The following is a 57,671-nucleotide window of genomic DNA, read 5'->3' as shown; positions in this document are numbered from 1 at the left end:
CGAGCGGTTAGCGTAGGGTCCGCTGCACGGACCTTCGGACTGTCAACACCCCCTACTCCACATACTGGAGTATGTGAGCCAAGCGTGTGAGCAAGCAGATACTATTAACTTGCAACATCGGTCGAAACTAGGTACTAGTCTCCTGCTGCTTGCTTCCCCTGCTGCTTTCGATACCCGCGGCCGTCGTGCGGGACGGCCATTTGCCTGATAGAAAACTGGAGTAAAGCGATGTCTACTCTCACATCAGATATGAAAGGGCGTGCTCATGCCCAACGGCGGACCCATCTGTGGCCGGCCTTGTCTTCCGCCCTGTTGGGCCTGGTGATCCTGTACGGGGCGGGGTTCGCACCCCTGGCGGCGCACAACGCCGCCCACGATGCCCGCCACACCGCGGCCTTTCCGTGCCATTGAGACGGGGATAGGCGCCGAGATGTTCAGAAACATCGTTTTCGCTTCCTGTATGGTCGGTGTATTGGTCGGCTTGGTCGTGACCGGATTACAGCTCCTGGTGACGGTACCCATCATCCTGGAAGCCGAGACCTATGAATCGGGTGGTCATACCCATGGGTCCGGCCACACCCATGGCTCCGGTGATACTCACGGATCGGCTGGCCATATCCATGGTCCGGGTGGACATACCCACGGACCAGACGGGCATATGCCAGGACCGGATGGGCATACCCACACCGGGCGGTCCGAGGCGACTGGGTCGATGGCCGATGCCGGCGGTGTCCTCTCACGATTGTATCGGCGTATCCATAGCTTCCAGCATGCGGAGTCGGGTTGGGGACCGGAGGACGGCTGGCAACGCAGCGGCTCGACGCTGGTAGCCAATATTTTGATCGCGATAGCCTTCAGCCTCTTGCTGGTAGCCGCCTTCTCGCTACGTCCGGGCCTGCGATGGCCGGAAGGTCTGCTCTGGGGGCTGGGCGGTTATGCCGCCTTTTTTGCCCTCCCCGCCTTGGGGTTGCCCCCTGAGATTCCGGGCAGCTTCGCCGCGGATCTGGTCTCGCGGCAGGGCTGGTGGTTGCTGACGGCTCTCTGCTCGGCGGTCGGATTGGTCCTTATCGTCTTGCAACGGCCATGGGCCTGGAAGATCGTCGGTGCCGTCCTCGTCGTCGCCCCGCATCTACTCGGTGCCCCCCAACCGGAAATACACGGCGGCACGGCCCCGATGGCCTTGGCGGATGCATTCATCTGGCGTGCGGCATTGGTCAATGCGGCCTTCTGGCTGCTCCTCGGCGGCCTCGGCGCCTGGACATTCCTCAAGCTGGCCGACCGCCAGGAACGGGTGAAGGCGATCGGTTCTACCTCGAATCCGTAGGGTACTGGCATGGGCGATAGGGAAAGAACGGTGGCGGTATTGGTCACGGTTGCTGCCTTTCTCGCGGGCCATCTGCTCGGCAACCAGCGGGGGGATATGGCCGTGCAGGATGCCCGTGAGCAGCTTCCCCAGGTGCATCTCCAGCAAACCCTACATCGCCCACATGACCATGGAAGGCTCGACCTCTCCAGGGATAGCGCGATTCCTCAGGTCGACCTGATCGTCCATAAAGATGGCATGGCGGGCAGGAACCTGGAGATTGTCACAAAACACTTTCGTTTTTCCCCGCAACACGCGAGTTCCGAGCATATTGCCGGCGAAGGCCATGCCCACCTTTATCTCGACGGGAAAAAGATCGCTCGCGTATATGGGCGTTGGTTCCACATCCCGGAACCTACGCCGGGGACCCATTCGATTCGGGTAACCCTCAACTCGAATTCGCACCAAGACTTGGCGGTAGACGGCGAGGTTATTCAAGACATAGAGACGATCACGGTTGCCGACCATTGAGCCGCCATTGGTAGCTAACGAACGACTTGAGGAACAACGACGCGTGATAAAAGAAGTCGTCTTGCTAGTCGCCCACGGCGCCCGGGATCCAGGCAACCAGGGCAACCGAGAGGTAGAAGAGCTCGCCGGTCTCTGGCAAGCACGCCATTCCGGGGTCCCGGTCCGGGTGTGCTGGATCGAGCACGCCCCGGTGTTGCTGCCCCAGGGTTTGGAGCAGGCCGTTGCGGAGTTGGGCGATGGGGGTGGGCGCCTGCTCGTGCTGCCCCTGGTCCTGAATGCCGCCGGTCATGTGAAGCATGACATCCCCCAGGCCATCGCCTCGGCGCGGGCGCGCCATCCCGGCGTTGAGTTCCGCTACGGGTGCCATCTGGGAACCACCGACCAGCTGTTAAAGGCCCTCCGCTATCGTTTACACCAGGCCATGGTGAGGCTGGCCATGCCGGACCCCCGCACCACCGGTGTGGTGGTGCTGGCACGGGGCGCGTCGGATATCGAAGCCACCGGCGAAGTCGCCAAGATGGCCCACTGGATCTACGAGACCACCCACCATGAGCTGGTGCTGCCCGCCTTTACCGACGTCTGCTTCCCGCGACTCGAACAGGTCGTGCAGCGACTTGATCTGCTCGGTGCCAGCCAGATGATCGTGTTGCCCTACTACCTGTTTACCGGACGGCTGATAAAACGCATCGAGCGGCAGGTGGAACGGCTTACAAAGCAGTATCCGAACCGAGTGATCGTGCAGGCGGATTACATCGGTGCCCATGAGCAGCTGCTTGATCTGCTCGACCTGCGTCTGCGACAATGCCGCGAGGGCAGCCTACTTTCTCCCTATGATAACCCCGTCCCGTTGCAGTCCAACTGACCGCTTTTGAATCGCTGAACCGATGCGGCCTGCACCCCAATGCCATTAAGTTAAGCGTTACCGACGCGGTTTGTGATCGATCGTGCGCTGTTTTTTTCGCCCTCACCCCAACCCCTCTCCCGCCGAGGGTGTCGTAAAAGGTGAGGCCCGACGCGGTCATTCTCGTTCCCACGCGCTGCGTGTGAAGGTGGCAGCTCTGCGCCGCGGAGAGCATCAGGCCGGTGGTATACACGGGAATCACACCTGCCGGCTGTCCGGCGTTATCCGGTGCGGCCCGGAAGGCGTCTGCGCTGAGCGTTGCCGCCAACTGGTGATGGGGTCCGTAAGCCGTCTGAAAGACGGCGGTCCCAGCCGGCCCGGGACCGCCGACATGTTGTCGGCTCCCGGGACTACCGATATTTCGTTGGCCCTTCCGGCTATCGGGTAAAACCTGAATGCCGAGTTGCCGGTCCAAATGGTCATCAGTCAGGCTTAGTTTTATCGTTCCCAGGCGCTGCGTGGGAACCAGAGACCGGGAGCGGGGCTGTTGCGACACCCTCCCGCCGGGAGAGGGGCTTTGAGGCTTAATTTAATGGCATTGGTCTGCCCGCCCGACCGCATGCAGGGCCGTCGGTGTTAGGCGCGGGGAAACACCTCGTTGGGCACGACGTCAAACGCGCCGTAATTCAATACGCCGAGATTTGGACCCTTTTTTAATAATGTACAGCTAACCATACCGTCTCCGGGATGGTGCTCGTATTGATTACCTTATGCCTCTTGTACGCCGGTATATTTATGTATTCACCTTCCTTGAGGTTTATTACCGGCCCATTTTCAAACGAGATGTCGGCATTTCCCTTGAGTACAATGACCCATTCATTTTGCTCCTGGTCGTACCATCCGGTATCCGGTGAGGTATGTCCTTTTGATACGATACGTTCGATTTTGATTTTCTTGCTCTGTACAAGAACTTCAAATACTTCATTACTGAGATCTGCGGGGATCTTGGCATAGATGTTTCTTTTTTCCACAGATTTACTACCGGTCGTTAGTTCGTAGGTTGGGTTACAATGCCATTAAGTTAAGCGTTACCGGTCGGCAAAGTAAGAGAAAAGACTACGAATCACGCGAATCCTCACGAATGGATTCGCGCGCTTTGTCGTTTTCTCTTTCGTATTCCGATCCACCACGACAAGCGGCCAACAGCTAACTTAATGGTATCGAGTTAGGCGCGCTGCCCGCTCCCGAAGAACACAAACAGCATTGAACGCCCCGTAACCCAATACGGTGCTCCGAATTCGGACCAATCCTGAATTATTTGGCGCAGTTTGTGGGATCTGACGTGTTGCGTTACGACGCACCAAGGCTCGTTGGTCAGGCCGGTAACCGTGCCGGCGTCTGTCTTAACGCAACCTACACCCATATTCCCCGCCGCGCTGCCTGCCCGCGCGGACCTCGCGTTGCGTGAATGACACCAGACAGATCGCCATCTTCATCCAAGATCCCAATATCTTTGATCTACCGGATTTTGTTCATTTATAAAGTCGACCAATTCAGGGCCGACCTTTCATGTCAATAGTTCTCATTTGCACTCCTGGCCGATGCGCCAACCTGCGCCACAAGACCCACTTGCGGCTCATGAGTTGCTGTTATTGCCTTCGAACTCGGCGATCAGGCGCCGAACCGCGGCGGTGGGTGGCAGGCGTCCCCACATGACTTGGTGTTCGATCTCGGCCCGGATCTGTTCGACTCCCGCATGTTGGAAGAAGCTCGAACGCAGATGTTCCTCGACCATGGAGTAGACCCAGTCCAGGGTTTGGGCACGCCGGCGTTTCTCTAAGACACCCGAGTCCGTGGTCTGTTTGCGAAAGGTATCCACTAGGGCCCAGAGCTCGGGGATGCCTTCACCGGTCAATGAGGAGCAGGCATAGGCCCGGGTTTGCCAGCCGTCGGTAGCCGGCGCCAGGTAGTGGAGGGCGCGGTTGTATTCCAGTTGGGCGGCCTTGGCGCGGGACTTGTTGTCGCCGTCGGCCTTGTTGACCAACAGGGCATCGGCCAGCTCCATGATGCCCTTCTTGATGCCTTGCAACTCGTCGCCTGCGCCCGCGATCATCACCAACAGGAAGAAATCGACCATGGAGCGGACGGTGGTCTCGCTCTGTCCCACGCCCACGGTCTCGACGAGAATTACGTCGAAGCCCGCAGCCTCGCACACCAGGATGGTCTCGCGGCTCTTGCGGGTCACTCCGCCCAGGGTCCCCGAAGATGGGGAGGGGCGAATAAAGGCCTGCTCATGGCGGGAGAGCTGTTCCATGCGGGTCTTGTCGCCGAGGATGCTGCCCCGGGTCACCTTGCTGCTCGGATCCACCGCCAATACCGCTACCCGATGGCCTTGCTCGCACAGGTGGAGGCCCAAGGTCTCGATGAAGGTGCTCTTGCCCGCGCCGGGTACGCCGGTGATGCCGACCCGAATGGAGCGCCCCGCATGGGGAAGCAGCCGGCGCAGTACCTCCTGAGACAGCTCCAGGTGCGCGTGGGCGTTGCTTTCCACTAGGGTAATGGTTTGGCCGAGCACATTGCGATCGCCGGCCAACACTCCATCCACGTACTCGTCTACGCCGAGACGACGGCGGCGCAGAACGCCACCACCGGGTCGGGCCTGGCTTCCCGCCACACCCGGCATGCCGTCATGCCCGCCCGACACGCCGCTCATTACCCTGCCGGCAAACGCCTTGCCGGCATCTTTTGGTGCCCATCCGGGCTTGGTGTTTTTGTTAGACACGGTTTCGTTTAAAGCGCTGGGGTTTTAAATCTACAGATTTTCGCAGATGTTTTCGTCGTTGAATAATCAACCGATGGGCATCTTGTCGGTTTGCTGCGCCCGCCTTGGGTACAAGCGTCCGTTCCTGGTGTCTTGTGTCCAGTCTACAGGTTCTGACCGATTTGCAGGGAAAACTACGGATCGCGCCAATCAGCGCAAATCGATCTGCGAGGATTCGTGTTCAGCGTGGTCTCCTACCTTCTGTAGTAGACTTTACAACTTGGGAGTCGGCCGGGCAGTCGCTCTCACGGCCTTGTCGCGAGGGAGGAAAGTCCGGGCTCCGCAGGGCAGGGTGCCAGGTAACGCCTGGGGGGTGCGAGCCCACGGAAAGTGCCACAGAAAATATACCGCCTAAACCTGCTTACGGCAGGTCGGTAAGGGTGAAATGGTGTGGTAAGAGCGCACCGCGTCGGTGGCAACATCGGCGGCAGGGTAAACCCCATCCGGAGCAAGACCAAATAGGGGAACAGGCGGCCTAGGAGCCTGTCCGACTTGCGCGTTCGTCGCGAGGGACCGCGGGGCCGAGGCAGATTTTTCGCGCGATTGAGGCGAATAGTGGACCTATTTAACGAAAGCGCGCGGAAAATCTGACCGGCATCCGCGGTTCCGCAGTAGGACAGTCGTAAGTTGGACAGGCTCCTAAAGCCGCGACGTGCGGCCCGCACGGGTTCCCGGGTAGGTCGCTTGAGGTGCACGGCGACGTGCATCCCAGATGAATGGCTGTCCACGACAGAACCCGGCTTACAGGCCGGCTCCCACTTTTCCTCTCGGGATGACGGTCAGCGTCCTCGGGGACTGCATGCGGAACAAACGAAGCCTTCGGGCATCACGATCGCTCGGGGTGCCGAACGCAGAGGTTTTCGTCGGGGAATGCCGTGACGAGCTTGCAGTAGGTCCGCCGGTAATTCAGACCAGCAACCAGGCTTCGGGGTTCCGACCTCGGAGCCCTCAGCCATCTGCACCCCTCCGGCTTGGGTGTGAGCGGCACTGACCGTCATCCCATTTCCATCGTTCCCCACATCGTCGCGTCGCTGTGCCGATATCCGTAACTATTCAGGTGTTCAATTCTAAAAAAAACGGATAGTTACGGTTTTTCAGATGTGATAACAACTGGAAAATACAGCATTTGCATGCATTTCCAGGCAATGAAAACACAACATCTTGCGATTTTCAGCTATCAGTGCACAATATCTTGTAATTGAATCCTTGCTTCTATAAAGTTTTTGACGAACAAGAAAAAAGCAATTCATACCTTGACGGGGGGAGTATGCTTGCCTACTATCGGTGGAATGTGGGAGAAAGTGGGGTAAAGGGGAGTATCTGCTCGAAGGGGGTGGGTGTTGTTCCGGGGGGTTTCCTTCCTCAATCTGGACGCCAAAGGCAGGCTCGCGATACCGGCGCGGTATCGCGAGCGTTTGCAATCCTGTTGTGACTCCCGCTTGGTCATAACGGTCGACCGCGACCACTGTCTGCTGATCTATCCGGAGCCTACCTGGATCGAGATCGAACGTAAGCTCGATCAGCTCCCTTCGTTCAACGAGCAGGCGCGGATGCTGCAGCGACTCTACATCGGTCACGCCCAGGAAGTCGATATGGATGGCCAGGGGCGCGTGTTGTTGCCGCCGGCATTGCGCAGCTTTGCTGCTTTGGACAAACGTGTCGCCCTGGTGGGTCAGGGCAAGAAATTCGAGCTCTGGGACGAGGAGACCTGGAACGGTAACTGTAACGACTGGTTGAACCAGGCCGATCTAGCGCAGGTGGAGTCGAGTCCCGATATCGCATCCCTGAGCATCTAGCTGCCAGTCGCCAGCTACCAGCGGAATTGTTTTTTTGCCGCAAATGAACGCGAATGAACGCAAATCGATACGTGACAAATGAAAGAAGTCTATTATAGAAATGTATGAAGAAAAATTGGGATTATTCGACCTGAAAGAAAATATTATAAATGAGGCAGATACCAAAAGCGGTCCGGCAGGAAAAATATTTACTGCATTTTTTATTGAGGTGGTGCAAATATGCTTTGGACTGATTGGGTTGGTCCTTTTAATAAACAGAATTATTATAGCCTGAGAGGCGCGATCATCATGAACAGCAAGATGAATATGATCTATTGGAAATCGGAAAAGTTTTGGCTTGGGAAACTACTTGAGCATCCGGAGATCATGACTCAAGGAGAAAGTTTAGAAGAGCTGGAAGCAAACATTAAGGAAGCGTACCTGTTAATGGCTATGGACAATGTACCGGAACAGTACGAAACAAAAGAAATCGTTGTATGAAAAGAAAGGAGTTTGTCAGGTCTCTGGAGCGCCAAGGCTGCTTCTTACTGCGTCATGGATCATTTATATGAATCCGAAGAATGGTAGCAAGCAACCAGTTCCACGGCATTCTGAGATTGATGATCAGCTTGCAAAGCACATTCGGAGATATCTTGGTCTGTAAACGCCTAATCACTTCGACGAATTTACTTCGAACCTCGGAATGCCAGGTCAGGCGTTCCCTACCGGGAATCGAGAGAGAAGGTGGTACCAGGCATAAACCAGGAATCACGAGGATCTGTGCGAATGGGAGTTTTGGCTCGTTCCCACGCTCCAGCGGACATAAGCTTCATGACGCTGGAGCGTCAGGATTTGCTCCGATTCGAGCTGTGGGACGAGGAGACCTGGAACGGTAACTGTAACGACTAGTTGAACCAGGCCGATCTATCGCAAGTGGAGTCCATTTCCGATATCGTGTCCCTGAGCATCTAGCTGCCAGTTACCAGCTATCCGCTATTAGCTTGAATAGATGAGCAACCGAGCATCATTTGCGGACTTTTTTAAACTTGCTCCCGGCTTAATTGCATTGGATAGGGAGCTTGATGCTGAGGGTTGCCCCGTTTCATATAGGAAATACTTGGCTGTTGAGTGGCTCATCCGAACAGACTGCCGCGATAACACAATTAAGCAGCTGAAAACTGCAATTTCTGATATGGACTTAGATGTTCAGTCAGCATGCAGCACTTGGTACAACAACGTTTACGGTCATACCGTCTATGAGCCACCTGCGTCACGTTTTATAGCTCTGTCCACCCCTGTGCCAATAACGGTTACCTGGAGCCCTTTCGATTCAGAAGTTACAATGCCAGATATAACACTAATTCAATATGAGCTACAGGAATCACTATTCAAGCTTTTAAATCCCGAAGGTTTTCTGCTTGTAGGCATCCAAAAATTACAAGAATTGCCAATGGCTAGATGGGTATGGCTGGCAATGGCAGACTACGACATTTCAGTAACATCATTCGCGCTTACACGTCCTGCGTATCATTTATCGCTGTGGCATTCGTTTCAGGCACTTGAAAAGTTATTGAAGGCTGTTCTTATTGTCTTCGGTGAGACCGAACTATCCTTGCAGAAGTATAGTCACAACATACATAAGCTCATATCAGCTCTAAATAAGCATGGATTTTCATTGACAAATCGGGGCACTCAAATAGCACATGAAATTTCAAATTTAGTGGGTGGTCCTTCGGTTAGATACCTTGATGATTCGCTCAATCGAAGTGAAAGGCTTATTCTGGCTGACCGCTCAGTCCGAGTGCATCACTTGCTGTTAGAGCTTTTTGCATTAGACGCTGAACGAATCGGAACTATGTTATCTACTGGTTCTGTTGATTCAGTCTTCGGGATCAACTCTCAGGATTCAGATCTGGATCTGCGGCGAAAAGTCCACATCGAACACAAGAAGATGTGTAGTCGGTAGTGTTCTAACTTTGTTTCTCAGGGTTCAAATAGCGATGTTAATCAATATCTTATGTGCTCTGAAACAACAGAGTTATAACACTACCGTGTAGTCACTCCGCTTACTCTAGACCACCGTATGCGTTGCCGTTGCGGAAAGACATCACTCACCCTGTACAAAATATCAATGCTAAAAATTCAAGCTAACAAGGCCGTAAACTCGGACGCATTTTTCGTTCGCTACGCTCACTACAAATGCGCCGGTTACGGCTGGCGGTAGCCGGCGACCGGAAGCTGACAACTGACAACTGATCTGTGACAGGTATCCATACCCCGGTATTACTGGAGGAGAGCTTGGAGGCCTTGGCGATCGACCCCGATGGGATCTATCTGGACGGCACCTTCGGCCGCGGAGGGCACGCGTGCGCCCTGTTGGCCAGGCTTGGTGCCGGGGGAAGCCTGTTGGGGCTGGATCGGGATCCGCAGGCAGTTGCCGCAGGTAGTACCCTGGCCCGGCGCGACCCGAGGTTTGCCATAGAGCACATGCCCATCTCGCGGATGGAAGAAGTGGCACGGCGGCGCGGTCTCTTCGGTCGGGTAAGCGGACTGCTGCTGGATCTGGGGGTCTCCTCGCCGCAACTCGAGGCACCGGACCGGGGTTTCAGCTTTTCCCTGGACGGACCCCTGGATATGCGCATGGACACCAGCAATGGACAGACCGCGGCCCAGTGGTTGGCGCAGGCCAAGGGGGAGGAGATCGCGCGTGTCCTGTGGGATTACGGCGAGGAGCGCCGCGCCGGGCGTATCGCCCGTGCCATCGTACGGGCCCGGGGCGAGCGGCCGCTCGTCACTACCTGTGCCCTGGGACAAATCGTCGCTGCCGCCAGTCCGAATCGGGAGCCGGGTAAACATCCGGCTACCCGGACCTTTCAGGCCATCCGGATCCATATCAATCGCGAGCTCGATGAGCTTCGCGTCTGCCTAGCCAATGTCTGCGATCTGTTGACCGCCGGGGGTCGGTTGGTGGTCATCAGCTTTCATTCCTTGGAGGACCGCATCGTCAAGCGTGTCATCCGCAATGAGGCACGCGGGGATCGATTTCCCCGCGGCCTTCCTGTGACGGCGCAGGAGACGAACGCCCGTTTGCGGTCGGTCGGCAAGCCGGTGCGGCCCTCCAGCCCGGAGGTTGCCGCGAATCCCCGCGCGCGCAGTGCCCTGATGCGGGTAGCGGAACGGCTGGCATGACCCGTTACGAGCTTTGGTTTCTGTTGCTGCTCATCGCGGGTACCGTCGGTACCGGAATCGGGATCGTGTACACCAAGTATTTGAGCCGGGTAGCGTTCGTGGAGCTCCAGGCCCTGCGCGCCGAGCGCCAGGAGTTGGAGGTACGCTGGGGGCAGCTGCGACTCGAGGAGGCCGCGCTGACCACCCATCCCCGCATCGAGACCAGGGCGCGCAAGCTGCTCGGCATGTATCTACCCCGAAGTGAGGACGTGCGTGTGATCAGAGGTAGCAATGACCGCTAGACCAAAGCGACGCAAGCGCGCCGAGCGTATCGAACGCTGGGGCAAAAGACCGAGCTTCATGCTGCGGCGCCGGGTCTTGGTCGGGGCCCTGGGGATGCTGTTTCTGGCCGTGATCGCGAGCGCCTTCGAGCGCCAGGTCATGGAGAAGGATTTTCTCCGCAACGAGGGCGAGCGCCGCCATCTTCGGGTGTGCGAAATCCCCGCCCGAAGGGGGATGATCTTGGACCGCAACGCGGAGCCGCTCGCCGTCAGTACCCCGGTAGCTACTGTCTGGGGCGATCCCCGCCAATTGGTGGAACAGCCCCGGACGGTGCGTGCTTTGGCCGGGGCCTTGAAGCTAGATGGGACTGAGTTGATGGCGCGGCTGACGGCCAAGCGTGAACGCGCTTTCCTCTATCTCAAACGGAGGATCGGGCCCAAGGAGACCCTTGCCGTGAGGCAGGTTTTAGAGGAGCACCAGCTGCGGGGGGTGGGCCTGGAATCCGAATACCGACGCTTCTATCCCAGTGGCGAGATCTTCGGCCATGTCATCGGCTTCACCGATGTGGACGACCGTGGTATCGAGGGTATGGAGCTCGCTTACGATTCCTGGCTGCGGGCGGAGCCCGGTAAGCGGCGGGTCATCCGGGACGGTCGGCGGCGCGTGGTAGCCGAGATCGAGCGCATCAAGCCACCGCGTCACGGTAGACAGCTGACCCTGAGCATCGATCGGCGCCTACAGTTCCTCGCCTACCGGGAGCTGGTGCGGGCGGTAGACAAGCATCGGGCGGTAGCTGCCTCCGCGGTGGTGCTGGACGTGGAGACCGGCGAGGTGCTGGCGCTGGTGAACCAGCCGGCCTACAACCCCAACGCCAAGCTGAGCGGTAGGGAAAGTGCCCGTCGCAATCGCGCCCTCACCGATGTCATGGAGCCCGGCTCCACGGTCAAGCCCCTGGTGGTGGCCGCGGCCTTGGAGGCGGGTCTGGTGGGTCCGCACACGCCCATCGACACCAATCCGGGCACCCTGCGTGTCGGGCCCGATATGGTCAGGGATATCCGCAACTACGGCCGGTTGGATACTACGGGCGTCATCACCAAATCGAGCAACGTGGGTGTGGTCAAGCTGGCCTTGCGGATGCGCAAAGCCGTGCTGTGGCGGCTTTACGACCGGCTCGGCTTCGGTCGTGCGACCGGGGTCAAGTTTCCGGGCGAGACCCCGGGGCAGCTGCGTCACTTCCGGGATTGGCGACCGTTCGAACATGCCACCCTGGCCTTCGGCTACGGCCTGTCGGTGACCACCTTGCAGCTAGCCCAGGCCTACGGGGTGTTGGCGGCGGACGGTATCAAGCGTCCGCTCAGTCTCCTCAAGCTTCCTGAGCCCCCCGCCGCGGAACGGATTCTCTCTGCCACCACGGCGCGCCGGGTGCGGACCATGCTGGAGACGGTTGTTTCCGCTAAGGGTACGGCCAGGCTGGCCGCCATCGAGGGCTACCGGGTCGCCGGCAAGACGGGTACGGCCAAGAAGGCGGTCCGGGGCGGCTACTCCGCCAGGCGCTATCAATCGGTCTTCGCCGGTATGGCCCCCGCCTCCCGGCCCCGTTTCGTCATGGTGGTCATGATTGACGAGCCGCGCGGCAGACACTACTACGGCGGCAAGGTCGCCGCTCCCGTGTTCGCCAAGGTTATGGAGGGGGCCCTGCGTCTGTTCAATGTGCCGCCTGACAATCCGGATGCGACCCTGCTGTTGGCGGGGGTGGGTGACCGGCGGTGATGTGGAGGCTTTCCGAAGCCGCCGCCCGCATTGGGGGCCGTGTCGCAGGCGCTGATGTCCGTTTCGATGCCGTCGGCAATGATAGCCGCGGGGATTGCACCCGGCAGCTCTTCGTGGCCCTGCGCGGAGCGCGTTTCGATGCCCATGGGTTCGTCGCCCAGGCGGGACAAAGGGGTGCCGCGGCGGCCCTGGTGGATCACCAGGTAGATGCGGATATTCCGCAACTAGTAGTCGACGATACCCGCTTAGGTCTGGGAAGACTGGCCGCGGCTTGGCGGGAGCGTATCACCGGAGAGGTGATCGCGGTTACCGGGAGCAACGGCAAGACCACCTGCAAGGAAATGATCGCCGCCGTCCTGGGGCAGGTCGGCTCGGTGCACGCCACCGGCGGCAATCTGAACAACGACATCGGCCTGCCCCTGACCCTGCTCGCTGCCCGCGACCAGGACTTTCTGGTCCTGGAGCTGGGTGCCAACCACCCCGGCGAGATCGCTTATCTCACTGCTGTCGGACGCCCGGATATCGCCGTCATCACCAATGCGGGGCATGCCCACCTGGAGGGCTTCGGCAGCCTCGAGGGCGTCGCCCGGGCCAAGGGTGAGATCGCCCAGGGGTTACCGGCGGACGGCACCTTCGTGGTGCCCTCGGATGTGCCTTGGATTGGCCTGTGGCGCGATCTGGCCGCCGGTCGCCGGGTGCTGACCTGCGGTCCCGATGCCACGGCCGATGTGCGCGCCGAGGTCGATGAGATACGAGGCGTCTGGGACGAGAATGGCTTCCGCACCGATTTTGCGGTCCGGGTCGGCGGCAGGGAGCTGGAGCTGGCGCTGGGTCTGGCGGGCACGCACAACATTCGAAATGCCCTGGTAGCGGTGGCCGTTGCCAGGGTCTTGGAGGTAGGGCCCGATGCGATCCGGGCCGGGCTTGCGGGCTTGCAGCCGGTGCCCGGGCGTTTGTGTCCCCGCCAGTGCCCCGGTGGGCTGCGTCTGATCGACGACAGCTACAACGCCAACCCGGACTCGGTCCGGGCGGCCATCGAGGTGCTCGTGGGGTTACCCGGTCGCCACTGGCTGGTGCTGGGCGACCTGGCAGAGCTGGGATCGGACGCCGAGGCGCTGCACTCGGGCCTGGGGGAAGCCGCCCGGACGGCCGGCGTCGAAGTTCTCTACACGGTGGGAATACTCAGTGCGGCGGCGGCGGAGGCCTTCGGCACGGGCGGCAGGCACTTTCCCGATCAGGCATCCCTGATCTCCGCGCTACGTAGGCACTTGGGTCCCCGTGACCTGGTATTGGTGAAAGGATCTCGGGCCGCAGCCATGGAGCAAGTAGCGGACGCCATTTGCGGTATGGGAGGGGCTTGAGATGCTCCTCTATCTGACCGCTTGGCTCGGGCAGTTCGAGAGTGCCTTCTCCGTCTTTCGCTACCTGACCCTACGTGGGATCATGGCGGTGCTCACCGCCCTGATCATCTCTTTCCTGGTCGGACCGGCCATGATCCGGCGTCTGACCCGGTACAAGATCGGTCAGACCGTCAGGGACGACGGACCCCAAAGCCACCTGTCCAAGGCCGGTACCCCCACCATGGGCGGGGCCCTGATCCTGGTGGCCGTCGGGATTGCCACCCTGTTGTGGGCAGACCTCGCCAACGGCTATGTCTGGGTCGTACTCTTGGTCACCCTGGCGTGCGGGACCATCGGGCTGGTGGATGACTATCGAAAGCTAGTGCTCAAGGACTCCAAGGGCCTGGCCTCCCGTTATAAGTTCCTCGGGCAGTCCTTGGTGGGCCTGGCCGCTGCCGGATACCTCTATGCCGTTGCCACGACCCCTGCCGAGACGGCCCTGCTGGTGCCCTATCTGAAGGAGGTCTCCTTCCAGCTCGGGCCCTGGTTCATACTCCTGGCCTATCTGGTCATCGTCGGCTCCAGCAACGCCGTGAATCTTACGGATGGGCTGGACGGGCTTGCGGTACTGCCCGCGGTGCTGGTCTGCGGTGCCCTGGCCGTGTTTGTCTATGCCTCCGGTCATGTGGATTTCGCGACCTATCTCAAGATCCCGTATGTGCCGGGTGTCGGCGAGGTGATGGTCTTCTGCGGCGCCTTGGTGGGCGCCGGGCTCGGCTTCCTCTGGTTCAACACCTATCCGGCGCAGGTCTTCATGGGAGACGTGGGTGCCCTGGCCCTGGGTGCGGCCCTCGGCACAGTCGCGGTGATCGCCCGCCAGGAGGTGGTGTTGCTGATTATGGGCGGGGTCTTCGTCATGGAGACCCTGTCGGTGATGATGCAGGTGGTCTCCTTCAAGCTGACGGGCAAACGGATCTTTCGCATGGCGCCCCTGCATCATCATTTCGAGCTTAAGGGTTGGCCGGAGTCGAGGGTGATCGTGCGGTTCTGGATCCTGACCGTGATTTTGGTGCTGATCGGCCTGGCGAGTTTGAAGATCCGGTAAGCGTTGGAATCACATCATTCGTTTTTATCCGCAAATGAACGCAAATAAACGCAAATCGGATTTTATGCTTCGTCATTCCGGCTAGGACGCCGGAATCCGGATGCCAGGGATGGCAAGCCTGAGGGAACCTGAAACACTCGCTGTAGACATCAGACCTACCGGTTCATGCCGATGCGGTTCGTTGCATTCACCACACCCTACACGACTCATACCATGAACAAGCAAAAAGTTATCGAAATATTCGAGTCTGAAGCCAAGCTGGCTGAAGTTCTCGGTGTGGATATAACCCAGGTAATAAGTCTACCCGAACAACTTCAGACAAAGCATGTGGATGAAATAATAGGAGCAGCAGTCAGGAATCGTATTGAAGAACATAAAATGGATAAGTTGATAGACCTACTCAGAACTTACTACCCACTACCTACACGGAATTGAAACTCTAAAGCGTATCCGAACAATCTTAAGACGTGATTCCGTTCGAGGTATGAATCGATTATCAAACCTTGAGAAGAGGCGCTTATGTCCTACCAAAACATCGATGCATCGCTCTCGCCCGCCGAGGTGAAGGCTATCAAAGACGCCTTCGGGATCGTGCTCAAAAAACTCCCGTTTCTGGTCAATATGACGCCCCATGAGCGCAAGATCGTCTTCAAGACCGGGCCCGACAGCGTATCTTTCGTCCAAAATGCCTTGGATGCCGCCCAGGACCATCCGAGTATCCTCCCCGGCAGCTTCAGCACCAAGGGATTCGAGAAGGATGTGGATCTCTTCACCACCCTCACCGAGCTGGGCACGCTGGCCGAGTCGGTCGCTTCCCAGATCGACGACACGCGCCTGGCGGTGGGCAGCGAGGCTATGCGGGAAGCGACCGAGGTTTACAACTATGTCAAGGCCGCCGCCAAGACCACGCCGGGGCTGAAGCCAATAGCCGAGCAGTTGGGCGAACGCTTCAAGGGAGCGAGCAAAAAGAAGCAGCCCGATCACCCGGAGGCATGAGGAATGGAAGTGGCGATCGAGGCTCGAAACCTCAACGTCGAGGATCAGAACCTCGACGCCAAGGATCAGAACCTCAACGCCAAGGATCAGAACCTCGATGCCGAGGATCAGAACCTCGACGCCGAGGATCAGAAGCTCGACGCCAAGGATCAGAAGCTCGGTGCCGAGGATCAGAACCTCAACGTCCAGGTTCGGAAGCTCAATGTCGAGGATCAGAACCTCAACGCCGAGGTTCAGAACCTCAACGCCGAGGATCAGAGGCTCAGTACCGAGGATCAGAAGCTCGCAAACTTGTCCCGACGGAGGAGGGATCTTGACGCCCAGCGTCGCTAAGCAACCAGGTAGACCACAGCCAATGCCTGTCGGTACTGCGATCGCGTTTATTTGCGTTCATTTGCGGATAAAAAATGACAGACCTCCGACATTTTCCTAAAACCCTCATCCTGGGCCTGGGCAAGACGGGTCTGTCTTGCGCCCGCTATCTGGGCAACCAGGGGGTCACCGTGGCGGTCATGGATTCGCGCCAGGAGCCTCCGGGCCTGGAGGAGGCACGCCGGGAGCTGCCGGATCTGCCCCTGTTCCTCGGCGGCTTCGATCCGGACGTCATCAGGGCCGCCGAACAGCTGATCGTCAGCCCTGGCCTGTCTTTGCGGGAACCTCCCATTGCCGAAGCAGCGGCGCGGGGGGTGCCGGTGCTGGGGGATATCGAGCTCTTCGCTCGGGCTGTGCGCGCCCCGGTAGCCGCGATTACCGGCTCCAACGGCAAAAGCACGGTCACCACCTTGTTGGGGCGGATGGCGCACCTGGCCGGCGTCCGGGCAGCGGTGGGCGGGAACCTGGGGCAACCGGCCCTGGATCTGCTCGATGACGGCGTGCAGCTCTATGTGTTGGAGCTGTCCAGCTTTCAGCTCGAGTCTACCCGGTCTCTCGCACCCGAGGCGGCGACCGTGCTCAATGTCTCGGCGGATCATATGGACCGTTATGACAGCCTGGCCGATTACGCCGCCGCCAAGCAACGGATTCTATCCGGCGCCCGAACGGCGGTCCTCAACCTGGACGATCCCCAGGTGCGGGCCATGGCGGGTGTGGCGACGCGGGATATCGGATTTTCCTTGGGGCCACCGGAGAGAGAATCGGATTTCGGATTGATCGAGCAGGCTGGTGCCCCCTGGATTGCCCGCGGAAATGAGTGCCTGCTGCCAGCTAATGAGGTCGTAATAAAAGGCCGCCACAATCTGGCCAATGCCCTGGCCGCGTTGGCTATGGGTCAGGCCTGCGGTCTGCCGGAGGTGGCCATGTTGGAGGCCCTGTGTACCTTCCGTGGGCTGCCCCACCGCACCGATCTGGTGGCCACCAAAGGGGACATCGACTGGTACGACGACTCCAAGGGGACCAACCCGGGAGCGACCGTTGCCGCCCTGAGTGGTCTGATCGATCCCGCGGGTCCCAGACGGGCGGTCCTCATCGCCGGCGGCGAGGGTAAGGATGCCGACTTCACCCCCTTGGCAGCGGCGGTGGAGCGTGCGGCGCGGGCGGTGGTCCTGATCGGGCGCGACGCCTCCCTGATCGAACGCACGCTCGATGGCCGAGCGAAGCTACTGCATGCCCAGGACATGACGGATGCGGTGCGCCGCGCCTTCGCTGCCGCATGGTCCGGCGATTGTGTCCTGCTCTCCCCGGCCTGTGCCAGCTTCGATATGTTCAAAGACTATGCCCATCGAGGTCGGGTCTTCGCGGCGGCGGTGGAGGCACTCGAGGTATGAGCGCCGAGGATCGGGTCCCACAGGCAGACCTCAACGCGCATCCCGACGCTGCGGGAAAGCGGGCGGATCCCGCTTCGAAGGCGTCGCAGCGGGATCGCCGCCAGGTCGGTAGGTTGCCGGACCTGGACTGGCCGCTCCTGGCCTGTGTGCTGATGCTGTTGGGATTCGGGTTCGTGATGATGTCATCCGCGTCCATGCCCATTGCCGATCGTACCTTCGCTGCCCCGCTCCATTTCGTGATCCGGCATGCCTTGGCCTTGGGGCTGGCCGTTACGGCAGGAATCCTGGTGTTTGCCACCCCCTTGGCCTGGTGGGAGCGGTCGGGACCCACCTTGTTCTTCCTGGGCCTGGTCTTGTTGGTCCTGGTCCTGGTGCCGGGAATCGGGCGCACGGTCAACGGCGCCAGCCGTTGGATTCCGCTTGGGCCCCTCAACCTCCAGAGCTCCGAGTTCATGAAGTTCTTTGCCGTCATCTTCGTGGCCGGCTATCTGGTGCGCCGCCGCGAGGAGGTGGTCACCAGCCTGTGGGGATTTCTCAAGCCCATGATCCTGATGGTGATCGCCAGTACTCTGATCATGCGCCAACCGGACTTCGGCACCACCGTCATCCTGCTCGCCACGGTGCTGGGTCTGCTGTTCCTCGGAGGCGTCCGGCTGACCCATTTCGCGGTTCTGTTTGGGATGCTGACGATGGCCGCCGTGATCCTGGTGGCGCTGGAGCCCTATCGGCTGGAACGGGTCACCTCCTTCATGAATCCCTTCGCTGACCCCTTCGATACCGGCTTCCAGCTCTCTCAGGCACTCATCGCCTTCGGTCGCGGGGAGTGGCTCGGGGTCGGGCTCGGGAACGGTATCCAGAAACAGTTTTTTCTCCCCGAGGCCCACACGGACTTTCTGATGGCGGTTATCGGTGAGGAGCTCGGGCTGGTGGGCACCCTGACGGTAATCGCGGCCTTCGGCTTTTTTCTGTGGCGGGTGCTGGTCATCGGTGCCCGCGCCGAGCGCGCCGGTTGCTGGTTTGCCGCCTACGCGGCCCACGGGTTTGGGTTGGGCATCGGCCTCCAGGCCATGATCAACATCGGCGTGAACCTGGGTCTGTTGCCGACCAAGGGGCTCACCCTGCCCTTCATGAGCTACGGGACCAACAGCATCATCGTCACCTGTATGGCGGTGGGACTTCTGCTGCGGATCGACCGGGACCTGCGGCTCGGGACCGTGGAACAGAGATCCGTGGAGGGGATGACATGGGCGCGCGCTTAGGAGCCTGTCCGGCTTACGCGTTCGTCGCGAGGGAGCGCGGGGCCGAGGCAGATTTTTTGATCGATTGAGGCGAATAGTGGGCCTATTTAACGAAATCGAGCGGAAAATCTGGCCGGCATCCGCGGTTCCGCAGCAGAACAGCCGGCTCCTCTGTGTCATGGCCGGGGGCACCGGCGGTCATGTCTTCCCTGCCTTGGCGGTGGCCGAGTTGCTGCGCGAGCAGGGTATGGAGGTGTTTTGGATCGGCACCAGGCGCGGCCTGGAGTCGCGGCTGGTCCCCGCGCATGGATTTCCGCTGGAATGGATCGGCATCGAGGGGCTGCGGGGCAAGGGGGCGCGGCAGATCCTGGCGGCTCCCTTCAAGCTCTTGGCGGCCCTGCGTCAGGCCGCGGGTATCCTGCGCCGGCGCCGACCCGATCTGGTGTTGGGGATGGGCGGCTTTGCCGCCGGGCCCGGTGGACTCGTGGCCAAGCTCTTAGGAGTTCCCTTGGTGATCCAAGAGCAGAATCGGGTGCCGGGACTCACCAATCAATGGTTGTCCCGCATCGCCGCGCGGGTGTTCGAGGCCTTTCCCGGTAGTTTCCCCGCAGGACGCGGTGCGATCACCAGCGGCAACCCGGTCCGCCCGGAGATCCTGGCCTTGAAAACGCCGCGGGAGCGGATGGCGGCCCGGTCCGGTCCCGGCCGTCTGCTCGTGATCGGGGGGTCCTTGGGAGCCAAAGTGCTCAATGAGACCGTCGCCGGGGCGGTCGCCTCTCTCCTCCCCGAGCAGCGACCGCAGATCCGCCATCAGGCCGGGGAGCGCACGCTGGAGACGGCCCGTAGGGCCTATGCCGAAGCCGGCGTCCAGGCCCAGGTGATCCCGTTCATCGAAAATATGGCGGAGGCCTATGCCTGGGCGGATCTGGTGGTATGCCGGGCCGGTGCCCTGACCGTCTCCGAGCTGGCGGCAGCGGGGGTGGGCTCGATCCTGATACCCTATCCCTACGCGGTGGACGATCACCAGACCGGTAACGCCCGTTACCTGGCAGACGTGGGTGCCGCGCAGCTCTTACCCCAGACCGAGCTCTCCCCGGCGTCCCTGGGTGCGGCGCTGGCCGGGTTATTCAGCGACCGGTCACGCCTGATCGCGATGGCCCAGGCCGCCCGCGGTCGGGGGTCGCCGGATGCGGCGGCGCGGATCGCTCGGGCCTGTTGGGAGGTCGGTGGGGCATGAGCGTGGCGATGCGTTTCGGGGCCGATAATATGGGGCGGATCCGCCACCTGCATTTCGTCGGTATCGGGGGTTCGGGCATGAGTGGGATCGCCGAGCTCATGACCAACCTCGGCTATCGGGTCTCCGGCTCCGACCAACAGGCGAGTGAGGCAACCCGGCGGCTGGAGGGCCTGGGCGTGATGGTCCGGATCGGACACCGGGCCGAGCAGGTACAGGGGGCCGATGCGGTGGTGGTCTCTACCGCCATCGACGCGGACAACCCAGAGCTAGGCGCCGCCCGAGCGCAGCGAATCCCAGTGGTACGCCGCGCCGAGATGTTGGCCGAGCTCATGCGTTTCTACTATGGAGTGGCGGTGGCCGGGACCCACGGCAAGACCACAACCACCAGCCTGATTGCAAGTGTGCTGGCCGAAGGCGGGCTGGATCCGACCTTTGTGATCGGTGGGCTCCTGAACAGTGCCCGCGCCAACGCCCGATTGGGCACCAGCCAGTACCTGATCGCCGAGGCCGACGAGAGCGATGCCTCCTTCCTCTATCTGCAGCCCATGCTGGCGGTGCTCACGAACATCGACGCCGACCACATGCACACCTACGACAATGACTTCGATCGCCTCCGCAACACCTTCATGGAATTTCTGCACCATCTGCCCTTCTACGGGTTGGCGGTCTTGTGTATCGACGATGAAGAGGTCCGCGCCCTGGCGCCCATGATCCCACGCCCGGTGCGTACCTATGGCACCCGTGCGGAGGCGGATGTACGGGGCGAGGACGTTCGCCAGGACGGCCTACGCATGGTTTTCTCCGTGCATTGGGAGGATCGGGAGGGGCCCCTCCGGGTGGAGCTCAATCTGCCCGGGCGTCACAATGTGCTCAACGCCTTGGCCGCCATCGCGGTGGGCCTAGAGCTAGGCGTGGAGGAGACAGCCATCCAACGCGCATTGCGTGACTTCCAGGGTATCGGCCGCCGCTTTGTCGTCAGAGAGATCAAGGCGGGGGACGGTCGTGAGCTGATTTTAGTGGACGATTACGGGCATCATCCGCGGGAGGTAGCGGTCACGCTCGAGGCGGCGCGCCGTGGTTGGCCGGGGCGGCGACTGGTGCTGGTGTTCCAACCGCACCGCTTCACCCGCACCCAGGAGCAGTTCGAGGATTTCGTGCAGGTGCTGTCGGATGCGGATGTACTCGTCTTGTGCGAGGTCTACGCGGCAGGAGAATCGCCGCTGCCGGGTGCCGACGGTCGCACCCTGAGCCGTGCGATCCGGGCCCGCGGCGAAGTGGATCCGGTGTTCGCCGGAGAGCTGGAGGATGTCCCCCGCATCCTGGGGACCCTGCTGGAAGACGGCGATTTGGTGCTGACCATGGGGGCCGGCGATATCGGCGCCCTGGCGGCTCGGCTGCCGGAGCTGTTGCAGGTGGAGGGAAGTGGTGATGTGTTATCCGATTAATACTCTGTTTCAGATCAGGAACCACGGATGAACACGGATGGACACAGATGGGTTCATGAAGATGAGACGCGGCAGCCCGTAGGGTGGGCTGTGCCCACCAATACCGGGCTTGGCTGGTGGGCCAGCCCACCCTACGAGTCTGTGCGATGGAGGTGCAGATCACTGGGCTGAAGCTCGACTTGGTTTCCACTGGCTCCCACGCTCCAGCGTGGGAGCAAGTCCGGACGCTCCAGCGTCGATAAGCGGTCAGGTAGACCCCAGCCAATGCCTTATCGGTACTGCGGGTATAGTCCGCTGGAGCGGACAAGATGGCGTTCCCACGCTGGAGCGTGGGAACGAGCACAACCCGAAACACTCGCTGTGGGCATCAGGCATGCTGGTTCATGCCGACCAACCTCGGTGTTCTCTATGCCCTCCGTGGTGAAAAATGCCAAGATCGAATCGAAGCACAGAGAACACAGAAAATGGAAAAAGATCCAGCCCGTAGGACGCGGTGAGCGCGGTGATTCTGGGCTTGCCGGCCGGTGTACGCCCTCCCCGCGCGAACCGCATCGATGGATGGCCCGTGCCCGACACCGAGGTTAGATGCCTGAGATGAGCATGTCGATTGCAGCAAGAATTTCGTAGCGGAAGTTTTCCAGTGAAGTAACTTCAGTTTTCAATATCGATTTAGGAACCGAAGTCATTTGATGAGTTAATAAAACAAAATTACCTTCATCAAGGTGAATAACTGGGCATAATCTTTTTGCATTAGTATTGTTCAAGGTAGCATGGGGGGAAAGTGGTATAACTAGGCGAGAGTTCAAATCTTCAAGTAAAGAGTTTTGAACATCAATGAGGTAAGGGTAGGTTTTATTGGAGGAACTATCTTCGTTCTTATAAAGGGTAAATTGGCTCATCAAAAATCTCGGTAAGCACTTGAAAATAAGCCATTCTTGTCAGCTAATTTGTTTAATTTGTCTATGGCTTTTTTATTGGTTTCACGCCAATTGGCTCGTTCAGCTTTTCTTAGCTCATCTTCAAGGGCATGCTCCAGGGTCGCTGAGAGGTTGATATTGAGCTTTCTGGCTTTGGCTAGTAGCTCGCTGTTTATGCTTAGGTTGGTTGCCTTTTTTGAGGCTGTGTCATCATATAAATGGCGCATGGTTAGTCGCTCCGAACGGGTGGTGCGCATACAGGGTGCGCATTACTAATGTAGCAAGAATAATGGCATCTAACAATTAGATAGGCTCAACCCTATATTTCCGCTGGAGCGGACAAGATGACATTCTCACGCTGGAGCGTGGGAACGAGCACAAAATGCAACATCTTGTAATTTTCCGCTATCGGTGCACAATATCTTGTGCCTGAATCGTTACCTTTGTTTTATGGATTTGCAATATCAGTCGAAGCTAGGCACTAGAGGCGCGGTGGACCTCCGCGGCGAGCTGCGCGTAGACGAGCCCCTGGCCCGTCACACCAGCTGGCGGGTGGGGGGACCGGCACGCCGCTTGTTTCGGCCGGCGGATGTCGCCGATCTGGCGGTTTTTTTGCAGGGCCTGGACCCGACCGAGCCTGTACTCTGGCTCGGGCTGGGCAGCAACCTGCTAGTGAGCGATGCGGGTTTTGACGGCACCGTGATTCAGACCCAGGGTTGCCTGAATACCCTGGAGCCTGTGGGGGAGCGGGGGGTCCGGGCCGAGTCCGGGGTCCCCTGCGCCAAGGTGGCACGCTCCGCAGCCAGGCTTGGACTCACCGGGGTGGAGTTCCTGGCCGGGATCCCCGGTACCATGGGTGGTGCCTTGGCCATGAACGCCGGTGCCTATGGGGGGGAGACCTGGGACCGGGTCAGGCGGGTGCTCACCATCGACCGCCGGGGTGAGCTGCGTGAACGTCTGCCGAAGGACTTCCGCATCGGTTACCGCCGGGTCCAGGGTCCACCGGGCGAGTGGTTTTTGGGGGCGGAGCTGGGGCTGGAGCCTGGAGACACCGCGGCCGGCTTAGCGCGCATCCGTGAGCTGCTCGAGCGGCGGGGACGTGCCCAACCGATCGGGCTTCCCAGTTGCGGCTCGGTGTTCCGCAATCCCCCCGGAGACCATGCCGCGCGGCTCATCGAGGCGGCGGGCCTGAAGGGATTGCGCGTGGGCGATGCCCAAGTATCGGAAAAACACGCGAACTTCATCGTCAACACCGGGGCCGCCAGCGCATGGGACATCGCCCGGCTTATCGAATGGGTGCAGTCGGAGGTGGCGCGTACCAGCGGGGTGCGCCTGACGCCCGAGGTGTGTCGGGTCGGGGGTTGGGGATCATGACCTCACAAGCGGACAAGTTCGGCAAGGTGGCCGTGCTCCTGGGCGGACAGTCGGCCGAACGTGAGATCTCCCTCAAGAGTGGTGGTGCCGTGTTGACGGCCTTGGTACGTCAGGGGGTGGACGCCCATGGACTGGACCTGGCGCAGACCGGTGCCTTGGAGCAGCTAGGTAGCGGTGGATTTGCGCGGGCGTTTATCATCCTCCACGGTCGCGGCGGCGAGGATGGACAGATCCAGGGTGCGCTCGAGACCATTGGGTTAGCCTACACGGGCTCGGGGGTGTTAGGCTCGGCCTTAGGGATGGACAAATACCGTTGCAAGCGCTTGTGGCAGGGTTGTGGTCTGCCGACCGCGGACTTCGCATTATTGCGGCAGGAAGCGGACCTGGCGCAGGCAGGGGCCCTGGGTTTCCCCCTCATGATCAAGCCGGCCCGTGAGGGCTCCAGCATCGGGATGGCACGGGCGGACGATCCCGAGACGCTGGTCAAGGCCTGGCGCGCAGCGGCGCAGTACGATGCCCTGGTCCTTGCCGAACGCTGGATCAAGGGTCCCGAATATACCTGCGCCGTCCTGAACGGCGAGGCCCTGCCTCTGATCCGCCTGGAGACGCCGCGTGACTTCTACGACTATGAGGCCAAATATCTTGCCGATACCACCCGTTACCTGTGCCCCTGCGGCCTGGATGCCGAGTCGGAGTCATGCCTTAAGACCCTGTGCCTGGATGCCTTCGATACGGTCGGCGCCGCCGGCTGGGGGCGGGTGGATTTCATGCTCGACGGCAGTGGGCAGCCGTACCTGCTGGAGGTGAACACCGTGCCCGGCATGACCGACCACAGCCTGGTACCCATGGCCGCCCAGGTCCATGGGCTGGATTTCGATGCCCTGGTTTGGCGCATCCTGGAGACCAGCCTTGAATAGCCCCGAACAAACGATGGCCAAGGATCGCGTGGCCGGAAAACCGACCTTGGGTCGGCGGTTGGTGCGCTGGGTGTGGGCGCTGGGGTTGTTGTCCCTGTTGGGAGGTAGCGGTTATCTACTGATGCGTTGGGAGCCCCAACGGCTGCCGGTGCGGGTGGTAACGGTGGATGGGGTGCTCAAGCACCTGTCGTCGCATTGTTTGCGAGAGACGGTGATCGCGCAGCTGAATGGCGGCATCCTGACTCAGGACCTGGTGGGGCTCAAAAGGGCGGTAGAGGCCATCCCCTGGGTACGGTCAGCAAGCTTGCGGCGTCGCTGGCCGGATCGCTTGGAGCTCACGGTGGTGGAGCGGGTAGCCGTGGCGCGTTGGGACGAAGACACCTTGGTAGACGCCGACGGCGTGATTTTCAAGCCCGAAGCCGGTGCTACTCCGCACGGGCTGCCCAGACTTTCGGGAATGGAGCAGGATGCCTTGCAGCTAGTGAAGCGCCTTGTGGACTGGGAGCCGCGGCTGCGTGCCCTTGGCCTCGAGATCGAAACCCTTGCCCGGGATGCCCGCGGGGCCTGGACCTTGCGCCTGAGTGCGGGATTCAGCCTGGCCTTGGGCAAGGAGCGGGTTCAGGAACGGATCTTAAGGTTCATCCGGGTCTACCCCCGGTTGGCCGCCACCGGGGTGCCGTCGCTGATGGATATGCGCTACAGCAATGGGTTGGCGGTCCGGTGGGTGGGAGGCGAAGGCGATGCTCCGGGGCCTGACGCCGTGGGAGCCGTGCGGTCAGCAAAACTAAAGTCCCGGACCTCGGGACCCTCCAGGAGTCGAACCGAATGTTGAGACGAGGCGAAAAGAATCTCCTGATCGGACTGGATATTGGTACGTCCAAGATCGCCGCCCTGGTGGGCGAAGTGAAGGACGACGAGGGGATCGAGATCATCGGAATCGGTACCCACCCATCCTGGGGGCTCAAGAAGGGTGTGGTGGTGGATATCGAGTCCACCGTGCAGTCCATCCAACGCGCGGTGGAAGAGGCGGAGCTCATGGCGGGTTGTGAGATCCACTCCCTCCATGCCGGCATCGCGGGCAGCCATATCCGCAGCCTCAACTCCCACGGCATTACCGCCATCAAGGAGCGGGAGGTGTCCCAGGCAGACGTGGACCGGGTTATCGATGCGGCCAGGGCGGTAGCGATTCCGGCCGATCAAAAGATTCTCCACATCCTCCCCCAAGAGTTTATCATCGACGAGCAGGAGGGCATCCGCGAGCCCATCGGTATGTGCGGAGTGCGGTTGGAGGCCCGGGTCCACATGGTCACGGGCGCGGTCAGCGCGGCTCAAAACATCGTCAAGTGCATTCGGCGCTGCGGGCTGGAGGTAGACGACTTGGTCTTGGAGCAGCTCAGCGCCAGCTATGCCGTCCTGGGCGAGGATGAGAAGGAGCTGGGCGTCGCCTTGGTGGACATCGGCGGCGGTACCACGGATCTGGCGGTATTCACCGACGGTGCCATCCGCCACACGGCCGTGATTCCCATCGCCGGCGACCAGGTGACCAACGACATCGCCGTCGCCCTGCGGACCCCCACTCAATACGCGGAACAGATCAAGATCCAATACGCATGTGCCTTGACCCAGCTCGCCAGAAACGGCGAGACCATTGAGGTCCCCAGCATCGGTGAGCGTCCGGCTCGGCGCCTGGCCCGTCAGACCCTGGCGGAGGTCGTGGAGCCACGCTACGAGGAGCTCTTGGGTCTGCTCCAAGCGGAGCTGCGCCGCAGCGGCTTCGAGGACCTGGTGGCGGGAGGCGTCGTCATGACCGGCGGCAGCGCCAAGATGGAAGGGCTCACCGAGCTGGCCGAGGAGGTCTTCCATATGCCGGTTCGGCTCGGTATCTCCCAGCACGTAACCGGCCTCAAGGATGTGATCAGTGATCCCGTCTACGCGACCGGCGTCGGGTTACTGATGTATGCCCGGCAGCACCGGCTCATGCAGCGCTTGGAGCTGTCGGAGTCCGCCGGTCTGAAGGCGATCTGGGAACGGATGAAGAGCTGGTTTCAAGGCAATTTCTGAACGTCCGCCTGCCCTGGCTGGGGACCGGCGGGCGTGACTGGGCAGTACGCGGGCAGGGCCTCCATGAGATCCTGCAAGACGAGTCGATCCAATGCGGGTAACTATTGAGCAAAATCAGGAGAAAACCGATGTTTGAACTAGTGGATACCAACGGCCAGGATGCGGTCATCAAGGTGATCGGTGTCGGCGGCGGCGGCGGCAATGCCGTCAACCAGATGGTGGAGTCTTCCATCGAGGGGGTGGATTTCATCTGCGCCAACACGGATTCCCAGGCCCTGAAGAGCTCCAACGTCAAGACCATCCTCCAGCTGGGGGCGGACATCACAAAGGGACTCGGCGCCGGTGCCGACCCCAAGGTGGGCAAGGAGGCCGCATTGGAGGACAAGGAACGCATTCATGATGCCCTGGAGGGTGCCGACATGGTCTTCATCACGGCCGGCATGGGCGGTGGAACCGGGACGGGTGCCGCTCCGGTCGTCGCCCAGGTGGCACGGGAACTGGGTATCCTGACCGTGGCCGTGGTGACCAAGCCCTTTGCGTTCGAGGGCGCCAAGCGGATGAAGGTGGCGGTGGAGGGGATCTCCGAGCTGGCGAGCCACGTCGATTCACTCATCACCATCCCCAACGAGAAGCTGCTGGCCGTGCTCGGTAAGGAAATGAGTCTCTTGAACTCCTTCAAGGCGGCCAACGATGTGCTCCTGAACGCTACCCAGGGGATTGCCGAGCTCATCACCCGTCCTGGCCTCATCAATGTGGACTTTGCGGATGTCAAGACCGTCATGGCCGAAATGGGTCAGGCGATGATGGGGACGGGCATCGCCAGTGGCGAACAGCGGGCTCGGGAAGCGGCCGAAGCGGCCATCAATAGTCCTTTGCTGGAGGACATCGATCTGGCCGGTGCCAAAGGGATATTGGTCAACATCACCGCCGGCATGAGTTTGTCCATCGGTGAGTTCGACGAGGTGGGCAATACGGTGCGGGACTTTGCGGACGACGACGCCATCGTGGTGGTCGGCACCGTCATCGATCCCGACCTGAGCGAGGAGCTGCGCGTGACCGTGGTCGCTACCGGCCTTGGAGAGGGGCGCAGAGCGCAGCTTTCGAAGCCGGCCATGGGCGAGTCGCCGATCCATCTGGTGCCACGCGGGGGCACGGGGTCGGTTACCCCCGATTACCGAGACATGGAACGCCCGGCGGTCTATCGCAAGGGCTACCAGGGTGTCGCTGCGGCCGCGGTCGCGCAAGCCCACCCGGATGCGGTCGAGGAGACGGATCTAGATTACCTGGATATTCCCGCGTTTCTGCGCCATCAGGCAGACTGAATCACTGAATCAGGGTAAACCAGAAAAGAGGATCACGAAGAAAATCAATAAATTTTCTTGTAAAGACGTTTCGTACCTGATTAAATAGAGGGAAAACCCTAATCGAGGAAACTCGGGGTTGTTCCCTCCGCCTCCGATGGACGGCTGAGATGGACAAACACGAGAACCAAGGAAGGACACCCCCGGGTTGGCGTTAAACGGCTGGGATGCCTCCTTGCGAAGCACCCCTGACGAACGCAGGGTGGCTTCCGCAGGGCAGAAGGCACGGGGAGTGCGATGGGAGGTATGGTAATGATCAGGCAGCGAACCCTGAAAAACGTGATCCGAGCTACCGGGGTGGGGTTACATACGGGCAACAAGGTTTGCCTGACATTGCGTCCGGCTGCGACGGATACCGGGATCGTGTTTCGCCGCGTCGATCTGCCGCAGCCGGTGGAGATCCGTGCCTGTCCCGAGAACGTGGGCGACACCAGGTTGTCGACTACCTTGGTCAAGGGGGACGTAGGTATCTCCACGGTGGAGCATCTGCTCTCCGCCTTCGCCGGTTTGGGGATAGACAATGCCTACGTCGACGTGAGTGCCCCTGAGGTGCCCATTATGGACGGCAGCGCGGGGCCCTTTGTGTTCCTGATCCAGTCGGCCGGTGTCGAGGAGCAAAATCGGCCGAAGCGTTTCATCCGTATCAAGCGGAGGGTGGCCGTGGAAGATGGGGACAAACGCGCCATCTTTGAACCCTACAATGGGTTCAGGGTGGATTTCTCCATCGATTTCGATCATCCGGTCTTCGTATCGCGGGTGCAGGAGGCCAGCGTGGACCTCTCCACGACCTCCTTCGTCAAAGAGGTCAGCCGCGCGCGGACATTTGGCTTCCTGCGCGATATCGAGGCATTGCGCCAGAGCGACCTCGCCCTTGGCGGCAGTATGGACAACGCCGTCGTGGTGGACGACTACCGGGTGCTCAACGAGGAGGGTCTGCGCTACGAGGACGAGTTCGTCAAGCACAAGATCCTCGACGCCATCGGTGACCTCTACCTGCTTGGCCATTCGTTGATCGGCGCCTTTTGCGGGCACAAATCCGGTCATGCCCTCAACAACTGCCTGCTGCGGGCGTTGATGGCCGACGCAACGGCATGGGAACAGGTTGTGTTCGAGGATTTCAAGTCCTCGCCGATTTCCTATCTGCAGCCGTTGGTTGTGTCGTCCTAGCGATTCCGTGTGCCGGTCTTCGCCAGCCGGCGCAGCGCGGCTGCAAGCCGGGCATCTTCGGTGCCTGCGGCCGCGTCCATCAAATGCTGTACCGTTGTTGCAGACAGCGTGTTGTTTGAGGCCTTCGAGGAGGATATGGAGGCACCAGGCCGAACGCGGATGCGGCAGGTGACGATGGGGCCATGACGCGGGGTGAGATGATGCTCGAGCTCCGGGGTAAAGAAGCGTAGGCGTGACGACCAGACCGGGGAATCCGTGAGCAACGTCAGTACGCCAGTATCGAGGGAGGCGTACAGACAGTGCTCATCCAGGGGCGGGGGCAGGACGGCTTGGATCTCACGCAACAGCTGGGTGTGGCCTTCGATCGCGGCGAAACAACCAGCGGTTTTCTCATTCTGTCGCAGGAAGCGGCAGGCGTGTTGGAAGCGTTTAGGCACGAACGGAAGTGCGGCTCGAATGGGGGTATTGCTGACAGGACGGCCAGAATTTGCTAAAATTACGAAATTATTCAGCTTGATGGAAGGTTTCATTATGAATCGAACTTACTTACGACACAGAAGCGGGTGGAAAGGCACTGCCGCGTGGGGGATCGTTCTCGGTGTTTTGGTTACCGCGGCGGCGGGGGTCGGTTTCTGGTACGGTCGAGCGAGTGTGCCACTGAGTCTGATATCTCCGCAGATGGTTCCTGTGTTCGAGGCAATGCTCAAGGAGGAGCGCAAGATGTTGGAAGCGGCCCGCTGGAAGTCCCAAGCTCAGCTTGATGTCTTGTCCGGTCGGATCGGCGATCTGCATGCCGAAATTCTCCGCCTGAATGCGTTGGGGGGGCGCCTGGTGGAGATGGCCGGGCTGGATGCCGAGGAGTTCGATTTCGAGAGTCCGCCCCCCTTGGGCGGTCCCGCCGATGCCCGAGTGAGCAATGAAATCGAGGTGTCAGAACTATTGAGAGAGGTAACCGACCTGTCCGGTTTTATCAACGACCGCAGGCACAAGCTGAAACAGCTTGAGCAGATGATCATGGAGAAGGGCCTCGGGAAACACGCTGTCCCCTCCGGATGGCCGGTTCGGTCCGGCTATATCACCTCCGGGTTCGGATATCGCATGCATCCGATCCTCAAAAAGTACCACCTCCACAGCGGCGTCGATTTCGCCGGCAAGCGGGGAACACCCATACTGGCCACTGCCGACGGGGTCGTCATCTTCAGCGGTTGGGAGTCCGGATATGGCCGTATAGTGAAAATCCGTCATATGAATGGTCTGGTAACCTGCTACGCCCACAACCAGAAGAACCTGGTCAAGAAGGGCGACCTGGTTAAGAAGGGACAGACGATCGCCAGGCTCGGCTCCAGCGGGCGCTCCACCGGTCCTCACGTTCACTTCGAGGTCCGCAGGTACGGTAAGGCCATCAATCCCATGAACTACGTCGGCGCCAAGTCGTACCGGAAAGGGGGCGGCTGAGCAGCCTGCCCGCGCAGACCTCGCATTGCGTGTAGGTTGGGTTAGGCGCGCAGGGAAACGCTGCGGAGGGCACAGCGTCGAACGCGTCGTAACCCAACACGACACCTTCCCAGGCAACACCAAATAATGCCGAACAGCGCCAGGATCGAACGAGACCAATCCTGCGATGATTCGTGCTGTCCGGAGGGAAAAGATCCCTCCTGCGTCGGGACAGGGTTTGATGTGTTGCGTTCGACGCACCAAGGCTCGCTGATCGTCTGCCAGGTCCATTGCCGGCGTCTTAACGCAACCTACACTCACATGACCCCCCGCGCAGCCTGTCCGCGCCTCGCATTGCGTGTAGGTTGAGTTAGCCGCGCGAGAAAACGTTTGGGGGAGCACGGCGTCGAACGCGGCGTAACGCAACACGACGCTAAGATCCGTTTTAACCAGATAGCTCTAAGATCCCTCCTCGCCGCGCCAATTCCTCACAATCGCCCACGTTCGGATCTAATGTCAACGGCTCCTAAGACCGATGCAATATCTCAGTACCCGCGGTGGGGTTAAGCCCGTCGGTTTCTCCGCAGCCGTGATGATGGGCCTCGGCACCGACGGCGGGTTGCTTCTGCCCGCGACGGTGCCCCAGGTCGGTCCCGCTGAACTCCGCGACTGGTCCGACTTAGGCTTCCGGGACCTGGCGGTGGAGCTCATGCTTCCCTTCGTTGGCGACGCCATCCCGCGCGCCGATCTGGTCGCGCTGATCGGCCGCTCCTATGCGACCTTCTCCCACCAGGAAATAACGCCGCTGGTGCAGGTCGGCGGGCAACGCGTCCTGGAGCTTTTCCAGGGTCCCACGGCGGCCTTCAAGGACGTGGCGCTGCAATTTCTCGGGAATGTCTTCGCGTACCTGCTCGCACGCGACGGTGGGCGGCTGAACATCCTGGGGGCAACTTCAGGGGATACGGGTTCGGCGGCCATCGCCGGGGTACGCGGCAAGGACCGGATCCGGATCTTCATTCTGCATCCCGCGGGCCGGGTCTCGCCGATCCAAGAACGGCAGATGACCACGGTGTTGGATGCAAACGTCCACAACATCGCCATCCGCGGTACCTTCGATGACGGCCAACGTATCGTCAAAGGCCTGTTCAACGATCTGCACTTCAAGCAACAATACCACCTGGGCGCGATCAACTCCATCAACTGGGCCCGCATCCTGGCCCAGATCGTCTACTACTTCTATGCCTGGGGTAGGATGAGTCGAGGCGATCCCGGATTCCGAATCAGCTTTGCGGTCCCCACCGGAAACTTCGGCGACATTTTCGCCGGCTACCTGGCCAAGCGCATGGGGTTGCCGGTAGACCGGCTGCTCATCGCCACCAACCGTAATGACATCCTGACCCGATTCGTTACCGGCGGTCCCTACGCGGCGGGCGAGGTCCATTCGACCTTGAGCCCGGCCATGGACATCCAGGTCGCCTCCAATTTCGAGCGCTACCTGTATTTTCTGGTGGGTGAGGACCCAGCCGCGGTGCGTGCCCTGCTTGCAGCGCTGGACCGTACCGGGTGCATGCAGGTAACGGCGGAACAGCGGATAACCCTGGCCGGTGATTTCGATGCTGCGGCCGTCAGCGACGCCCAAATCCTGGACCAGATCCGAGAGACCTATGAGCGCCACGGCTATATCCTGGATCCCCACACGGCCGTTGGCGTACAGGCCGCCCGGCACCGTGCCGACATGGTTTGCCTGGCCACGGCGCACCCGGCCAAGTTCAACGATGCGGTGCACCGGGCTATCGGTATCCAGGCGCCCCCACCGCCCTGTCTGCGCGGACTGTTGGAGAAAGAGACCCGCTGCGTCTTGCTGGATGCCACGGAAGAGGCGGTACGGGGACATATCCGCAGCACCCTGGCAGCGAGCGGCGACCGGCCGTGAACCAGCCCGCGTCTGCCATCGAGATCCTCGATACCACCCTGCGGGACGGCGAGCAGACCCATGGGGTCTCCTTCTCCCCGGCGGAGAAGACCAACATCGGCAAGGCACTGCTGGAGCGGGTGCGGGTGGACCGGATCGAGGTGGCCTCCGCCCGGGTGTCCAGGGGTGAGATCGAGGCCGTGTCCGGCATCATCGACTGGGCGCGGGGAGCCGGGCTGGCCGATCGGGTCGAGGTACTCGGATTCGTCGACCACGGCAAGAGCGTGGACTGGATCCTTAAGTCCGGTGGGCGTGTAATCAACCTACTGGCCAAAGGCAGCGAGAAGCACTGCCGGCACCAGCTCGGCAAGACGCTGGGCGAGCATCTCAACGACCTACGCGCGAACATCGAGCTCGCCCGCGAGAAGGGATTGGCCGTCAACCTCTACCTGGAAGATTGGTCGAACGGCTACCGGGACAGCCGGGGGTTCGTCTACCGGCTGATGGACGGGCTTGCCGACACGGGCGTCGGCCACTTCATGCTGCCGGACACCCTGGGTGTGATGACCCCGGAGCAGGTCACCGCCGCCATGACGGACATGATCCGGCGCTTTCCCCACCTCAAGTTCGACTTCCATCCCCACAACGACTATGGACTGGCCACGGCCAACGTGATCGCGGCCGTCCAGGCGGGCGCGGCGGCGGTCCACTGCACCATCAATTGCCTGGGGGAGCGGGCCGGGAACGCCTCCCTGGCAGAGGTAGCGGTCAACCTGCGTGACCAGCTCGGATTGAACCCGAGGATCGACGAGACCCACCTGGTCCAGGTCGGCGAGCTGGTCGAGCATTTCTCGGGCAAGCGTACCGCCCACAATGCCCCCATCGTAGGCGAGGACGTCTTCACCCAGACCGCCGGCATTCACGCCGACGGCGACCACAAGGCCAGCCTCTACCATACTCGGCTGAGCCCGGAGCGTTTCGCCCGCAGCCGTCGCTACGCCCTGGGTAAACTCGCGGGCAAGGCCTCTCTGCTCAAGAACCTAGAGCGCCTCGACATCAGCCTCTCGGAGGAGAACCAGCACAAGGTACTCCAGCGGGTTATAGAACTGGGGGATTCCAAGAAGGCTATCACCAGCGACGACCTGCCCTTTATCATCGCCGAGGTCCTCGAGGGCAAGGACTACACCCATGTCGAGCTGCTCTCCTGCACCGTCACCAGCAGCCTGGACCTGCAATCTACCGCCAGCATTCGTGTCCGGCTGCAAGACGAGGTCTTGACCGCCGCTGGCAGCGGCAACGGCGGCTTCGACGCCTTCACCGGGGCGCTTGCCAAGATCCTGAAGAAAAAGGGGCTTGCCCTGCCCAGGTTGGTAGACTTTGAGGTCCGGATCCCTAAGGGCGGACGCTCCGACGCCCTGACCGAGTGCATCATCACCTGGGCCTGCGAGACCGGTGAGGTCCGCACCCGCGGCGTGCACTACAATCAAGTGTTCGCGGCCATCAATGCTACCCTGCGGGTACTGAACCTGCAGATCCAAGGCTCCCTCCAGCAGTCGCGCTCCATCGATCCTACCGCCTGAGGCGGTTCGGGTTTGGGTTTTGCCGTAATGCTGAGAAGGGGCCAGTGGCGTTTGAGTCGTTACATGACATCTGAATTCAGTACAATTAGCGACCAGAAATGAAAAACGAGCAGATGGCTTCCTCAACCGCTTGATCGACAAAGCCCCGTTCAAAATCACCACACTCCTCACCGACAACGGCAAGGCATTTACCGATCGCTTCGGCGCCTCCGGCGAGTGCCAGCCAGCCGGCGTCCATCCCTGCGATCGGGTCTGCGCCGCCAACCGCATCGCGCATCGTCTGATCACGCCCGGAACCCCCCAGACCAACGGTATGACCGAACGCTTCAACGGCCGCATCGCCGAGGTGCTGCGCACCCACCGCTTCGACTCCGCCGCCTCCCTCCAGGCAACCCTCAAGCGCTTCGTCTACCTGTATAATCACCGCATCCCACAGCAGAACTTGCACCCCAAAACGCCCCTCCGGACACGCCAACAATGGTACGCACACCAGCCCCAGCTGTTCAAAAAATATCCTCGTAATCATCCGGGACCTGACAACGGCTTGATGCCCCTGGATTGCGATGTCACGCCGTTCGATAACTCCCAGACGAAGAAGGAGGGCGTCTCGCGTACCTACGCCGGGGTGGACGGTTACGCGCCGATGGCGGCCTATCTGGGACAGGAGGGTTACTGTCTGGAGCTGGAACTGCGCGTCGGCAGTCAGCATTGTCAGAACGGCACCCCGGCTTTCCTCCAGCGTGTGCTGGAGCGGGCGCGACGCATGACTGCCGCCCCCGTGCTGTTGCGTCTGGACGGTGGCAATGATGCCATTGAGAACATCGCGGTGGTCGCGGCCCACAACGAGCACGACCCGCAGGCCGCCCCAACTCACTATGTCATCAAGTGGAACCCACGCCGGGAATGCCCTGAGAAATGGCTCGCCGTTGCCGAACAACACGGTGCGTGGAGTGAACCGCGACCGGGTAAGCGGGTCGCCCTGTTCAATTGGGATGAAACACGCACTCACAACGGTTACACCTATTCTCTGCGACGCGTCATGCGGGTTACCGAACGCACCATCGACATGCATGGCCTGCAACTCCTGGTTCCCGAGGTCGTGCTCGAAGGCTGGTGGACGAGCCTCCCGTTCGATGAGCAGACCATCACTCGTCTCTATGCCGATCATGGGACCTCCGAGCAATTCCACAGCGAGTTCAAGACCGATCTGGACATCGAACGCCTGCCCTCGGGGAAATTTGCCACCAACGCCTTAATCCTCGCCTGTGCCCAACTGGCCTACAATATCCTGCGTTGGATCGGGCAGAACGGACTGCTGGGGCCGGATCCCCCGCCACGCCATCCGGCCACGCGTCGGCGCATCCGCACCGTGATGCAAACCCTGATGTACCTGGCTGCACGGCTGATTCATACGGGGCGCCGACTCAAACTCGCCTTCGGCTCGGGTTGCATGGTGGTCTCCATCTTCCGACGACTCTACGAACGCTTGGCATACACGTGAACGAACTGCTGCTGCCGCATCAATACGCGCGCTGGAGGTCGCGGGTTTTTTCGTGCCGATTACTCACGGCGAGGTGTTGAACGCTCGCATTGACACGTCCAAAACCCAAGACTCACATCCAGTTAGCACCTCTACTGTTCCATCGCTCCTGATTAGAATGACAATTGCCTCCAATCTCGACACCAACGTAATAACTTCTCATTTACGTCACGGATTCAGGAATATATCAGGAAATCCACAACCTCTAAGAAAAGATAGTGGTAAGTTTCGAGACCACATAAGCGTTCGGTAATCTAAAGTAGAAGGCCCAAAGTGCTTGCACAGATCCAAGTTCGATGCTTCACTTAAATCAACTGCGATAAATTTCGTATTATCCAACGATGCATAAGAAAAGTCGGTGCCGCGTAAGCATGTGCCGTGAAAGTATGCCCACTCAAGATATGCATTACTTAGGTTAGCGTTACTCAAATCAGTTGTTACCGGACGAGAAAACCCGGTATATATCTTTGCTCCGTAACTAAAATCGGAACGTACTAGATTAAGCTCCCTGAAAATCAGCACCCCGTAAATCAAGTCCTCGACAGTCTTTCCACGCTAAAGTCGCTTCACGAAAATCCAATTGACAACCTGGATTAGCATCTCGCCACTCTGACAAGGCTTCTCGGCCATCGCTTAAAAGCTGACAGTGTAGGTCATTAGCCATAGATAATTTTAACAGTTCGAGTGATTTCCAAGTGACGATACACGCCTAACAGGTAGTAGACGGCGAATTGCCGTGTTTAAGTACGTCGAAACGCCTTATATACTACAACTATTGCCTCTTTTTCAAATTCATGAATATCTCTATCAACGCATCTATGGAGCCTGTCTGACTTGACGGAAAAAAAGGTGAACGAAACAGGACCTGAGATATGTGGGCTAACCAGCCGTTTCCCATGAAGAACACACCCATCACAGAACCCGGCTTGCGTATCCTCAGGGTTCTGCTGGTGGCGATGCTTGTACTCCTGATCGCTGCCTCACCGGCATTGGCGCAAAAGGTAAGGATCGCGGTGGCCGCGAATTTCACCGCGGCGGCCAAGGAGATCGGCGTCCTGTTCGCACAGGCCACGGGGCACGAGGCCAGCTACAGCTTCGGCTCGACCGGCCAGCTCTATGCCCAGATCACCCAAGGCGCCCCCTTCGAGGTTTTTCTCGCCGCCGATCAGGTACGACCCGCGCAGGCGGTTGCCGCGGGCCTGGCCGTGGCGGACAGTCGCTTCACCTATGCCACGGGCCGCTTGGTGCTGTTCAGCAGGGACGAGTCCTTGGTGACGGACGAGACGACGCTGCATAACCCCGGTATCACCAAGGTCGCCATCACCAATCCGGTCACCGCGCCCTATGGGGCGGCGGCGGTGGCGGTGATGAAAGCCCTGGGGGTCTATGTCGGACTTGCCCCTCGCCTGGTGCGGGGCAACAACATCGGCCAGACCTATCAATTCGTGGCGACCGGAAATGCCGAGGTCGGTTTTGTCGCCCTGTCCCAGGTTGCCCGGCATAATAAAGGGTCGCGTTGGCCGGTGCCGGATCACCTCCACCCGCCGCTGGCCCAGGATGCGGTCTTGCTGCGGCGCGGCGCGGATAACCGGGCGGCCCACGGGTTCCTGGCCTTCCTGAAGGGTCCGGCGGCCGCCGCGGTGAAGATGCGGTATGGCTATGGTGGCGGCAACTGACCGGCCGCTGACCTATGTTCGAGGGCCGTAGGATGCGGTGAGCGTGGTAGGACTTTCAGGACGGCGCCAGAGAGGAGGCGCGAACCGCATCAATTCAGTTATCAGTTAGAAATTTACCACTACCAAGAAGTGATCTTCATTTGCGTTCATTCGCGTTCATTTGCGGCTAAATCTTCCGTGAGAATCCTATGCCTGAGCTAGCCGGGATCTGGTCGCCGATCCGGCTGACCCTGGCCTTGGCCTCGATCACTACCCTGGTACTGCTGATCCTGGGTACCCCGATTGCCTGGTGGTTGGCCCGCTCCAAGTCACTGTGGAAGGAGGTGGTGGCTACCCTGGTGGCCCTGCCGCTGGTCCTGCCGCCGACGGTATTGGGCTTCTATCTGTTGGTGGCACTGGGGCCCAATGGCCCGGGCGGATGGGTGGCCGGCCGGTTCGGCGGGCACTCGCTGGCGTTCAGGTTCGAGGGCCTGGTAATCGGTTCGGTGCTCTACTCGATGCCCTTCGTCGTGCAACCTATCCGCAACGCCTTCGAGGCAGTCGGGGAGCGCCCCCTTGAGGTCGCTGCCACCTTGCGGGCCTCACCGTGGGACGCCTTCTGGTCGGTGGCCGTCCCGCTGGCACGCCCCGGCTTTCTGACCGGCACCGTGCTGGGCTTTGCCCACACGGTGGGTGAGTTCGGCGTGGTCTTGATGATCGGCGGCAATATTCCCGGTGAGACCAAGGTCTTGTCGATCGCGATCTATGACTATGTGGAGACCCTGCAATGGGCTCAGGCCCATCTGGTGGCCGGGGGCATGCTTGCGTTCTCCTTCGCCGTCATTCTGACCACCTTCCTGCTCGAAAGGCGCATCGGACGGGCTGGTACGGATGCTCTCAACCGCCGATAACCTCAAGTCGGTAGGTTCTTTGCGGAAGATTTATCCGCAAATAAACGCAAATGCACGCAAATGGATCAAGAATCGTTGATGATGATGAACTGATTGCAGGCGATCTGTATTGGTTCGCATCCATTGGCGACAAAAAGCGGAACCGCCGAGATTATGATTGAGTATAGGAAAAGGCGAAGCAATCTGCTGAGAATCTGCATAATCTGTGGACAAAAAGATAGGGTGATCTTTTGTGACCGATTTGCGTTGATTCGCGTTCGTTTGCGGACAAACATGATGCCCATGTTATCGATACTGCCGTACTAAGCTGTGACGCGCGAAGACGGGCACATCCAGGCGCGCTTTGCGGGATCGCTCGGCGGCTTCTCGCTCGCTGTGCGGTTCGAGTGCCCGATGCAGGGCATCACCGCCCTATTCGGTCCTTCGGGTTGCGGCAAGACCACCATCCTGCGCTGTGTGGCGGGGTTGCAGCGCATGGCCGGCCGACTCCGCGTCGGCGCCGAGACCTGGCAGGACGACGCCAAGCGGCTGTTCCTAAGACCCCATCGGCGGCCGATCGGTTATGTGTTTCAGGAGGCGGGGCTGTTCCGGCACCTGTCGGTGTGGCGCAATCTCGAATACGGCCTCACGCGCATCGCCCCCGGCGAGCGCCGCGTGCGGCCCGATGAAGTGGCCGACCTGATGGGGATCCAGGACCTGTTGGAACGGCGACCGGATCGCCTGTCCGGCGGGCAACGTCAGCGCGTAGCCATCGCCCGCGCCCTGCTGACCAGCCCGCGCCTGCTGCTGATGGACGAGCCCCTGGCCTCCCTGGACCGTAAGAGCAAGCAGGAGATCCTGCCCTATCTGGAGCGTTTGCATGACGAGCTGGCGATGCCGGTACTCTATGTGAGTCATGCCCCGGACGAGGTGGCGCGGCTCGCCGACCATCTGGTCCTGCTCGAGGCCGGGCGCGTGCGCGCCTCCGGCCGCCTCGGCGATCTGCGGGCCCGCCTCGACCTCGCCCGTGATCTGGGCGCCGAGGCCGACGCCATCATCGAGGCGGAGATCACGGCCCACGACCCGGCCTATCACCTGAGTTATCTCGACTTTTCCGGGGGCCGCTTCAGCGTCGCCCGCATCGGTCTGCCCATCGGCCACAAGGTGCGCCTGCGGGTGCTGGCCCGCGATGTGAGCATCACCCTCCAACCTCAGACCGACACCAGTATTCTCAACATCTTCCCGGCCCTGGTCGCCGGGTTGGCGGAAAACGGCGCGGCCCGGACGCTGGTGCGCCTGGACCTCGCCGGCACCCCCCTGCTGGCCGGGATCACCCGCAAATCGGCCGAGCGCTTGCAGCTGACCCCCGGCAAGCGGGTCTATGCCCAAGTCAAGGCCGTGGCCCTGGTCGAGTAGCGTCAGGGATCACAGATCACCCCTGCCGGCAGCCGGCCGTAGCCCGTAGGATGCGGTGAGCGCGGTAGGTCTTTCAGGACGGCACTACCAGGAGGCGTGAACCGCATCTTCGGATAGCGGCGTGCCCACCACCCAGCGCGTTATGGATTTCCAGACGGTGATACCTGGTGCAGGTGGGATTTGATGGGCACGCTTCGCTTTGAGCATCCGATCGAGCTGCCGCGGTTCGGAAACCTCCGCGCAGTGACCGGAACCTTGAGATCCCTCCTGTCGGGCGCTTGCTTTGCCCATCCTACACCGGCTGAGATTGAGTATAGGAAAAGAAAGCCGGCAACAGGCGGTGGGCACAGCCCACCCTTATATGTTCTGTTTCTGCCGACAGCCGGTAGCTGGTAGCGGTTTATCCGTGCCCACCCTGCTGCTGCCGGTTTCCAGGGCTACCGAATATCTATATTAATCCGGTTACCCTGCGCCGACCCCTGCGCCAACTGCGTCGTTTGGGCGTTTTAGGTATGATTCCACTATTTTTCTCAGCCCGGTAATCCCAATCGATGATCAACAATCTGCTCAAGAAGGCCTTCGGCAGCCGCAACGAACGCTTGATCAAGCGGATGTCGAAGCAGGTCGCCCAAATCAATGCCCTGGAGCCTCGGATCGAGCAGCTCGCCGATGCCGAGTTACAGGCCAAGACCGGCGAGCTCCGCCACCGCCTGGCAGCGGGCAGTAGCCTGGCGGACCTCCTCCCCGAGGCCTTTGCCGTGGTGCGCGAGGCGGGCCGGCGCGTACTGGGTATGCGACATTTCGATGTCCAGCTCATCGGGGGCATGGTCTTGAACGACGGCAAGATCGCTGAGATGCGCACCGGTGAGGGTAAGACCTTGGTGGCTACGCTTACCGCCTACCTGAACGCCTTACCTGAGCAGGGCGTGCACGTGATCACGGTGAACGATTACCTGGCCCGCCGCGATGCGGAGTGGATGGGCAAGATCTATCGCTTCCTGGGTCTCACCGTGGGGGTGATCAACTCCTCCGGGGGCCTGGGGCCGGATGCCGCCTCCTACTTCTATGATCCGGGCTACGAGCCGCCCGCGGGCCAGGGTTATCGGCATATGCGCCCGGTCACGCGCCGGGAGACCTACGCCGCCGACATCACCTACGGCACCAACAACGAGTTCGGATTCGATTACCTGCGTGACAATATGGCCTTCGAGGCCGAGCAGCGGGTGCAGCGCGATCCCTACTACGCCATCGTGGACGAGGTGGACTCCATCCTCATCGACGAGGCCCGCACGCCCCTGATTATCTCCGGTCCCTCGGAGGGCAGCACCGACCTCTACCAGCAGATCGACCAGATCATTCCGAGCCTTACGCGCCAGGACCCCATCACCAACGCCGAAGGGCAACCGGATTTCGGCCCCGGAGATTTCTCCGTGGACGAGAAGGCACGCCAGCTCTACCTCAGTGAAGACGGCCATCAGAAGGTGGAAGAGATGCTGGCCGAGCTGGGCCTGCTAGGTGAGGGCGAGAGCCTGTACGATCCGGCCAACATCGTCCTGATGCATCACGTCTACGCCGCCCTGCGGGCCCACGCCCTGTTCCGGAAGAACGTGGACTATATCGTCAAGGACGGCCAGATCGTCATCGTCGATGAGTTCACCGGCCGCACCATGCCGGGGCGGCGTTGGTCGGAGGGCCTGCATCAGGCCGTGGAGGCCAAGGAGGGGGTCCAGGTCCAACAGGAGAACCAGACCCTGGCCGCCATTACCTTTCAGAACCTGTTCCGCCTGTACCCCAAGCTCTCGGGCATGACGGGCACCGCCGATACCGAGGCCTTCGAGTTCCAGCAGATCTATGGTCTGGAGGTGGTGGTGATCCCCACCAATGTGCCCATGATCCGCGCGGACATGGGGGATCTGGTCTACCTCACCCAGCAGGAGAAATACCGGGCCATCGTCGAAGACATCCGTGACTGCGTGGAGCGGGGGCAGCCGGTGCTGGTGGGCACGGCCTCCATCGAGACCTCGGAGCTCATCGCCGGGCTCCTGGTCAAGGAGAAGATCCCGCACCAGGTGCTCAATGCCAAGCAGCACGAGCGCGAGGCGGGCATTATCGCCCAGGCCGGGCGTCCGGGTACGGTCACCATCGCCACCAACATGGCCGGTCGCGGGACGGACATCGTCTTGGGCGGCAACTTGGAGGCCGAGCTCGATGACAACACCGATTCAGGCGCCGAGGAGGCCATCCGCGCGGACTGGAAACAGCGTCACGACGCGGTCATCACCGCCGGCGGGCTGCATGTGGTAGGCACCGAGCGCCACGAGTCACGGCGCATCGACAACCAGCTGCGGGGCCGTTCTGGCCGTCAGGGCGATCCGGGATCCAGCCGTTTCTTCCTCTCCCTGGAGGACAACCTGATGCGCATCTTCGCCTCCGAGCGCGTCGGCAACATGATGCAAAAGCTCGGCATGGAGGAGGGAGAGGCCATCGAGCACCCCTGGGTCACTAAGGCGATCGAGAACGCCCAGCGCAAGGTCGAGGGACGCAACTTCGACATCCGCAAGCAGCTGCTGGAATACGACGACGTGGCCAACGACCAGCGCAAGGTCATCTACCGGCAGCGCCGCGATCTGATGGACGCCACGGATGTCTCCGATACGGTCGCGGCCATGCGTGCCGACGTGCTCGCACGGACCATCGATAGTCACATACTGCCCCAGAGCTTGGAAGAGCAGTGGGATGTCCCCGGCCTGGAGCAGGCCCTGGCCGAGGACTTCGGCGGCGAGTGGCCGATCGGCACATGGCTGGACCGGGATCAGGACCTGCACGAGGAGACTCTGCGCGCGCACATCAGCGATGAGGTCACCGCCCGGTATGCGGAAAAGGAGGGGACCGTGGGTGCGGACATCATGCGCCAGCTCGAGAAGACCCTGATGCTACAGACCCTCGACACCCAATGGAAGGACCATCTGGCGGCCATGGATTACCTGCGTCAGGGTATCCACCTGCGCGGCTATGCCCAGAAGAACCCGAAGCAGGAATACAAACGGGAGGCCTTCGAGCTGTTCAGCAGCATGTTGGATGGCATCAAGCAGGAAGTCGTGACGACCTTGTCCAAGGTGCAGCTTCGGACCATGGGCGAGCTGCCCCCCCTCGGCGCGGCGGAGGCGCCGGAGCAGGCGTTCGAGTTCAGGCACGAGACCTTCCATGGGCTGGATACCGGGCAGCAAGAGCAACCCGCAACAGCAGACCGCGCCGAGCAGCAGCGGCCCTATGTGCGCGAGCAGCGCAAGATCGGACGCAACGAGCCCTGTCCCTGCGGCTCCGGCAAAAAATACAAACATTGCCACGGCAGGGCGAGCTGAGAGTGACCAGCTAATACACTTGCGTACAAAATCTGGAAACAACATCCATGAGAATTCTTTTTTTGCCGCAAATGAACGCGAATCAACGCAAATGGGCTGCAATCGGTTTGCCATCATTAACTGTCAAGTCCAGCGTGATCTATACCAAGCTGGCGGGACTTGACACCTAACTACAACGGTGCCGATGAGACGAGGTTTAACTTAAATGGCATTGTCATCCATTGTGCACAAACAAGAGAATGACATGATCAAACGATTCCACTATTTTTTCCTAGTTCTTATACCTGCAATCTGCATGATCAGCTGCACCTCGAATCCGCCGAACTTGGATACCTGCACGAAACTCGCACATTTTCTCAAGATGGATAAACTGAACGATGCTTTTCAAGCTGAATCTGATCTATTGATTAAGGCATGTAACGCCAATCCACGACGCACTGAGCTGTGGAAAGACGATCCGGCCCAGAAGGCAAAGCTCGACGCGTATTGTAAGATCTCACCAGTTTTTCGGGCGTGCTTCGTTTGCAACAGGCTCGCCCGGCGCGATGAGTTATGCGCGGCCCCGAATTACCGCAGCTCTTACCAAGCATGTAGTGATTATTTTAGTCCCGACGACAGGCGTTACGCTCGCATGATTTGGAGCCTGTAAGACACCTTCTCGGGTCGCACCAAATCATGCCGGACAGCACTGTTTGGGAGACCGGACGTGGCTGGAAGCGAGCCGGGTAGGTTGGGTAAAGGGTGTAGGATGCGGTGAGCGCGGTGGCTCTGAGCTTGCCGGCTAGTGCACGCACTCTCCGCGCGAACCGCATCAATGGATGGCCCGTGCCCAACCAGTCGGACACGCCCAGCGTCCAAAGATGCGGTTCGCGGCCTGCCTGCCCCGTCCCTGGGGAGGGTGTTCGAGTTTTCGGCTCAGGGCAACAGCTTCAGTAGGGTCACGACGAGACCGCCCGCGGTCAGGGTGATGGCAAACGACCAGATCATGAAACGGTCGATACGCCTCGTCAGGGCCTCGAAACGCTTGTCGACGGCATCGAAACGCTTATCCATCTGCTCCAGGATGGTCTTGATCAGCTCGCGCTGGTGCCTGAGCTCTTCCTCCACGCGCACCATCCGCTCCCGCAGCTCGATCTCGTAGACCGCCGGCGGCTTGCCCAACGACTGCTCGGCGAGCCACTCTCCGAGGTGCTCCTTGATGAACTGGATGTCTTCTGTAGCAAGATTCATGGTGTCGGTAGGCGAGTTGACAGACGGTCAAGTATACCCTAGCCCTGTCGCCGGTTACCGGATTCCAGCGGCGGGCTCCCCTCAGCCGCGGCGGGAAACCCCCACTGACGACCGACTAGCCGGAAGCAGGGTAGAGTCCGCCGTGCGGACCGATAACGACATCCTTCCTCCACAGATAAATCTGCGTAATCTTCAGATTCAAAAAGCGAACGCGATCTAGCGTAACTTGATTCGAGATACATGCATGTAGCCGACTTTTCCTCTTGGGGTTTTGATCTGCCACCAGCTGCCCTTTTGGACGTGGGTGTGAAACTCCTCGCCTTCCGCAATCCGATCAATGATCGCCCCGGAAACGGAACCTTGACTCCGCACATTCGTATACCCGTCCGGGTCATCGATGGTAGCGCGGAGATTGAACAGGCTCTGCCGCTCGGATTGCAACGGGGCGTCGGCCAGTGATTCAACCAGCGGCCGATCGGTGGAACCCGATGGACTTCGGCTGCCGGGCGAGACACCGCGTTCGTCGCCAGGGTCCACGCTAGGGTGCAGCTGCCTGACGCCTTCAGCTTCGCGCTGCTGTGGCGTGGCAGTGCCGAAGACTTTCAACAGCTGGGGAAGATTCGCTATGCCGGCGGTTCCCAGAACACCAGCGAGCCCGATCACGGCTACGATTATCTGGGTTCGATGGTTGAAACCAGGCGAGTTAGCCATAATGGTCTCCGCTGTATAGATTGACTTGGACCGACACCTCTCGGCTTCACCTGCGTAGATTCCTGCTCGAAACGCCGGATATGGGTTGCCGGCGCGGGCCGGATGGGGTATCCACTGCGCGCTCGTGGATACGAACGGATACAGGATGTAGTATGGATGAAGGGAGGACCCCAGCCAATAGGGGCGAAAATTACCCCCGGACCTTACCAGAGGAGGATTTCCAATGCGTCTCTTCGATGCCGGCCCCCAAATCGTCCAGGACCTCAAAGACGAGTCCGAAGTCATTGCCGTCAAAGAGCACTCGAGGTTCAAGGTATCCGCGGTCCGCCACCCCACCATGGGGAAGGTGGTGATCGTCGAAGCCAAGCATGGAGAAGGTATCATCGTCGAGATGGAAGAATAACCGGCAGCCGTCTTTCACCGACCTATCCGGCTGGGCACCCGCAAGGAGTGCTACAGAGAATCTTTGCGCCTTTGTGACTACACTGGAGGAAGTCGGCAGCCGGCGACTGATAACAGGAAGTAACCGAGAATACAGGCAGATTTCCGCCGCGAATTATGTGATTATTATCAGTTTGACGCATAAGTCGCCGCCTTCAGGTCCGGACGAGGTACGATCGCATGAACAATCCAGAACTTTCCCCCGCGTTGCAGCAGCTCGTCGAGGCCCGACAGCACGACCCCTTCGAGGTGCTTGGCCGGCATGAGGAAAAGGGGCGAGTGCGGGTACGGGTGCTGCTGCCCCATGCGGAGGAAGTGAGCATCGCCGAAGGAGGCCACCGACTGCGGCGGATCGAGGGAACGGACGTCTTCGAGTGGGAGGGGGACGCCAAGCAGGTGCCGAAGCGTTACAGGATTATCTGGCGTGACGACGAGCACCGTGAGCATATCGCCCACGACCCTTACTGTTACCCGCCCCAGCTGCCGGACTTCGACATGCACCTGTTCGGCGAGGGTAAGCACTGGCACGCCCACCGCCTGCTGGGGGCGCGGGTGCACGAAGTCGGCGGCGTCGCCGGCGTGTTGTTCTCCGTCTGGGCCCCGAGCGCCAAGCGCGTCAGCGTCGTCGGGGACTTCAACCGCTGGGACGGTCGGGCGCATCCGATGCGCGTCCACGGCAACGGAGTGTGGGAACTCTTCATACCGGATCTGCCAGCGGGCAGTGTCTACAAGTACGAGCTCCGCGCCGGAAACGGTGATATCTTCCTCAAATCCGATCCCTTCGGTCGCTACTTCGAGATGCGTCCCCGCACCGCCTCCATCGTCGAAGCCCAAAGTCAGTTCAAATGGGGCGACGCCGACTGGCTCGAGCAACGCGCCAAGCACGACTGGCTGCACGAGCCCCTGTCCATCTACGAGGTCCACCTGGGCTCGTGGCAGCGCGGCCCGGAGGGTGAGCTGCTCAACTACCGGGGCCTGGGCGAGCGCCTGGTGGACTATGTCAAGGATCTGGGCTTTACCCACATCGAGCTCCTGCCGGTAACCGAGCACCCGTTCGATGCCTCCTGGGGCTACCAGACCACCGGTTACTTTGCCCCCACCAGCCGCTTCGGTACCCCGGACGACTTCCGCTGGTTCGTGGACCACTGCCACCAAAACGGCATCGGCATCATCCTCGACTGGGTGCCGGCCCACTTCCCGAAGGACGCCCACGGCCTGGCCCGCTTCGACGGCACGGCCCTTTATGAGCACGAGGATCCGCGTCTGGGCGAGCACCTGGACTGGGCCACCCTGATCTATAACTATGGGCGCTACGAGGTGAAGAACTTCCTGATCTCGAGCGCCCTGTTCTGGCTCGAGGAGTTCCACCTCGACGGGATTCGGGTAGATGCCGTGGCCTCCATGCTCTATCTGGACTACTCGCGTGAAGAGGGTCAGTGGATCCCGAACAAATACGGTGGGCGCGAGAACCTGGAGGCCATGGACTTCATGCGCGAGCTCAATGAAGTCACCCACGGCCAGGTCCCCGGGGTGTTGGTCATGGCCGAGGAGTCCACCGCCTGGCCCCAAGTCACCAAGCCCACCTATCTCGGCGGACTAGGGTTCGATCTGAAGTGGAACATGGGTTGGATGAACGACACCCTGGCCTACATCGAGCACGAACCCGTCCACCGCCAATACCACCAGGACATGCTGACCTTCAGCATGCTCTATGCCTTTACCGAGAACTTTCTGCTCCCCTTCTCCCACGACGAGGTGGTGCACGGCAAGTGCTCTATGCTCTACAAGATGCCCGGAGACGACTGGCAGCGTTTCGCCAACCTGCGTCTGATCTACGTCTACATGTTCACCCATCCGGGGAAAAAGCTCCTGTTCATGGGCAGCGAGTTCGGACAGGGCGAAGAATGGAACAGCGCCAACACCTTGGACTGGTATCTGCTCGATTACCCACTCCATCAGGGAGTGCGGAAGCTGGTGTGCGACCTCAACCGGATCTACCGGAGCTATCCGGTCCTGTATACCCACGATTTCGATTGGCAGGGCTTCGAGTGGATCGACTGCCATGACGCCCAGAACTCGGTCCTGGTCTATCTACGGCGGGCGGGAGAAGATTTCCTGGTGGTGGCGATCAATTTCACCCCGGTTCCCCGGGAGCACTATCGGATCGGCGTACCCGCACCCGGCGTCTACAAGGAGATCCTGAACTCGGACGCCGCGGACTACTGCGGCAGCGGTATGGGCAACGGCGCCTGGATACTCCAGACCGACGAGATGGAATGGATGGGACGGCCCAATTCCCTGGCCGTCACCCTGCCGCCGCTGTCCGGTATCGTATTGAAGCGCGAACCCGAACCGGAGCCCGAGCCGGCCGCAATCGATGCGGACAAGCAGCCGGATGCCGAAGATGCGCCGCGTGCCAAAAACGCGGATAAACGAGCAGTCGCCGCAGCGGACCAAGCGGTTGCGCCCAAAAACCAGAAAGCAAGCACCACGAATTGACACGAATGCTTCCGGACCGGCACCAACAAAAAGCCCCTCTCCCGCCGGGAGAGGGGTTGGGGAGAGGGGGTCAAAGGGCGAAGATCGATGCCTTTTGCAACACCCTTTCTCTCGTTCCCACGTAGCGCGTGAGAACGAGAAAACATCTTGATGCGATGTAGCCCCAAGGGAATTATTTTTGCCGCAAATGAACGCCAATAAACGCAAATGGGATCGATTCCGAATCTGCGTCCATCTGCATTAATTGACGGTAAAAGGCGGAACTGCCGAAGTTCGGTTTGAGTATGGGAAAAATGATCCGGTTGCTTCGATCTGTCCGCAGATTACACAGGTTTTCACGGATTAAAAACGAAAAATCCGTGAGAATCTGCGTAACCCGTGGACAGATAAAGGTCATGTAATCCTTTACGACCGATTCGCGTTCATTTGCGGCAAAAAAGAATTCCCATCAGAGGCGTTCGTATTTCCCAGCGGTCGAGGATTACTCATGAAGATCGGCATTCTCACCAATGAATATCCGCCGTATGTCTATGGAGGGGCGGGCGTGAGTGTGGAGTACCTGACCGATGAGTTGTGCCGGCTCGACCAGGGGCGGCATTCGGTAAAGGTCCTTTGCTTCGGCGACCAGAAGGAGCAGGGTAACAACCTCTCGGTATCGGGGGTAAACCCGGCGCTGGAATTCCGCACCGTCGATCCTCGCCACCGCAAGTTCCTTGAGACCATGCTCAACGACTTGGTCATGGCCGGCGAGCTGTCGGATGTGGATATCGTGCATTGCCATACCTGGTATAGCCATCTGGCCGGGATGCTGGTGAGGCAGTTGCTGCAGATCCCCATGGTCCTGACCACCCATTCCCTGGAGCCCCATCGGCCCTGGAAAGTCGAGCAGCTGGGTACGGCCTACCACGCCAGCTCATGGGTCGAGCGCACGGCCTATCAAAACGCGGATGGCGTAGTTGCCGTGTCACAGGCCATGAAGGAGGATGTCCATAAGCTGTACGAGGTTCCGTTGGAACGCATCGGGATCATTCATAACGGCATCAGCCTGGATCAATACAAACCGACCTGCGACCCGCAGGTGCTGGATCAGTACGGTATCGACCGCGAGATACCCTATCTGTTGTTCGTCGGGCGCATCACCCGCCAGAAAGGCATCATCCATCTGGTCAATGCCATCCGCTTCATCGATCCGGGGGTGCAAATCGTCCTCTGCGCCGGCGCACCCGATACCAAAGAGATCGGTGAAGAGATGGAGCAGGCGGTAAACGAAGCCAGGAGACAGACCGCCAATTCGATTGTCTGGATCCCGGAGATGCTGACGAAGGAGGCAATCGTCGCCCTGTATTCACAGGCCGCGGTCTTCGTATGTCCCTCCGTTTACGAGCCGTTCGGCATCATCAATCTGGAGGCCATGGCCTGCGAGACGCCGGTTGTGGCATCGAAGGTAGGCGGTATTCCCGAGGTTGTGATTCCCGATCAAACCGGTCTCTTGGTTGCCATCGACCAGCGCGGTGAGACTGACGTGGAGCCAGCGAACCCGCAGCGCTTCTCGGAGGATCTCGCCGCTGCCGTCAACCGGCTGCTACGTGCTCCGGAAGAAGGCCGTGAAATGGGGAAACAGGCCAGAAAACGGGTCGAAGCCCATTTCAGTTGGGCGAGCATTGCCGCAAAAACCCTCGGCTTCTACCAGCAAACACTCAAATCCAGGGGGAGCAAGACGTGACTCGCAAACAGGCAACCACAGGTTCCGTTGCGGAGACCAAACGCCCGGCCAAGACGGACGGCGTACCCTCGTCTCCCAAACCGGAAACTACGGGTTCCGTTGCACAGGCCGAACGCCCGACCGAGACGGACAGGGCAACCCCATATTCCAAGCAGGCAACCACAGGTTCCGTTGCGGAGACCAAACGCCCAGCCGAGACGGATGAGGCAATATCATCTCCCAAGCAGGCAACCACAGGTTCCATTGTGGAGGCCAAGCGCCTGGCTGAGACGGATGGGATGACGTCATCTCCCAAACAGGAAACCGCAGGCTCCATTGCGAAGACCGAGCGTCCGACCGAGACGGACAGGACAATCTCAGCTCCCAAACAAGCAACCGTAGGTTCTGTTGCGGAAGTCAAGCGCCCGGCTGAGACGGATGGGACAACCCCAGCTCCCAAGCAGGAAATCCCAGGTTCCGTTTCAGAAGCCAAACGCCCAGCCGATACAGACGGGGTAACCCCAGCTCCCAAACAGGAAACTACGGGTTCCGTTGCGGAGGCCGAGCGTCCGACCGAGACGGACAGGGCAACTTCATCTCCCAAACAAGCAACCGCAAGTTCCGTTGCGGAGACCGAACGCCCGGCTGAGAGGGACAGGGCAACCTCATCTCCCAAACAAGCAACCGTAGGTTCTGTTGCGGAAGTCAAGCGCCCAGCCGAGACGGATGGGGCAACCCCAGCTCCCAAACAAGCAACCGCGGGCTCCGTTGCAGAAACCGAACGCCCGACCGGAACGCACGGGGCAGCCTCATCTCCCAAGCAGGAAACCCCAGGTTCCGTTTCGGAGGCCGAGCGTCCGGCCGAGACGGAGGGGGTAACCCCATCTTCCAAACAGGAAACCACAGGTTCCGTTTCAGAGCAGTTGTCAGTCAAACGTCGCAATCGAGTCCAGATCAGCCGGGTACAACCCGAAATCGAAGGCGGCCGTTACCCCATCAAGCGCATTGTAGACGATGTCATCGAAATAACCGCCGACATCGTAGCGGACGGCCACAATGCCCTGGCTGCCGTGCTGCGCTACAAGGAAGAAACCCAATCCGAATGGTCCGAGACCCCGCTGGAACACGACATCAACGACCGCTGGCAGGCCCAGCTCAGGGTGGACCGGCTCGGACGTTGGCAGTACACAGTCGAGGCCTGGATCGACGACTTTGCCTCCTGGCAACGCGATCTCAAAAAACGGGTCAATGCGGCACAGGACGTGGCCGTAGAGCTCCTGATCGGGCTGGACCTAGTCAAACAGGCCGCCACGCGCGCATCCACTGTGGAAAAAGCGGACCAGGACACCTTCTCCCGCTGCATCGAAGCGATCGGCAACCAGCAGAACATCGCCGAGGCGATCAAGGTCGCCCTCTCCGCCGAGCTGGCAGACCTGATGCGACGCCACCCAGACCGGCAACACGCCACCAGATACAAAGCAATCCTTCAGGTCATCGTCGATCCCAAGCAGGCCCAGTTCAGCGCCTGGTACGAAGTCTTCCCGCGTTCCTGCAGTCCCCATCCCGGAGAACACGGAAACTTCAATGATCTGATCGCCCGGCTACCCTATATCGCGGACATGGGCTTCGACGTACTCTATCTGCCCCCGATTCACCCCATTGGCACCACCCACCGCAAAGGCAAGAACAACAACCCCCTCTGCGAACCCGACGACGTCGGCAGCCCCTGGGCCATCGGCGCGGCGGAAGGCGGGCACACAGCCATCCACCCCCAGCTCGGCACCCTGGCCGATTTCCGCAAGCTCGTCGCCCAGGCCAAGGTATTCGGAATCTCCGTGGCCCTGGATCTCGCCTTTCAGTGCTCACCGGACCACCCCTACGTCAAAGAGCATCCCGAATGGTTCCGGATGCGGCCGGACGACACCATTCAGTATGCCGAGAATCCGCCCAAAAAATACCAAGACATCTACCCGCTCGAATTCCAATCCCCGGCCTGGGAAGCACTGTGGGAAGAACTGAGGCGGGTCGTCATCTACTGGATCGACCAGGGCGTGCGGATATTCCGAGTCGACAATCCCCATACCAAAGACTTCTCCTTCTGGGAATGGCTGATCGAAAGCGTAAAAAAAGAAGCCCCGGATACCATCTTCCTCGCCGAAGCCTTCACCCGCCCCAAGCTCATGAGCCAGCTCGCCAAGCTCGGATTCACCCAGTCCTACACCTATTTTGCCTGGCGCAATTCAAAATGGGAGCTGGAAGACTATCTGACCACCCTGACCACCACCGACCTCAAAGAATATTTTCGGCCCAACTTCTGGCCCAACACCCCGGACATCCTCAACGACTACCTGCAAGTCGGCGGACAACCGGCGTTCAAGGTCCGGTTGGTACTTGCCGCCACCCTGTCGAGCAACTACGGCATCTACGGACCGCCATTCGAGCTCTGCGACGGCCTGCCCGTGGAGATTGGCAGCGAAGAGTACATGAATTCCGAGAAGTACGAGATCCGCAGCTGGAACCTGGACGAGCCACACAGCCTCAAGCACTACATCGCCCAGGTCAACAAGATCCGCAGAGAAAACGCAGTCCTGCAATCCAACGATAACCTGAAATTCTACCCGGTCGACAACGAGAACATCATCTGCTACGGCAAACACAACGACGATTTTTCGGAAATACTCATCGTCGTCGTCAACCTGGATCCCAACTGGGTCCAATCCGGCTGGCTGAAGCTGCCGCTCGAAGAGTTCGACCTCCCGCCGGAACGGCCCTTCCAAGTACACGATCTGCTCGACAATCGGCGCTATCTGTGGAATAGTAGCCGCAACTTCGTCCAGCTCGAGCCCCATACGGCGCCAGCTCATATCTTTCGCCTGCGGCGCTATCAGCGTAGTGAGCGGGATTTCGACTACTATTTCTGAGGTTGCTTCCGGTTTGTCAGATTTATTCTACTTTGTCACATTTGGGGTGACTTGCTGGTCTTTTTGGGTCTGATCGTTTGGCAGATTCCTTTGAGATCGGTGGGTTACCATGGAATGTGACAAAGTAGAACTAAATTTTTGGAATTGAGGAGATATCATGAAAGTCAAGGCGAGCCAACTTCCTCCAGATGTGCTCAAATCTATTGAAAACCCGGATCCATTGCAAGGTGAGGACATCATCATCGAAAGGGATAACGGAGAGGTTGTCGGGGTGATTATTCAGCCGCAGGCCTATCAATATTTTATTGAAAAAGTAACGCAAGAAGAAGACCGGATCGACGCTGCTTTGAACGAGAAATATACGCCGCAGTCGAAAACACTTGACGATCTCTTAAAGGAGAGTAGCGATGTATACGGTACGTTTTTCCAGGCGAGCCGAAAAGTCGCTCAAGAGAATTGATCCTGTTATGAGGCGCCGGATTCTGGAAAAAATGAAGTACCTGCAAAATAATCCGAGAAGTAGCCCGAATATCAAGACGATGAAAGGGTTTTCAAATAGGTATCGCTATCGGATAGGTGACTTTAGAGTAATCTATGAGGTGATTGATAAAGAGCTTGTGGTTTGGATTATAGAGGCAGATTGGCGAGGTAACATATACTGATGGCTAGTACAAAGGGACACAAAGGGACACCCACTTTGTTACATTTGGGGCGACCTGCTGATCTTTTTGGATCTCATTGTTTGGTAGATTCCCTATAGATCAGTGGGTTATTATGGAATGTGACAAAGTAGAACTAATATAATCATTCAGATCCCAAGCTGAATGACAGCTAGACCATCGGCATCCAAATTCCCGACCGCATCCGACCACCGCGCTACCCTGACTACCGCCTTGCCGCTTGGGATCAGCTATGTAGGTGTGGAACTGATCGGCATAACGGACAGCATTATGCTCGGTCGTTTGAGCACGGATGCCTTGAGCGCCGCGGGACTCGCCCTTTCTATCTTCAACGTCATTTTGGTGGCCGGATGAGGGATGTTGTTCCCGGTGATGGTGTTCGTATCGCGGATATGTGGAACGGAATGTTCACGGCCACGGCTGGCATCGAAGGTCATCCGACAAGGCCTGTGGGTATGCGGTATCTTGTCCGTTCCGGCCTGTGTTATCCTGTGGAACATGACAATCATACGATATATGAAGGAAATAAGGAGAGAATCTAATGCACCCTTACAAAGAGATTGCACACTACTATGATATGTTGATGAATGCTGGCTACTACAATCATGAATCACTGGCCAGAACCATCCGAGCCGTGATCGGCCAACGTAAAAGGCTACTTGAACTTGGCATCGGTACGGGGCTTTTAGCACGAGAGTTACTAAAAATCGATTTATCTTATGATATTACTGGTATAGACTTTAGCCCAGCGATGCTAGAAATCGCTAAAGAACGGCTACCTAATCATGTTCATCTCATAGAATGTGACGTTGCTGAAATGAAGCTCGATCGCGAATTCGATGTTGCCATTTCGAGTGGTGGTACATGGGTCATCGTCCAGTCAAACCATGAGCTTCTGCTGGGAACACATCTGTTCAATCGCAAGAAAGATATCAGAGGGTTACAAAATGTTGCTGATCGTCTTTATCCTGGAGGGCTATTGTTGTTAAGCGTACACCCACCCCACAAAGACCACAATATCAACTTAGGCGATAATATTGTCTATTCTCAAAAGATTGAAGCTTATAGTGGTATATCGGAACACTTTTCTTTTGAGAAAAGCTACTGTTTTAAGAGAAATGGGATGATTCTTGCGGAAGAATCTTTAACTTTGGGTTTCTACAAAGACACGGTATTTCCAAAAATGCTTGCTGATGTCGGATTAGAACCTTTGGGAGTGACGGATACCGAAAAATTTTTCGTATGTAAAAAAGTATAAAAAGTACCTGATTAGCAAGAATCTTCAGCCAAGCTCGTGGTCCAAGTTCTTGAGGGGCATCTTTTCAGGGAAAGAGGACACCCATCTTGTTTGTTGGATTTATCGCAGATTAGCGCAGATTTCTAAGATGAAAGCCAGTATAGTAGTTGGAAGATAAAAGGACACCTACTTTGTACTTTGTTTCAACTAGGCGAGGCGATGACAAACAAAATGGGTGTCCTTTTTCGCCGGTGAGAAATAAAGATAAAAGGACACCCATTTTGTTTGACATCCCTTCTGCCCCACCCTTAAGATTCTTCGCCAACATCGAAACTACAGAGAACCCTTCATGACTGCTCCCCGTTCCGTTCTTGTCTTCCTTGAGGACACGCCTTGGTATCACTGCGTAAGTAGGGAAAGAGGAAGTAAGTAGGGAAAGAGGACACCCATCTTGTTTGTTGGATTTATCGCAGATTAGCGCAGATTTCTAAGATGAAAGCTAGTATAGTAGTTGAAAAAGATGAATATGGATATTACGCGTTTTGCCCGGAAATGAAAGGATGTCATACGCAGGGAGATTCGCTTGATGAGGTGTTAGCGAATATGAAGGAAGCAGTGGAGCTTTATGTGGAAACATTATCCGAAGAAGAAAAGGGGTATTTTCTAAGCAAGGAGATATTGACTACTTCAATGGAGGTCAATGTAAAAACAAAAGGACACCCACTTTGTTTCAACTAGGCGACGACAAACAAAATGAAAAAAAGGACACCCACTTTGTTTTGACATTCTAAGATTCTTCACCGACCCCGAAACCACAGAGGTCCTACTATGACCGCTCCCCGTTCCGTTCTCGTCTCGCTTGAGGACACCCCTTGGTATCACTGCGTATGCCGCTGTGTGCGTCGTGCCTTCTTGTGTGGCGAGGACCAGCTCTCAGGTCTGAATTTCGACCACCGCCGTGGTTGGATTGTCGAGCGCATACAGCAGCTTGCTGGCCTGTTCGCCATTGATGTAGCCGCTTACGCGGTGATGAGTAACCACTATCACATCGTGGTGCGGATCGACCGGGAACGGGTCTTGGAGTGGTCGATAGAGGAGGTATTGAGGCGCTGGACGGCGCTCTTCACCGGGCCCTTGTTGGTGACACGTTATCTCTCGGCGTCACGAGGGTCGATGAGCCGGGCGGAGATCGCCGAGGTCGAGGCACTTGCCGAGGTCTATCGGGGGCGGTTGCACGATTTGTCCTGGTTCATGCGTACCCTCAATGAACACATCGCCCGCCGGGCCAATGCGGAGGATGGGGTGAAGGGGCGTTTTTGGGAGGGTCGCTTCAAGAGTCAGGCGCTGCTCGACGAGAAGGCGCTGCTGGCAGCGATGGCCTATGTGGATCTGAATCCAGTCCGGGCGGGGCTGGCCGAGACGCCGGAGACCTCGGACTATACCTCGATTCAGGAGCGCGTCGTCGGATTGCCGGAGGAAGTCGGGTCCGAAGCCGGCTCGCAGGAGACCGCAACCATCAAAAATCCTGAGATAACGCTCGATGGGGAGCGGTTACGACCAGAGGCTGAAACGCACGCCTTACCCCAAGCCTCGCTGATGCCCTTTGATCCCACCGCACAGACTCCCTGGGCGGTGCCTTTTGCCTTCAAGGACTATCTGGAGCTGGTCGATTGGACGGGTCGGGCGTTACGCGCGGATAAGTCTGGATATATCGAGACGCGAGAGCCCAAGATGCTCGTGCGACTGGGTATCGACGGGGAGCGATTTATCGGCTATTCCAAGCGTCTTCTCAAGGCGTTCGGAACGGCGGTCGGCGCGCCGGCGGCGCTGGTGAATCTCTGTGCCCGGCGTCAGGCCAAGTACCTGCGTGGCATCCGGGCTGCGCGAGCGGTGTTTGTAGTCGGGTAGGTTGGGCAAAGGCGCGCCAGGGACGGTGCGGCGTGCCCAACACCTAATTCCGTTGGGCACGCCGCGTCCCTGCGGCTTTGCCCAACCTACTTGACTTGCTTCCATGCCGAGAGCCTGTTTCAGCTCTACAGAGGTCGGACTACGTTTGATCCGATGCGCTGGAAGCCGGCGACTGGTGGCTGGCAACTAAACTCCCCGGTGGGTATGCACCCATTCTTTGAGCACCTCGTCCATGCGGGTCTGCCATCCCTTGCCTCACCTCTCGCCTCGCCACGTTTGAAGCCAATGGTGAAAGATGGCAATCGCTCGATATCGATTTCGGTCAGCATGTGTTCGGCCTCCTCAACTTGTGCCCACAGATCCCGATTCTCTGAAAGGACCTCCAGCATCGTCATGTAGTCACGGAAACGCCGCTCGTCCGTTCCAAGTAGCTCCTGCAAGCGACGAACGATATAGGTAACAACCTCCTGGGGCCTACGGTCACCGAAGTCGCACAGCACAGCCAACACCAAGGCATCGGGATTATCCTGTACCAGCAAGTCGGCACAGTTGACGCGATGCATGTCTACCAGGCCGTAGCGGTAGTCGAGCAACCCCGGCTCGTCGATACCAGCCTGCATGTTTAAGCGGTCAGACCCGATGTAGATCAGAAACTGACGGATGTGACCGGCATGGCCGGCAAAGCGGATATCCGTATAGTAGCGCAGCATCCGCAGCGGCATATCGGCAGCATTGTGGTTCGCGATAAAAAAGAGGAGGAACGACGAATCGAATCATGCGAACCCTCGCGAATGAATTCGCGCCGATTTGCGCGCTTCGTCGTTTTCTCTTCCGCATCCTGATCGACCACGACAAGCGGTCAGCAGCTAACTTAATGGTATTGAACTTAAGAGGCTGTCTAAAAATTAAGATACTGATTTTAGAACATAAAATCTGAAATTTCGCGCTCGTTCCCACGCTCCAGCGTGGGAACGCCGTCTTGTCCGCTCCCGCGGACTCAGCTCCTCTGTGCTGACAGGCGTTGGCGGTTAGCCTACCGAGGCGCTTAATCGACGCTGGAGCGTGGGGAGCCAGCCGAAAATCAATGTGTTAGTTTTTAGACAGCCTCTAAGCTTCCTTCCGACACTAAAACCCGTTTCAG

55 protein-coding genes and 1 other RNA gene are annotated in these 57,671 nt (G+C 59.5%); 46 read left to right on the top strand and 10 right to left on the bottom strand.

Going from position 1 to position 57,671, the window contains the following annotated elements:
* Positions 1 to 228 precede the first annotated feature (228 nt).
* Genes E1958_RS15335 through E1958_RS15320 form a run of 4 tightly spaced genes read left to right on the top strand, consistent with a single transcriptional unit; the run spans position 229 to position 2,696 of the window.
* Positions 229 to 411: a CbtB domain-containing protein gene (locus E1958_RS15335; protein WP_133512642.1), complete on the top strand. Its 183-nt coding sequence runs from the start codon at positions 229 to 231 to the stop codon at positions 409 to 411.
* A 19-nt stretch (positions 412 to 430) separates the two neighbouring features.
* Positions 431 to 1,324, top strand: a complete 894-nt coding sequence (locus E1958_RS15330) for a CbtA family protein (protein WP_165742340.1) — start codon at positions 431 to 433, stop codon at positions 1,322 to 1,324.
* Between the two features lie 9 nt (positions 1,325 to 1,333).
* The gene (locus E1958_RS15325) at positions 1,334 to 1,834 is read left to right on the top strand and encodes a hypothetical protein (protein ID WP_133512640.1); all 501 of its coding nucleotides are present in this window, start codon (positions 1,334 to 1,336) and stop codon (positions 1,832 to 1,834) included.
* A 43-nt stretch (positions 1,835 to 1,877) separates the two neighbouring features.
* Positions 1,878 to 2,696: a sirohydrochlorin chelatase gene (locus tag E1958_RS15320; protein WP_133512639.1), complete on the top strand. Its 819-nt coding sequence runs from the start codon at positions 1,878 to 1,880 to the stop codon at positions 2,694 to 2,696.
* Positions 2,697 to 2,933: 237 nt separating this feature from the next.
* On the opposite strand, the gene E1958_RS21690 is transcribed toward E1958_RS15320, so the two are convergent.
* The 3 genes from E1958_RS21690 to meaB all read right to left on the bottom strand — a co-directional run bounded on the left by E1958_RS21690 (position 2,934) and on the right by meaB (position 5,457).
* Entirely contained in the window at positions 2,934 to 3,068 is a 135-nt protein-coding gene (locus E1958_RS21690) for a hypothetical protein (protein WP_279512437.1), read from the bottom strand.
* A gap of 320 nt (positions 3,069 to 3,388) precedes the next feature.
* The gene (locus tag E1958_RS15315; protein ID WP_133512638.1) at positions 3,389 to 3,706 is read right to left on the bottom strand and encodes a cupin domain-containing protein; all 318 of its coding nucleotides are present in this window, start codon (positions 3,704 to 3,706) and stop codon (positions 3,389 to 3,391) included.
* 605 nt (positions 3,707 to 4,311) lie between these two features.
* Complete coding sequence (gene meaB / locus E1958_RS15310; protein ID WP_207787588.1) at positions 4,312 to 5,457, bottom strand: methylmalonyl Co-A mutase-associated GTPase MeaB; 1,146 nt, start codon at positions 5,455 to 5,457, stop codon at positions 4,312 to 4,314.
* Positions 5,458 to 5,719: 262 nt separating this feature from the next.
* Here meaB and rnpB point away from each other — a divergent pair.
* From rnpB to murC, 18 genes are all read left to right on the top strand, one after another.
* Positions 5,720 to 6,256, top strand: an RNA gene (gene rnpB, locus E1958_RS15305) — RNase P RNA component class A.
* Between the two features lie 580 nt (positions 6,257 to 6,836).
* Entirely contained in the window at positions 6,837 to 7,292 is a 456-nt protein-coding gene (mraZ, locus tag E1958_RS15300) for a division/cell wall cluster transcriptional repressor MraZ (RefSeq protein WP_133512637.1), read from the top strand.
* Positions 7,293 to 7,392: 100 nt separating this feature from the next.
* Positions 7,393 to 7,566, top strand: coding sequence for a hypothetical protein (locus E1958_RS20415; RefSeq protein WP_165741593.1), 174 nt, complete (start codon positions 7,393 to 7,395; stop codon positions 7,564 to 7,566).
* Positions 7,567 to 7,580: 14 nt separating this feature from the next.
* A complete protein-coding gene (locus E1958_RS15295; RefSeq protein WP_133512636.1) occupies positions 7,581 to 7,772 on the top strand; it encodes a type II toxin-antitoxin system HicB family antitoxin in 192 nt (63 codons plus the stop codon).
* Positions 7,773 to 8,057: 285 nt separating this feature from the next.
* Positions 8,058 to 8,180, top strand: a complete 123-nt coding sequence (locus E1958_RS21685) for a hypothetical protein (protein ID WP_279381367.1) — start codon at positions 8,058 to 8,060, stop codon at positions 8,178 to 8,180.
* A 100-nt stretch (positions 8,181 to 8,280) separates the two neighbouring features.
* Entirely contained in the window at positions 8,281 to 9,237 is a 957-nt protein-coding gene (locus E1958_RS15285; RefSeq protein WP_133512635.1) for a HEPN domain-containing protein, read from the top strand.
* Between the two features lie 293 nt (positions 9,238 to 9,530).
* Positions 9,531 to 10,460, top strand: a complete 930-nt coding sequence (rsmH, locus tag E1958_RS15280; RefSeq protein WP_243725286.1) for a 16S rRNA (cytosine(1402)-N(4))-methyltransferase RsmH — start codon at positions 9,531 to 9,533, stop codon at positions 10,458 to 10,460.
* The gene (gene ftsL / locus E1958_RS15275) at positions 10,457 to 10,741 is read left to right on the top strand and encodes a cell division protein FtsL (RefSeq protein WP_133512634.1); all 285 of its coding nucleotides are present in this window, start codon (positions 10,457 to 10,459) and stop codon (positions 10,739 to 10,741) included. The genes rsmH and ftsL overlap by 4 nt, the downstream gene beginning before the upstream one ends.
* On the top strand, positions 10,731 to 12,491 hold the full coding sequence (locus E1958_RS15270) for a peptidoglycan D,D-transpeptidase FtsI family protein (protein WP_133512633.1): 1,761 nt from the start codon (positions 10,731 to 10,733) through the stop codon (positions 12,489 to 12,491). Before ftsL ends, E1958_RS15270 begins: the two co-directional genes overlap by 11 nt.
* The gene (locus E1958_RS15265) at positions 12,491 to 13,852 is read left to right on the top strand and encodes a UDP-N-acetylmuramoyl-tripeptide--D-alanyl-D-alanine ligase (protein ID WP_133512632.1); all 1,362 of its coding nucleotides are present in this window, start codon (positions 12,491 to 12,493) and stop codon (positions 13,850 to 13,852) included. The genes E1958_RS15270 and E1958_RS15265 overlap by 1 nt, the downstream gene beginning before the upstream one ends.
* Before the next feature lies 1 nt (position 13,853).
* The gene (gene mraY / locus E1958_RS15260) at positions 13,854 to 14,936 is read left to right on the top strand and encodes a phospho-N-acetylmuramoyl-pentapeptide-transferase (RefSeq protein WP_133512631.1); all 1,083 of its coding nucleotides are present in this window, start codon (positions 13,854 to 13,856) and stop codon (positions 14,934 to 14,936) included.
* 213 nt (positions 14,937 to 15,149) lie between these two features.
* On the top strand, positions 15,150 to 15,371 hold the full coding sequence (locus E1958_RS15255) for a hypothetical protein (protein ID WP_133512630.1): 222 nt from the start codon (positions 15,150 to 15,152) through the stop codon (positions 15,369 to 15,371).
* Between the two features lie 84 nt (positions 15,372 to 15,455).
* Complete coding sequence (locus E1958_RS15250) at positions 15,456 to 15,932, top strand: hypothetical protein (RefSeq protein WP_133512629.1); 477 nt, start codon at positions 15,456 to 15,458, stop codon at positions 15,930 to 15,932.
* Positions 15,933 to 15,935: 3 nt separating this feature from the next.
* Entirely contained in the window at positions 15,936 to 16,265 is a 330-nt protein-coding gene (locus E1958_RS15245) for a hypothetical protein (RefSeq protein WP_133512628.1), read from the top strand.
* Between the two features lie 74 nt (positions 16,266 to 16,339).
* Positions 16,340 to 17,695, top strand: a complete 1,356-nt coding sequence (gene murD / locus E1958_RS15240; protein WP_133512627.1) for a UDP-N-acetylmuramoyl-L-alanine--D-glutamate ligase — start codon at positions 16,340 to 16,342, stop codon at positions 17,693 to 17,695.
* The gene (gene ftsW, locus E1958_RS15235; protein ID WP_133512626.1) at positions 17,692 to 18,954 is read left to right on the top strand and encodes a putative lipid II flippase FtsW; all 1,263 of its coding nucleotides are present in this window, start codon (positions 17,692 to 17,694) and stop codon (positions 18,952 to 18,954) included. Before murD ends, ftsW begins: the two co-directional genes overlap by 4 nt.
* A gap of 106 nt (positions 18,955 to 19,060) precedes the next feature.
* Positions 19,061 to 20,170: an undecaprenyldiphospho-muramoylpentapeptide beta-N-acetylglucosaminyltransferase gene (gene murG, locus E1958_RS15230; protein ID WP_279512438.1), complete on the top strand. Its 1,110-nt coding sequence runs from the start codon at positions 19,061 to 19,063 to the stop codon at positions 20,168 to 20,170.
* On the top strand, positions 20,167 to 21,615 hold the full coding sequence (gene murC, locus E1958_RS15225; RefSeq protein WP_133512625.1) for a UDP-N-acetylmuramate--L-alanine ligase: 1,449 nt from the start codon (positions 20,167 to 20,169) through the stop codon (positions 21,613 to 21,615). The genes murG and murC overlap by 4 nt, the downstream gene beginning before the upstream one ends.
* Positions 21,616 to 22,196: 581 nt before the next feature.
* On the opposite strand, the gene E1958_RS15220 is transcribed toward murC, so the two are convergent.
* Complete coding sequence (locus E1958_RS15220) at positions 22,197 to 22,514, bottom strand: CcdB family protein (RefSeq protein ID WP_133512624.1); 318 nt, start codon at positions 22,512 to 22,514, stop codon at positions 22,197 to 22,199.
* On the bottom strand, positions 22,514 to 22,759 hold the full coding sequence (locus E1958_RS15215; RefSeq protein ID WP_133512623.1) for a type II toxin-antitoxin system CcdA family antitoxin: 246 nt from the start codon (positions 22,757 to 22,759) through the stop codon (positions 22,514 to 22,516). The genes E1958_RS15220 and E1958_RS15215 overlap by 1 nt, the downstream gene beginning before the upstream one ends.
* A 223-nt stretch (positions 22,760 to 22,982) precedes the next feature.
* Here E1958_RS15215 and murB point away from each other — a divergent pair, with 223 nt between their 5' ends.
* The 6 genes from murB to lpxC all read left to right on the top strand — a co-directional run bounded on the left by murB (position 22,983) and on the right by lpxC (position 29,412).
* The gene (gene murB / locus E1958_RS15210) at positions 22,983 to 23,906 is read left to right on the top strand and encodes a UDP-N-acetylmuramate dehydrogenase (RefSeq protein WP_133512622.1); all 924 of its coding nucleotides are present in this window, start codon (positions 22,983 to 22,985) and stop codon (positions 23,904 to 23,906) included.
* Positions 23,903 to 24,823: a D-alanine--D-alanine ligase gene (locus E1958_RS15205; RefSeq protein ID WP_133512621.1), complete on the top strand. Its 921-nt coding sequence runs from the start codon at positions 23,903 to 23,905 to the stop codon at positions 24,821 to 24,823. Before murB ends, E1958_RS15205 begins: the two co-directional genes overlap by 4 nt.
* Positions 24,816 to 25,655 (top strand): cell division protein FtsQ/DivIB, encoded by an 840-nt coding sequence (locus tag E1958_RS15200; RefSeq protein ID WP_165741591.1) that lies wholly within the window; start codon positions 24,816 to 24,818, stop codon positions 25,653 to 25,655. The genes E1958_RS15205 and E1958_RS15200 overlap by 8 nt, the downstream gene beginning before the upstream one ends.
* Positions 25,649 to 26,884 carry a cell division protein FtsA gene (gene ftsA, locus E1958_RS15195; RefSeq protein ID WP_133512619.1) on the top strand — a complete coding sequence of 412 codons (1,236 nt, stop codon included), beginning with the start codon at positions 25,649 to 25,651 and terminating at the stop codon, positions 26,882 to 26,884. The genes E1958_RS15200 and ftsA overlap by 7 nt, the downstream gene beginning before the upstream one ends.
* A gap of 128 nt (positions 26,885 to 27,012) precedes the next feature.
* On the top strand, positions 27,013 to 28,206 hold the full coding sequence (gene ftsZ / locus E1958_RS15190; protein ID WP_089723847.1) for a cell division protein FtsZ: 1,194 nt from the start codon (positions 27,013 to 27,015) through the stop codon (positions 28,204 to 28,206).
* A 291-nt stretch (positions 28,207 to 28,497) separates the two neighbouring features.
* Positions 28,498 to 29,412 carry a UDP-3-O-acyl-N-acetylglucosamine deacetylase gene (gene lpxC / locus E1958_RS15185; RefSeq protein ID WP_089723846.1) on the top strand — a complete coding sequence of 305 codons (915 nt, stop codon included), beginning with the start codon at positions 28,498 to 28,500 and terminating at the stop codon, positions 29,410 to 29,412.
* Here the strand turns inward: lpxC and E1958_RS15180 are convergent.
* On the bottom strand, positions 29,409 to 29,849 hold the full coding sequence (locus E1958_RS15180; RefSeq protein ID WP_165741589.1) for a DciA family protein: 441 nt from the start codon (positions 29,847 to 29,849) through the stop codon (positions 29,409 to 29,411). The two genes, lpxC and E1958_RS15180, sit on opposite strands and share 4 nt — an antisense overlap.
* 241 nt (positions 29,850 to 30,090) lie before the next feature.
* On the opposite strand from E1958_RS15180, the gene E1958_RS15175 reads away from it, so the two are divergent.
* The 4 genes from E1958_RS15175 (at position 30,091) to E1958_RS15160 (ending at position 35,839) form a co-directional block, all read left to right on the top strand.
* The gene (locus E1958_RS15175) at positions 30,091 to 30,867 is read left to right on the top strand and encodes a M23 family metallopeptidase (RefSeq protein ID WP_424945091.1); all 777 of its coding nucleotides are present in this window, start codon (positions 30,091 to 30,093) and stop codon (positions 30,865 to 30,867) included.
* A 514-nt stretch (positions 30,868 to 31,381) separates the two neighbouring features.
* Positions 31,382 to 32,779 carry a threonine synthase gene (thrC, locus tag E1958_RS15170; RefSeq protein ID WP_133512616.1) on the top strand — a complete coding sequence of 466 codons (1,398 nt, stop codon included), beginning with the start codon at positions 31,382 to 31,384 and terminating at the stop codon, positions 32,777 to 32,779.
* Entirely contained in the window at positions 32,776 to 34,338 is a 1,563-nt protein-coding gene (locus E1958_RS15165; RefSeq protein ID WP_133512615.1) for an alpha-isopropylmalate synthase regulatory domain-containing protein, read from the top strand. Before thrC ends, E1958_RS15165 begins: the two co-directional genes overlap by 4 nt.
* Before the next feature lie 130 nt (positions 34,339 to 34,468).
* The gene (locus E1958_RS15160) at positions 34,469 to 35,839 is read left to right on the top strand and encodes an IS1380 family transposase (protein WP_133512614.1); all 1,371 of its coding nucleotides are present in this window, start codon (positions 34,469 to 34,471) and stop codon (positions 35,837 to 35,839) included.
* 207 nt (positions 35,840 to 36,046) lie between these two features.
* On the opposite strand, the gene E1958_RS22110 is transcribed toward E1958_RS15160, so the two are convergent.
* On the bottom strand, positions 36,047 to 36,400 hold the full coding sequence (locus E1958_RS22110) for a pentapeptide repeat-containing protein (protein ID WP_369334474.1): 354 nt from the start codon (positions 36,398 to 36,400) through the stop codon (positions 36,047 to 36,049).
* A 350-nt stretch (positions 36,401 to 36,750) separates the two neighbouring features.
* On the opposite strand from E1958_RS22110, the gene modA reads away from it, so the two are divergent.
* The 4 genes from modA to secA all read left to right on the top strand — a co-directional run bounded on the left by modA (position 36,751) and on the right by secA (position 43,201).
* Positions 36,751 to 37,554 carry a molybdate ABC transporter substrate-binding protein gene (gene modA / locus E1958_RS15150; RefSeq protein ID WP_243448309.1) on the top strand — a complete coding sequence of 268 codons (804 nt, stop codon included), beginning with the start codon at positions 36,751 to 36,753 and terminating at the stop codon, positions 37,552 to 37,554.
* A gap of 188 nt (positions 37,555 to 37,742) precedes the next feature.
* A complete protein-coding gene (gene modB, locus E1958_RS15145) occupies positions 37,743 to 38,444 on the top strand; it encodes a molybdate ABC transporter permease subunit (RefSeq protein ID WP_133512612.1) in 702 nt (233 codons plus the stop codon).
* A 309-nt stretch (positions 38,445 to 38,753) separates the two neighbouring features.
* A complete protein-coding gene (gene modC, locus E1958_RS15140; protein ID WP_243725285.1) occupies positions 38,754 to 39,839 on the top strand; it encodes a molybdenum ABC transporter ATP-binding protein in 1,086 nt (361 codons plus the stop codon).
* Between the two features lie 551 nt (positions 39,840 to 40,390).
* Positions 40,391 to 43,201 carry a preprotein translocase subunit SecA gene (gene secA, locus E1958_RS15135; protein ID WP_133512611.1) on the top strand — a complete coding sequence of 937 codons (2,811 nt, stop codon included), beginning with the start codon at positions 40,391 to 40,393 and terminating at the stop codon, positions 43,199 to 43,201.
* 915 nt (positions 43,202 to 44,116) lie between these two features.
* Here the strand turns inward: secA and E1958_RS15130 are convergent.
* Together E1958_RS15130 and E1958_RS15125 are read right to left on the bottom strand one after the other, a co-directional pair.
* A complete protein-coding gene (locus E1958_RS15130) occupies positions 44,117 to 44,431 on the bottom strand; it encodes a hypothetical protein (protein ID WP_133512610.1) in 315 nt (104 codons plus the stop codon).
* A 216-nt stretch (positions 44,432 to 44,647) separates the two neighbouring features.
* The gene (locus E1958_RS15125; protein ID WP_133512609.1) at positions 44,648 to 45,142 is read right to left on the bottom strand and encodes an SH3 domain-containing protein; all 495 of its coding nucleotides are present in this window, start codon (positions 45,140 to 45,142) and stop codon (positions 44,648 to 44,650) included.
* Positions 45,143 to 45,365: 223 nt separating this feature from the next.
* Between E1958_RS15125 and E1958_RS15120 the strand changes: the two genes are divergently transcribed.
* From E1958_RS15120 to E1958_RS15075, 10 genes are all read left to right on the top strand, one after another.
* Positions 45,366 to 45,545: a hypothetical protein gene (locus tag E1958_RS15120; RefSeq protein ID WP_089729962.1), complete on the top strand. Its 180-nt coding sequence runs from the start codon at positions 45,366 to 45,368 to the stop codon at positions 45,543 to 45,545.
* 218 nt (positions 45,546 to 45,763) lie between these two features.
* Positions 45,764 to 48,082: a 1,4-alpha-glucan branching protein GlgB gene (glgB, locus tag E1958_RS15115; RefSeq protein ID WP_133512608.1), complete on the top strand. Its 2,319-nt coding sequence runs from the start codon at positions 45,764 to 45,766 to the stop codon at positions 48,080 to 48,082.
* Positions 48,083 to 48,569: 487 nt separating this feature from the next.
* Positions 48,570 to 49,805, top strand: coding sequence for a glycogen synthase (glgA, locus tag E1958_RS15110; RefSeq protein ID WP_133512607.1), 1,236 nt, complete (start codon positions 48,570 to 48,572; stop codon positions 49,803 to 49,805).
* On the top strand, positions 49,802 to 52,705 hold the full coding sequence (locus tag E1958_RS15105) for a maltotransferase domain-containing protein (RefSeq protein ID WP_243725284.1): 2,904 nt from the start codon (positions 49,802 to 49,804) through the stop codon (positions 52,703 to 52,705). Before glgA ends, E1958_RS15105 begins: the two co-directional genes overlap by 4 nt.
* 157 nt (positions 52,706 to 52,862) lie before the next feature.
* On the top strand, positions 52,863 to 53,165 hold the full coding sequence (locus E1958_RS15100; protein WP_133512606.1) for a hypothetical protein: 303 nt from the start codon (positions 52,863 to 52,865) through the stop codon (positions 53,163 to 53,165).
* Positions 53,113 to 53,367: a type II toxin-antitoxin system RelE family toxin gene (locus E1958_RS22105; RefSeq protein WP_133512605.1), complete on the top strand. Its 255-nt coding sequence runs from the start codon at positions 53,113 to 53,115 to the stop codon at positions 53,365 to 53,367. Before E1958_RS15100 ends, E1958_RS22105 begins: the two co-directional genes overlap by 53 nt.
* Before the next feature lie 162 nt (positions 53,368 to 53,529).
* Entirely contained in the window at positions 53,530 to 53,739 is a 210-nt protein-coding gene (locus tag E1958_RS15090; protein WP_133512604.1) for an MATE family efflux transporter, read from the top strand.
* Positions 53,740 to 53,926: 187 nt separating this feature from the next.
* Positions 53,927 to 54,643, top strand: coding sequence for a class I SAM-dependent DNA methyltransferase (locus E1958_RS15085; RefSeq protein WP_133512603.1), 717 nt, complete (start codon positions 53,927 to 53,929; stop codon positions 54,641 to 54,643).
* Between the two features lie 471 nt (positions 54,644 to 55,114).
* Complete coding sequence (locus E1958_RS15080; protein ID WP_133512602.1) at positions 55,115 to 55,360, top strand: type II toxin-antitoxin system HicB family antitoxin; 246 nt, start codon at positions 55,115 to 55,117, stop codon at positions 55,358 to 55,360.
* A gap of 90 nt (positions 55,361 to 55,450) precedes the next feature.
* Positions 55,451 to 56,530 (top strand): transposase, encoded by a 1,080-nt coding sequence (locus E1958_RS15075; protein ID WP_133512601.1) that lies wholly within the window; start codon positions 55,451 to 55,453, stop codon positions 56,528 to 56,530.
* A 125-nt stretch (positions 56,531 to 56,655) separates the two neighbouring features.
* On the opposite strand, the gene E1958_RS15070 is transcribed toward E1958_RS15075, so the two are convergent.
* Complete coding sequence (locus E1958_RS15070) at positions 56,656 to 57,252, bottom strand: RpnC/YadD family protein (RefSeq protein ID WP_165741581.1); 597 nt, start codon at positions 57,250 to 57,252, stop codon at positions 56,656 to 56,658.
* Positions 57,253 to 57,671: the final 419 nt, after the last annotated feature.

Origin of the sequence: Candidatus Thiosymbion oneisti, from assembly GCF_004359955.1 — a bacterium.
Taxonomy (GTDB): Bacteria; Pseudomonadota; Gammaproteobacteria; order Chromatiales; family Chromatiaceae; genus Thiosymbion; species Thiosymbion oneisti.
Note: the sequence above shows the minus strand (reverse complement) of the source record. Positions and strands in the feature narration are given on the sequence as shown.

Coding starts and splice junctions, on each gene's coding strand:
- E1958_RS15335 (WP_133512642.1), top strand. CDS start 229: ATGTCTACTCTCACATCAGATATGAAAGGGCGTGCTCATGCCCAACGG.
- E1958_RS15330 (WP_165742340.1), top strand. CDS start 431: ATGTTCAGAAACATCGTTTTCGCTTCCTGTATGGTCGGTGTATTGGTC.
- E1958_RS15325 (WP_133512640.1), top strand. CDS start 1,334: ATGGGCGATAGGGAAAGAACGGTGGCGGTATTGGTCACGGTTGCTGCC.
- E1958_RS21690 (WP_279512437.1), bottom strand. CDS start 3,068: ATGTCGGCGGTCCCGGGCCGGCTGGGACCGCCGTCTTTCAGACGGCTT.
- E1958_RS20415 (WP_165741593.1), top strand. CDS start 7,393: ATGTATGAAGAAAAATTGGGATTATTCGACCTGAAAGAAAATATTATA.
- E1958_RS15295 (WP_133512636.1), top strand. CDS start 7,581: ATGAACAGCAAGATGAATATGATCTATTGGAAATCGGAAAAGTTTTGG.
- E1958_RS21685 (WP_279381367.1), top strand. CDS start 8,058: ATGGGAGTTTTGGCTCGTTCCCACGCTCCAGCGGACATAAGCTTCATG.
- E1958_RS15285 (WP_133512635.1), top strand. CDS start 8,281: ATGAGCAACCGAGCATCATTTGCGGACTTTTTTAAACTTGCTCCCGGC.
- ftsL (WP_133512634.1), top strand. CDS start 10,457: ATGACCCGTTACGAGCTTTGGTTTCTGTTGCTGCTCATCGCGGGTACC.
- E1958_RS15270 (WP_133512633.1), top strand. CDS start 10,731: ATGACCGCTAGACCAAAGCGACGCAAGCGCGCCGAGCGTATCGAACGC.
- E1958_RS15265 (WP_133512632.1), top strand. CDS start 12,491: ATGTGGAGGCTTTCCGAAGCCGCCGCCCGCATTGGGGGCCGTGTCGCA.
- mraY (WP_133512631.1), top strand. CDS start 13,854: ATGCTCCTCTATCTGACCGCTTGGCTCGGGCAGTTCGAGAGTGCCTTC.
- E1958_RS15255 (WP_133512630.1), top strand. CDS start 15,150: ATGAACAAGCAAAAAGTTATCGAAATATTCGAGTCTGAAGCCAAGCTG.
- E1958_RS15250 (WP_133512629.1), top strand. CDS start 15,456: ATGTCCTACCAAAACATCGATGCATCGCTCTCGCCCGCCGAGGTGAAG.
- E1958_RS15245 (WP_133512628.1), top strand. CDS start 15,936: ATGGAAGTGGCGATCGAGGCTCGAAACCTCAACGTCGAGGATCAGAAC.
- murD (WP_133512627.1), top strand. CDS start 16,340: ATGACAGACCTCCGACATTTTCCTAAAACCCTCATCCTGGGCCTGGGC.
- ftsW (WP_133512626.1), top strand. CDS start 17,692: ATGAGCGCCGAGGATCGGGTCCCACAGGCAGACCTCAACGCGCATCCC.
- murC (WP_133512625.1), top strand. CDS start 20,167: ATGAGCGTGGCGATGCGTTTCGGGGCCGATAATATGGGGCGGATCCGC.
- E1958_RS15220 (WP_133512624.1), bottom strand. CDS start 22,514: ATGAGCCAATTTACCCTTTATAAGAACGAAGATAGTTCCTCCAATAAA.
- E1958_RS15215 (WP_133512623.1), bottom strand. CDS start 22,759: ATGCGCCATTTATATGATGACACAGCCTCAAAAAAGGCAACCAACCTA.
- murB (WP_133512622.1), top strand. CDS start 22,983: ATGGATTTGCAATATCAGTCGAAGCTAGGCACTAGAGGCGCGGTGGAC.
- E1958_RS15205 (WP_133512621.1), top strand. CDS start 23,903: ATGACCTCACAAGCGGACAAGTTCGGCAAGGTGGCCGTGCTCCTGGGC.
- ftsA (WP_133512619.1), top strand. CDS start 25,649: ATGTTGAGACGAGGCGAAAAGAATCTCCTGATCGGACTGGATATTGGT.
- ftsZ (WP_089723847.1), top strand. CDS start 27,013: ATGTTTGAACTAGTGGATACCAACGGCCAGGATGCGGTCATCAAGGTG.
- lpxC (WP_089723846.1), top strand. CDS start 28,498: ATGATCAGGCAGCGAACCCTGAAAAACGTGATCCGAGCTACCGGGGTG.
- E1958_RS15175 (WP_424945091.1), top strand. CDS start 30,091: ATGGTTCCTGTGTTCGAGGCAATGCTCAAGGAGGAGCGCAAGATGTTG.
- thrC (WP_133512616.1), top strand. CDS start 31,382: ATGCAATATCTCAGTACCCGCGGTGGGGTTAAGCCCGTCGGTTTCTCC.
- modA (WP_243448309.1), top strand. CDS start 36,751: ATGTGGGCTAACCAGCCGTTTCCCATGAAGAACACACCCATCACAGAA.
- modB (WP_133512612.1), top strand. CDS start 37,743: ATGCCTGAGCTAGCCGGGATCTGGTCGCCGATCCGGCTGACCCTGGCC.
- secA (WP_133512611.1), top strand. CDS start 40,391: ATGATCAACAATCTGCTCAAGAAGGCCTTCGGCAGCCGCAACGAACGC.
- E1958_RS15130 (WP_133512610.1), bottom strand. CDS start 44,431: ATGAATCTTGCTACAGAAGACATCCAGTTCATCAAGGAGCACCTCGGA.
- E1958_RS15125 (WP_133512609.1), bottom strand. CDS start 45,142: ATGGCTAACTCGCCTGGTTTCAACCATCGAACCCAGATAATCGTAGCC.
- E1958_RS15120 (WP_089729962.1), top strand. CDS start 45,366: ATGCGTCTCTTCGATGCCGGCCCCCAAATCGTCCAGGACCTCAAAGAC.
- glgB (WP_133512608.1), top strand. CDS start 45,764: ATGAACAATCCAGAACTTTCCCCCGCGTTGCAGCAGCTCGTCGAGGCC.
- glgA (WP_133512607.1), top strand. CDS start 48,570: ATGAAGATCGGCATTCTCACCAATGAATATCCGCCGTATGTCTATGGA.
- E1958_RS15100 (WP_133512606.1), top strand. CDS start 52,863: ATGAAAGTCAAGGCGAGCCAACTTCCTCCAGATGTGCTCAAATCTATT.
- E1958_RS22105 (WP_133512605.1), top strand. CDS start 53,113: ATGTATACGGTACGTTTTTCCAGGCGAGCCGAAAAGTCGCTCAAGAGA.
- E1958_RS15090 (WP_133512604.1), top strand. CDS start 53,530: ATGACAGCTAGACCATCGGCATCCAAATTCCCGACCGCATCCGACCAC.
- E1958_RS15085 (WP_133512603.1), top strand. CDS start 53,927: ATGCACCCTTACAAAGAGATTGCACACTACTATGATATGTTGATGAAT.
- E1958_RS15080 (WP_133512602.1), top strand. CDS start 55,115: ATGAAAGCTAGTATAGTAGTTGAAAAAGATGAATATGGATATTACGCG.
- E1958_RS15075 (WP_133512601.1), top strand. CDS start 55,451: ATGACCGCTCCCCGTTCCGTTCTCGTCTCGCTTGAGGACACCCCTTGG.
- E1958_RS15070 (WP_165741581.1), bottom strand. CDS start 57,252: ATGCCGCTGCGGATGCTGCGCTACTATACGGATATCCGCTTTGCCGGC.